Below are 55,252 nucleotides of genomic sequence, written 5' to 3'. Positions count from 1 at the left end.
ACGCTGGCGCTCTTTGCCGCCGGCTCTACCGGGTTAACTGCGGCCATTAATGAGCTGACGAAATCGACGATTGCTGAACAGGCGGCGACGCAGCAAAAAGCGCTGTTCAATCAGGTTATGCCTGCGGACCGTTATAATAACGATCTGCTGCAGAGCTGCTATCTGGTCGCGGCGCCGCCGCTCGGTAAAGGGCAGCATAAGATCTGGATTGCCAAAAATAACGACGCTCCGGTCGGGGTGGTGATGGAAGCGACGGCGCCCGATGGTTACTCCGGCGCGATTCAGTTGCTGGTCGCCGCCGACTTTAAAGGCACCGTACTTGGCACCCGCGTGACGGAGCATCATGAGACGCCCGGCCTTGGCGACAAAATTGAACTCCGTCTGTCGGACTGGATAACCTACTTTGCGGGTAAAATCATTCATGGCCCCGGCGACAGCCATTTTGCCGTGAAGAAAGACGGCGGTGATTTCGATCAGTTCACCGGCGCCACGATTACCCCACGCGCGGTGGTCAACGCCGTTAAGCGTGCCGGTCTGTATGCGCAAACGCTGCCGGCACAGATTCCTGAACTCACCTCCTGCGGAGAGTAAGCCATGAGCGAAGTCAAAGACGTTATTGTTCAGGGGTTGTGGAAAAACAACTCCGCGCTGGTGCAACTGTTGGGTATGTGTCCCCTGCTCGCCGTGACCTCTACCGCTACCAATGCGTTAGGGCTTGGACTGGCGACGACCCTGGTGCTGACGCTGACCAACCTGACCATCTCCAGCCTGCGCCGCTGGACACCGGCTGAAATTCGTATCCCGATTTATGTCATGATCATCGCATCGGTTGTCAGTATCGTGCAGATGCTGATTAACGCCTACGCATTTGGTTTGTATCAGTCTCTGGGGATTTTTATTCCGCTGATTGTGACCAACTGCATCGTGGTCGGTCGAGCCGAAGCCTTCGCCGCCAAAAAGGGGCCGGCGCTGTCGGCGCTGGACGGTTTCTCCATTGGCATGGGGGCGACCTGCGCGATGTTTGTGCTCGGTTCGCTGCGAGAAATCCTCGGTAACGGGACGCTGTTTGATGGCGCCGATAGCCTGCTGGGCAACTGGGCGAAAGTACTGCGGATCGAAGTGTTCCATACCGATACGCCGTTCCTGCTGGCGATGCTGCCGCCGGGCGCCTTTATCGGTTTAGGGATGATGCTGGCGGTGAAATACCTGATTGATGAACGAACCAAACAGCGTAAAGCAAAAGCCGTTGCCGCGAGTCAAGCGGCGCCGGCTGATGCTCACAGGGAAAGTCTGGGATGAATAAGAGCAAACGTCTGGAGATCCTGACCCGCCTGCGGGATAACGACCCGCACCCGACAACGGAACTGAATTTCAGCTCACCGTTCGAATTACTGATAGCCGTATTACTCTCGGCGCAGGCGACGGACGTCAGCGTGAATAAGGCCACGGCAAAGCTGTATCCCGTGGCGAATACGCCAGCAGCCCTGCTGGCGCTGGGTGTTGATGGCGTCAAAGCGTATATCAAGACCATCGGCTTGTTTAACAGCAAAGCTGAAAATGTGATCAAAACCTGCCGGATCCTGCTTGAGCAGCACAATGGCGAGGTTCCGGAGGACAGAGCGGCGCTGGAAGCGCTTCCCGGCGTGGGACGTAAGACCGCCAACGTGGTACTGAACACCGCTTTCGGTTGGCCGACGATTGCCGTGGATACGCATATTTTCCGCGTTTGCAATCGGACACAATTTGCCCCCGGGAAGAACGTTGAACAGGTGGAGGAAAAACTGCTAAAGGTGGTTCCCGCCGAATTTAAAGTCGACTGTCACCACTGGCTTATTCTCCACGGCCGCTATACCTGTATTGCGCGCAAACCTCGCTGCGGTTCGTGCCTGATTGAAGATCTGTGCGAGTTTAAAGAGAAAGTCGACGAATAACCCTTCGCTAAAACCATTACCCTTCTTGTGGTAATGGTTCTGCTCCTTCCGCCTGCCTCCTGTCTTTAACGCCACTATTTCTACACTTCACAGGACAATTAACCATCTATATAACGCTCACCCAGGTTAATCATTTTTTTTGGCGAAAAAATTTCTATACATTTGTGATCCAGATCATCCACGCAACTTAATGTTAAATCCATGTTGTCGCGATGATACGAAAAGTCAGTATTTGCAATATCAGAGCCCCGCCATCCAGGACAATGCCCCATCATATTTTAGGATTACAGGCTATATCACTACATTAACCGCCAATTAGTAGAATATATCGCCATTAACCAATCATTTCCTTTCCCTGAAAGATAAAAATACCATCAATGTGTAAAAGCTGAAATTTAACTCTGCATAACATTTGAATGACTGGCGGATTATAACGCCCAAGATAAATGTAACAGAGTATTGCAAAGCGCTTGCCTCAATGACCAGGATAGTGAACATTACTTGCCGTTTTCCCTCCAGAATAACTATAAAGGCGGCGGTCTTATCAGATTGCGCCCCGAACACCCCCCGTTAATATGGGATGTAAAAAAAGAGGTATATGTGTCAACTGCAAACAATAAACCAGCAGAAAGTGTGAGTCTGAACGCTTTCAAACAACCGAAATCGTTCTATCTGATCTTCTCGATCGAGTTATGGGAGCGTTTTGGTTATTACGGCCTGCAAGGGATCATGGCCGTTTACCTGGTAAAACAGCTGGGTATGTCAGAAGCGGATTCTATTACTCTCTTCTCCTCCTTCAGCGCGCTGGTTTATGGCCTCGTGGCTATCGGCGGCTGGCTGGGCGATAAAGTGCTCGGTACGAAACGCGTGATTATGCTGGGGACTATCGTCCTCGCTATCGGCTACGCCCTGGTGGCTTATTCCGGACATGACGCGGCTATCGTTTATATGGGTATGGCGACCATCGCCGTCGGTAACGGCCTGTTTAAGGCTAACCCGTCCTCCCTGCTCTCGACCTGCTACGAGAAAGATGACCCGCGTCTTGATGGCGCATTTACGATGTACTACATGTCCATCAACATCGGTTCCTTCTTCTCTATGCTGGCCACCCCGTGGCTGGCAGCGAAATTTGGCTGGAGCATCGCCTTCTCTCTGAGCTTCATCGGGATGCTGATTACCCTGGTGAACTTCATGTTCTGCAAAAAATGGGTGAAAAACTACGGTTCGAAGCCTGACTTTGCCCCGGTGCATTTCGGCAAACTGCTGGCGACCATCGTCGGCGTCATCGTCCTGGTGGTGATTGCGACCTGGCTGCTGCACAACCAGGGGATTGCCCGTATGGTGCTGGGCTTAGTGGCCCTGGGAATCGTGATTATTTTTGCCAAAGAAGCGATTGCGATGAAAGGTGCGGCGCGTCGTAAGATGATCGTCGCCTTCATTCTGATGGTTCAGGCGATCGTCTTCTTCGTCCTCTACAGCCAGATGCCGACTTCACTGAACTTCTTTGCTATCCGCAACGTTGAGCACGCTATTCTGGGCATCAGCTTCCAGCCTGAGCAGTTCCAGGCGCTGAACCCGTTCTGGATTATGGTCGGCAGCCCGATTCTGGCCGCTATCTATAACAAGATGGGCGACCGTCTGCCGATGCCCCACAAGTTCGCAATCGGCATGGTGCTCTGCTCACTGGCGTTCCTCGTCCTGCCGCTGGGCGCCAAATTTGCAACCGACGCCGGTATCGTCTCCGTTAACTGGCTGATTCTGAGCTACGCGCTGCAGAGTATCGGTGAGCTGATGATTTCCGGTCTGGGTCTGGCGATGGTGGCACAGCTGGTCCCGCAGCGCCTGATGGGCTTTATCATGGGCAGCTGGTTCCTGACCACCGCAGGCGCCGCAATCATCGCCGGTAAAGTCGCCAACCTGATGGCGGTACCGGAGGACGTTACCGACCCGCTGCAGTCTCTTGCCGTCTATGGCCATGTCTTCCTGCAGATTGGTATTGCTACCGCAGTTATCGCCGTGCTGATGTTCGCTATCGCGCCGAAACTGAACCGCATGACCCAGGATGACGAGGCGGTGAGCAAAGCTCGCGATACGGCAACCGCTTAAGCGCTTCGGGAAAACGAATAAATTTAGGCCGCTAACGCTTTGTTAGCGGCTTTTTTTTTACCCCTGGGCTAACATACAGAAAACTGCAGCCACGAGGAGTTACTGATGAAACTGTTCTACAAACCCGGCGCCTGTTCCCTTGCATCACATATCGCCCTACGCGAAAGCGGACTGGACTTCACCTTACAGGGCGTCGATCTGCAGAAGAAGCGCCTGGAAAACGGTGAGGATTATCTGCAAATCAACCCGAAGGGACAGGTTCCGGCGCTGCTACTTGACGACGAAATCCTGCTCACGGAAGGCGTCGCCATTATGCAATATATTGCCGATCGGGTGCCGGATCGCCAGCTGCTGGCGCCGGTGGGCACCATTGCGCGCTACCAGACTCTCGAGTGGCTGAACTACGTCGCGACAGAGCTGCATAAGGGCTTTACGCCGCTTTTCCGCCCGGATACCCCGGAAGATTACAAGGCTGTCGTGCGCGCGCAGCTGGAGAAGAAGCTGCATTATATTGATGAATCGCTGAAGGAGAAGCAGTGGCTGAACGGGCATCGTTTCACCATCGCGGATGGCTACCTGTTTACCGTACTGCGCTGGGCCTGGGCCGTGAAGCTGGATATGACAGGTTACAGCCATATCGAAGCCTGGATGAAGCACGTGACCGCTCGTCCATCGGTGGCCGCGGCGCTGGCGGCGGAAGGGTTCTAATCGCGCGGCGTCATCTGTGCCCGGCTGCGAGGCCGGGCAGCAGTGCGACAGTTAAAGCTGGGTGGCGCTAAAGTAGTGCTCCGGCTGCGCAATTCGGTCCTGAGCGGCAACGACCTGCAGCTCATACTCCTGCCTGTTTTTCGTGGCCAGCATAATTTCATACACCGCAGCGGTCACATGTTCCAGCGCATCGCGAAGTAAAGCGCCCTGCAACAGTTTAACCAGCAGTAATCCGCTGGTCACATCGCCGACGCCGACCGGCTGACGCAGGCCAAAATCGACCAGCGGGCGGCTGATATGCCAGGCTTCATCAGCCGTCACCAGCAGCATTTCGAACCGCTCCATACTCAATCCGGCACGGGCAAGATGCTTAACCAGTACAACCTGCGGGCCCTGGGCAATCAGCTCACGCGCGGCTGAGACGGCTTGCGCAACCGTAGCCACCGGATGACCGCAGAGGATTTCCAGCTCAATCAGGTTGGGGGCAATAATATCGCTCGCCGGCAGCGCATGACGCACGTGAAACTCCGCCACTCCAGGCGCGACGATGCAGCCCTTCTCAGGGTGTCCCATCACCGGATCGCAGAAATATTTCGCCGCCGGATTAGCCGCTTTGACCTGACGCACGATACCGAGGATATGCTCACCCTGTTCGGCGGAGCCCAGATAGCCGCTCAGTACCGCATCGCAACGCTGAAGCTGATTAATCTCGGCAATCCCCTGAACGATTTCGGTCAGATGCGCAGGCGGCATCACGCAACCGGTCCATTTCCCGTACTGCGTATGGTTGGAGAACTGAACGGTATTAAGGGGCCAGACATTCGCGCCAAGGCGACGCATCGGAAATTCCGCAGCACTATTGCCCGCATGTCCAAAAACAACGTGGGACTGAATAGCGAGGATGTTCTTCATTTTTTGCTTACCATAACCCTGAAAAAAGAAAGGGGCATGGTTTCCCATGCCCCTGCTGATTTTTTATTATTTCCAGCAAATCAGACAGTAGTTCTTTTTACCGCGACGTAACAGCGTGTAACGGCCGAACAAAATGTCACTGTCCTGGAAGAAATATTCCGGATCGGACTGTTTTTCACCGTTGATCGTTACCGCATTGGAAGCGATGGTTTTACGTGCCTGACCGCGAGACGGCTGCAGTTCCGAATCCACCAGCGCCTGCATCAGATCGGCACCCTTTTCCATTTCGACCATCGGCACGCCATCCTGCGCCAGCTGTTCGAAATCGGCTTCGCTCAGCGCACTCAGCGTCCCGCTGAACAGGCTCTCGGTGATGCGTTTTGCGGCTACCAGACCTTCTTCACCGTGAACCAGACGCGTCACCTGTTCGGCCAGCACGTACTGCGCACGCGGAGCCTTACCGCTGTTTTTATCTTCTTCTTCCAGCGCATTGATCTCGGCAATGTCCATGAAGGTGAAGAACTTCAGGAAGCGATAAACGTCAGCATCCGCGGTGTTGATCCAGAACTGGTAGAATTTGTACGGACTGGTTTTCTTCGGATCCAGCCATACCGCGCCGCCTTCGGTCTTACCGAACTTGGTGCCATCGGCTTTGGTGATCAGCGGAACGGTCAGACCAAACACCTGGTTCTGGTGCAGACGACGGGTCAGGTCGATGCCGGAGGTGATGTTGCCCCACTGATCGGAACCGCCAATCTGCAGCGCCACGCCATGCAGTTTGTTCAGACACGCGAAGTCGTAACCCTGCAACAGGTTATAAGAGAACTCGGTAAACGAGATGCCCTGATCGTCGCGGTTCAGACGCTGCTTAACCGCTTCTTTGTTGATCATCTGGTTTACGGAGAAGTGCTTGCCGATATCACGCAGGAAAGTCAGCACGTTCATGCCGCCAAACCAGTCGTAGTTATTCGCGGCAATGGCTGAGTTGTCACCGCAATCAAAGTCGAGGAACGGCGCGACCTGTTTGCGAATTTTATCTACCCACTCCTGCACGGTATCTTCGGTGTTCAGTTTACGCTCGGCGGCTTTAAAGCTCGGGTCACCAATCAGACCGGTCGCTCCCCCCACCAGCGCCACAGGCTTATGGCCTGCCTGCTGAAAGCGTTTCAGGCATAACAATGGAACAAGATGCCCCAAATGCAAGCTGTCAGCGGTTGGATCGAAGCCGCAATAGAGCGCGATCGGGCCTTGCGCCAGTCGCTCTGCTAACGCTTCCTCGTCCGTCACCTGGGCTACCAGCCCCCGCTCTTGCAATTGTTTAATCAAGTTACTGCTTGCCATCAAATTCTCCATGTATAAAACGACTGCACCTTTGCCGGTACACGACTTTTCGCCAGACGCGAAAAAAAACATCTATGCAAAATCATTTAAGTTGCTTCAGGGCAGGCAGTACGGAGATTCATACCAGTCAACGACCGGAATAAACCAGCACAGCCAACACAGACGCAGCTTGAAAAATGAAGCCTATAGAATAAAGCGCCAGCCCATCCAGTACCAGCGCTTAACACAACAAATTTCAGGGATTACGGGGCCAGACGATCGATTTTCCACGCGCTATCGTCGCGCTGGTATAAAAAACGATCGTGCAGACGGTGTTCACCGCCCTGCCAGAATTCCATCTGCTCAATACTGACGCGGAATCCGCCCCAGAAGCTCGGCAGCGGCACTTCGCCTTGCTGGAATTTCTGTTTCAGCTCCAGGAACTTACTTTCCAGGATGCCACGGGCTGAGATGCGGGTTGACTGTTGCGAGACCCAGGCGCCAATCTGGCTGTCGCGCGGACGACTGTGGAAATACTTCACCACTTCCAGCGTTGACAGGCGCTCCGCCTTGCCAGTGACCATCACCTGGCGCTCCAGCATGTGCCACGGGAAAAGCAGGCTCACGCGAGGATTGTTTTCGATCTGGTGGGCTTTACGACTCCCGAGGTTGGTGTAAAACACCAGCCCTTTTTCGTCATAGTGCTTGAGCAGGACAATTCGCTGGTAAGGTTGACCGTTTTCATCAACCGTGGCGACGACCATTGCCGTCGGGTCAGCCAGCCGGGCATCGCAGGCTTGTCTGAGCCAACGCTCAAACAAAGCCAGCGGTTCAGCGGGAAGGTCGCGGCGGCGCAGGCCGCCACGGGTATACTCTCGGCGCAGATGCGCGATTTGCTGCAATTCGTCGTTATCAGACATGGCAATTGAGAACATAGTCAACGGGTGGCGTCATTGTGCGCCCCCGGGGCAGAAATCTCAACGTTTGGCCGTCTGCAGCCGACAGTTTTCCAGCACAACGCGATCGCGCTTGTAAACGGTGGCGCTGTCGCCTTTCGACCAGAAGACATAGACGCCGTCGGTATAGCGCGCACCTGATGCCGAAAGCCCCTGCGCCAGATTCAGCTGCTGGTTGTCATAGATAAAACTGGCCATCTGACGGCTATTGTTGATGTGCACGGTCAGCGGTTTCTGATCGCACTGATACTCCAGGGTATCCGTCTGCATCCGCTCCACAAACTGGTTATAGTAGCTACAGCCTGCGAGCATAAAGGGTACTACAGCGATAAGGATTTTTTTCATTCGTTTGCCTTCGACTTTCCCGGTCCAGGAGGGCAAATTGCCCCCCGTTTACTTGATCCAGTTTACCGGCTAATAAAAAACAGGTGTTTCAGTTAACTCTGATTCTGCGGTCGGTTTGCGGGGAAAATAGCCCCCAGCACGGTGGCCTCAGACGCGCCGGTGACCGAGGGGAGATTGCCGGGAAGCCCGGACATCGTTCGCCACGCCAGCCAGGCGAACGCCAGCGCTTCCATATCATCGCCGCTGATTCCCGCCGCATCGGTCGTGGAAACCTCCGTTCCCGGCAACAGCGCCGCCAGCCGCGCCATCAGCAGCGGATTACGCGCCCCGCCGCCGCACACCAGCAGGCGTTCGCAGCCGCCGCTCAGCAGCACCTGCTCCGCGATGGTCACCGCCGTCAGCTCAGCCAGAGTCGCCTGCACATCCTGCGCCCGCAGCCCAGGGAAGCGGGCCAGATGGCGCTCCAGCCAGCCGTAGTTGAAATATTCGCGTCCGGTACTTTTCGGCGCCGGTAGCGCAAACCACGGGTCGCTGAGCATGTTTTGTAACAACGGCAGCAGCACCTTGCCCTCGCTGGCCCACTGCGCGTCTTTATCGTAGGGTTTTCCACACTGGCGCCAGATCCACGCATCCATCAGCATATTGCCAGGTCCGGTGTCATAGCCGCGGACCGGCACGCCCGGCGCCAATAGCGACAGGTTGGCAATCCCGCCGATATTAAGCACCATTCGCCGTTCGACGGGATGCGCCAACAGCGCCTGGTGGAAAGCGGGCACCAGCGGCGCTCCCTGACCGCCAAGCGCCATATCACGACGCCGGAAATCGCCCACCACCGTCACGCCGGTATGGGCGGCTATCTGGTTGTTATCACCGATTTGCAGCGTATTCGACGCGTCGCCAGTCGGTTCGTGCCATACCGTTTGTCCATGACAACCGATGGCGACAATGTCCGCCGGCTGCACATTTTCCTGACGCATAAGAGCCAGTACGGCATCGGCAAATAAGCGCCCGAGACGCGTATCCAGTTGACCGAGCCGGGATAACGTCAGCGTTTGTCCCTGGCAGATAGCCAGAATATCCTCTTTTATTGCCACCGGAATGGGGTACGACAGACTGGCCTGCTGCGCCACTACGCTTTCGTTGATTGCCGCCAGAACCACATCAATACCATCAAGGCTGGTTCCGGACATTACGCCGATAAAGTGACCTGATTTCATACGCCTTCCTTCATTCCATGACTTTCGTATGCCTCACACTCCATCATAAAGAAGAGCGCAATGCTACGTTGCACTAACGTTTATTAACATTAAAGCGCGAAAGATTGCGCATGACGCAAAGAACGTATGTTTATGTTAAGTTGAAGAGGTGCGGATTATTATTTTTTGTATAGTCCATGCCGGAGGTCTGCCAGCCGACGATGAAATGCCATATAATTGAACGCATGGACGTTCAACAGAACACTATTCGGTGAAGGAGATTCATAAATGATTTTACGTGTTTTGGCTGTCTCGATGATTGGTTTATCGCTTGCAGGTTGCGTGAGCAGCAGCGGCCTCTCCGGAGACGTTTACTCCGCATCGGAAGCCAAACAGGTGCAAAGCGTCACCTACGGGACCATTGTTCATACCCGTGCCGTTCAGATCCAGAGCGGTGATGACAGCAATGCTATCGGTGCTATCGGTGGTGCGGTGCTCGGCGGTTTCCTCGGTAACACCATCGGCGGCGGTACTGGCCGTTCTCTGGCAACCGCAGCAGGCGCAGTCGCCGGCGGCGTCGCTGGCCAGGGCGTACAGGGTGCGATGAACAAAACTCAGGGCGTTGAGCTGGAAATCCGTAAAGACGACGGCAATACCATCATGGTGGTGCAGAAACAGGGTAACACCCCGTTCTCTGTCGGCCAGCGCGTGGCGATTGCCGGCAGCGGCAGTCAGGTTACCGTCTCCCCGCGTTAAGCTTTTTCTTATCAGTACGGCCTTCCCGGGCCGTACTCTTCAACCAATGGCTTGATATGAAGACGTTGGCGGATACTCGCTAAAAAACCGCACTGTCGCATCCATCCCTCCTTCTGGTTCTCTCTTGCGTTTGCGCAATATTTAGCATCCGCGTTATTGTATTATTTTATGAATGACCTTACGTCGGACAGAACCGCTTTATATAAAGTCTTTACAAGGATGAAACTTATGACTGTTAATCGCAGCCGCTTAGCAAAACGGTTTTTTGTGTACTCCGTCATTTGTATTATGGCTATTGGCGTAATACACATGCTCTCCTCATCATTAATTAGTCGTATCCCTACGTTTAATTCCTTTTTTTCCCGCGATGACTATTTTTTATTAATTCTGCACATTACGGTTTCCAGTTTCATGATGATGAAGTCCTGGTGCAATAGAAAGCGTCTGTATCTGATTCCGATTGCCAGTGCGTTCGCCGGTTCATCATAGCTGATGTTCGGAACGTTGAGCTGCTATCCCGGGTGGTTCCTGTGTGATTCGAATCTGTTTGCTAACGCTAACGCTGCGCTGATTTTTTACAGCTTCCGTAATATGATGATGCTGTTTAACGCGACGATTATTTTATATTACTTTCGCCATAGTCCAAAACTCACCCGCACGGTGTTTTTTTTGTGCTGCGTATATTTTTACGCTGGCTTTTTTATTGTTATCTGAAAACGACACCGAGTACGCCTGGTATCATGCACGTTTTTTTGAAGTCATCAGCACGTTGTTTATGTTTTTCATTTTATTGTGCGATGTATTCAGTCTGTATCGGGAATCCAAAAACAAATACCTGAACTCTTCCCAAAATTCGATCCGTGACCCGCTGACCCGGCTATACAACCGCAGCTACTTTTATGACACGCTCGCCGCCCAACTCGAGAAAACCTCGGTTTCCCGGCCCCTGTCGGCGATCGTCGAGTGCGTAAGGCGAGCGGACGCGGCAATGTATGAGGCCAAAAAAGGCGAGCGTAATCGGGTGGTTATCTGGCACGAGTAAATAAAAAAGGGCCTTGAATACTCAGGGCCCTGAATAAATTAATCTTTTTCCTGAAGATCGAGGATATTTTTTTCCAGTTTACGCACTAAACTGAGCAGCGTTGCGACTTCTTCTGCCGATACGCCAGACAGAATTTCATCTCGCGTCTTGCCGATCACCTCTTCCATTTCGTTGATCAGCGGCTCCGCTTTTTCCGTTAACCTGATTCGTTTCGCGCGCCGGTCGTTTGCACAAGTCTGGCGAGAAATGAGGCCTTTCTCTTCCAGCTGATCCAGCGTACGCACCAGTGAGGGTTGCTCGATACCAATAGCTTTCGCCAGTTGAATCTGCGACTGCTCAGGAGGCAGCTGATGAATATTATGCAGCGTGACCCAATGCGTCTGCGTTAACTCCAGAGGTTTCAGGCGATGGTCGATCAGCGCGCGCCAGACGCGCACTAAACGTGCCAGATCAGAACCAAGTGGCGATTCCAATTTCATCTCCTTATAATTAGCTTGCTAAGTTATTATACTGATTTTACAATAGTGTGCAGCATTTGAATAATCAAAACAAATGAATTACCTGATACACCAAATTCAACACAATGATTTACAATGTGTAATAGTAGCATGCTATGAACATTCTCCCTGCAATGGCAAAGGATTTTTGCTTGTGAAACTGAGTCTTAACACTTCCGGACTGGCGCTGCAGGATCTGGTATTCGGTGCGTCAATTTACTTTCCTCCCCTGTTTAAAGCCGTGCTGCTGGGATTTTTTATCTGGCTGGTTATTCATCGCCAGTTGCGCGACTGGATGTATGCCGGCGATATCTGGCATCCCTTGCTGATGGATCTGTCCCTGTTTGCACTCTCCGTATGTCTGGCTCTGGTTTTACTGACTGCCTGGTAATGTTCACGACATGAAAAAACTTAAATATCTCTCGACGCTATTGGTCGCCGCACTTGCGATTATTGCCGCCTGGCTGGTCTGGAATTATTACACGCAATCCCCCTGGACCCGGGATGGCAAAGTACGCGCCGAGCAAGTCAGCATTACGCCGCAGGTCTCAGGCAGCATCCTCCAGCTAAACGTTCGCGATAACCAGCTGGTCAAAGCAGGCGACGTGCTGTTCAGGATCGATGACACTCCCTATCGGATTGCCGCTCTCAACGCCGAAGCGCAGCTGGCGAAAGCGAAAGCAGAAATGGCCAAAGCGCAAGCGGAGCAAACAAAAGCGGCCAGTGACGCCCGTCGTCGTCGTCGTCTTTCGCCAGAGGCCATCTCCGCCGAAGATCTGGAAAGCGTGAATACCGCACTGAATAGCGCCACCACCACTCTTGCGGCCGCCAAAGCGGTGGTCGGCGTGGCACAGGCCAGTCTCGAGCACGCGCAATGGCAGCTTGACCAGACGGCAGTGAAATCGCCGGTAGACGGCTGGGTGACAAACTTAACGACCCGCGTGGGCGACTACGCTTCCGCGGGCCATCCGGTTTTCGCCCTTGTCGATAGCAATTCATTTTATGTCATTGGTTATTTTGAAGAAACTAAGCTGCGGCATATTCGCGCCGGCGATCCTGCGCAGATAGTGTTATACAGCAGCAAACAAACGTTACAGGGTCACGTATCCAGTATCGGCCGAGCGATCGTCGACCAGAGCATTGAAAGCGGTAACAGCCTGGTCGCGAATATCAAGCCGAATATCCCGTGGGTGCGTCTGGCCCAGCGCGTACCGGTGCGTATCGCGTTAAACGACTTACCTGCGGATATAACCCTGGTTTCCGGGACCACCTGCACCGTCTCGATTGGCGCCCCCTGATGAAACGGCTGGTCCCGTCGTGGCAGGCGCTTCCCTGGATTAAAGCCAGCCGTGCGCAGTGGCGCTATGCCCTGCGTAACGGTATTGCGATGTGTCTCGCGCTGAGTATTGCCTACTGGCTGGATCTTGATGAGCCCTACTGGGCGATGACCTCCGCCGCTGTCGTCAGTTTCCCGACAGTAGGCGGCGTTATCAGTAAGAGCTTCGGGCGCATCGCCGGAAGCCTGCTCGGCGCCTGCGCCGCGCTCCTGCTCGCCGGGCATACGCTAAACGATCCCTGGCTGTTTTTATTCAGCATTTCGGCATGGATTTCGCTCTGCACCTGGGCCTGCGCAATGTATACCAACAACGTGGCCTACGCCTTCCAGCTCGCCGGCTATACCTGCGCCATTATCGCCTTTCCGGTTATCAACGTTACCGACGCCAATGAGCTATGGACTATCGCCCAATCGCGGGTTTGCGAGGTTATCGTCGGTATCCTGTGCGGCGGGCTGATGATGATGATCATGCCCAGTACGTCGGATGGCGCCACGCTGCTGACGGCATTGAAAAATATGCATGCTCGCCTGCTTGAGCACGCCAGTCTGCTGTGGGTACCGGAAACCAGCGATGCCATTCGCACCGCCCACGAAAGCGTGATCGGGCAAATCCTGACCATGAACCTGCTGCGTATTCAGGCCTTCTGGAGTCATTACCGTTTTCGTCGTCAGAATCCGCTGCTGAACTATTTACTCCACCGGCAGCTGCGGCTGACCAGCGTAATCTCCAGCCTGCGCCGGATGTTGCTTAACTGGCCAGCCGCGCCGGCACAGACCCGCGCAGTCCTGGAAACGCTGCTTATCGCGCTGGCCAACCCCCGGGCCGATTTTTACGCTGTCGCCCGGATAATCGCCCCGCTGGCACCTCCCGCCGATGCCGACTATCGCCATCTCGCTTTCTGGAAGCGCCTGCGCTACTTTTGCCGCCTGTATCTGGACAGCAGTCGCTGGCTCCGCCGCGTGGAGAACGCCTCGGCAATTGCCGAATTTAATGTTCCTTCCGCCCCGGCATTAGCTCGCTATACCGATCAGGCCGAAGCGTTATGGAACGGTATCAGAACCTTCTGCGCGCTGGTGGCGGTGGGGGCATGGGGTATCAGCACCCAATGGCAGTCCTGCGCCGCCGCGCTCACCCTGGCGGCAATTTGCTGCGTACTTTATTCGGTCTCACCCTCGCCGTTCAAATCACTGAGCCTGCTGATGCGGACGCTGATATTGCTGTCGATATTCAGCTTCGGGGTGAAATTCGGCCTGATGGTGCAGATAACCGACCTGTGGCAGTTCCTGCTGTTCCTTTTCCCGCTACTGACCACCATGCAACTGCTCAAGCTGCAAATGCCAAAGCTGGCGGGTCTGTGGGGACAATTGATTGTCTTCATGGGGTCGTTTATTTCGGTGACCAACCCGCCGGTGTACGACTTTGCCTCTTTTCTCAACGATAATCTGGGAAAAATCATCGGCGTCGGCTTTGCCTGGCTTGCTTTTGCGGTGATCAGCCCCGGCTCCGATGCGCGCAAGAGCCGCCGCCACATAAAAGCGTTACGCCGTCACTTTGTCGATCAGCTGAGCCGCCGTCCGCAGCATAGCGAACACGAGTTCGAATCGCTGGTCTACCATCACATCAGTCAGTTAAGCAACAGCCAGGATGCCCTGGCGCGCCGCTGGCTGCTGCGCTGGGGCGTGGTGCTGCTTAACTGTTCACATGTGGTCTGGCAGCTTCGCGAGTGGGAAACCCGTTCTGACCCGCTCTCGCAGGTCCGGGATTTATGTATCAGCCTGCTTCGGGATGTCATGAGCGAACGCGGCGTCCAGCAACGTCCGCTGGCCGCAACATTGCAGGAGCTACAGCGAATTTGCGACACCCTGAACCATCACCACCAGCCGGCGGCAAAAGAGCTGGCTGCCGTGATCTGGCGGCTGTATTGCGCCCTGTCCCAGCTTGAGCAGGCACCTGCGATCGGGACGATAACCGAAAGAGCTACTTAATCACCCCGCAGGCAAAACGTTCGCCGCCTCCGCCGAGGGGCTGCGGACTGTCGGACATATTGTCTCCACCGACATGAACCATCAGGGCTTTTCCCCGCACCTCAGCCAGCGTTTTAAGCCGCGGCGCCACCACCGGCTGGGTGGCTTTCCCGTCGCTGTTGACGAGCAGTACCGGCAGGTCGCCCAGATGCCCGCGCCCCTCAGGCCCCTCATGTTTCCCGGTCTGCTGCGGGTCGTAATGTCCGCCGGCGGCACCGGCGGCGACGGCCTTACCGTCTTTCATCGCCGGTTGGCAGCTACCGTTAGCATGAATGTGAAAACCATGTCGACCCGGCGGTAGCGCTTTGAGATCAGGGGTAAATTCCAGCCCCTTTGCGGTCTCGCTGATTTTAACGCTGCCAATGGCCTGGCCCACGCTTTGGCTGGTAACCAGATTGAGATCCACGTTTTCGCTGGCCGCCTGCGCGCCCGCTGAGATCGCTAAAGTCAGTATTGCAAGGATACATCGTTGCATAACACCTCCAGAATGGCTCTGTCCCTGATAAGTGTAAACCAGAGACGACCATTGTGGAGGCGGTGGGAGGATTATGGTACGTCGTAACCCAGCGCGGCTTTGCGGATGCGGAACCACTGCTGACGGGACATATTCAGCTTTTCGGCCACTACGGCAGAACGCACGCGCTCGATTTTACCGGAACCGATGATTGGCAACGGCTGCGACGGCAGACGCAGGATCCACGCATAAACCACCTGCTCAATGCTCTCAGCATTCAGCTCCTGAGCTACCTGCGCCAGCTCATCGCGCAGCGGCTGGAAGCTTTCATCATTGAACAAACGCCCGCCGCCGAGGCAGGACCAGGCCATCGGCCGGATACGCAACTGCTGGAGCTGATCCAGGGTGCCATCCAGCAGCAGCGGCTGGTGTACCGGAGAGATTTCAACCTGGTTGGTGGCCAGCGTAAACGGCAGGCGCGATTGCAGCAGCGTAAACTGCGCCGGCGTAAAGTTGGAGACGCCAAAGTGGCGAACTTTACCGCTGTGATGCAGGGCGAGGAAAGCTTCCGCCACCTCATCCGCATCCATTAACGGATCCGGGCGGTGGATCAGCAGCAAATCAAGATGGTCGGTCGCCAGATTGCGCAAGGACTGCTCGGCGCTTAAGACGATATGATCGCGATCGGTGATATAGTGGCCGATGGTGTTTTCGGCGCGGGCTTTAGTGGCAATGCCACATTTGCTGACGATTTCCATGCGGCTACGCAGATGCGGGGCCTGCTTCAGCGCTTCGCCAAAGGCCGCTTCGCACTGATAATTGCCGTAAATATCCGCGTGATCGACGGTAGTCACCCCCAGATCCAGGTGCTGCTCAATAAAACTGACCCGCTCGTTCACGGACATATTCCAGTCCATCAAACGCCAGTAACCCATTACAAAACGCGAAAATTCCGGCCCCTGTGGAGCCATAGCAATACGCTGAACCATAACAACGTCCTCAACAAAAAAGTGTGTTGAGTATACGCAATTTTGCCATTAAAACAGTGAAGGCTGCTGTGGTTCTTCCTCGGCCTGCGGCTTATTCGCGCGTAATTTGCGCAACAGACGCTGACGGCACAGGCGCAGCACATCCTGCTTCTGAGCATCGCTCATTGTTTGCCAGTGAAAACGCTCTTCACGGCTACGAAAGCAACCGCGACAAAATCCACGTTCATCTGACTGACAAATTCCCCGGCACGGACTTTGTACCGGGAAAAACTCCAGCTGCTCTGCCACTCCACGCCTCCGGCGACTTCTCTGTGTCTTTTATTGAAGACGTTTCAACGCCATCTGGCAACTTTTGTTATTCAGTCCCCTGCCGCAGGCGACATTTTTTGTGCTTGCATTAGACCAATCGGTCTATTACAGTGAGCGCATGAACAAACATAGCGAATACGATACCCGCGAACATATTCTGGCAACCGGTGAACAGCTGTGCATGCACCGCGGTTTTACCGGAATGGGCCTGAGCGAGCTGCTGAAAATAGCGGAAGTGCCGAAAGGTTCTTTCTACCACTATTTTCGCTCTAAAGAAGCTTACGGCGTCGCGCTGCTTGAATATCACTATGCTGGCTATATCCGCCGCCTGGTTGACCATTTTGCTCACGGCGAAGGGAATTATCGCGACCGCCTGCTGGCTTACTACCAGCATACCCTGGCGCAGTTTTGCCAGCAGGGCGTAATCAGCGGTTGCCTGACGGTGAAGCTCTCCGCTGAAGTGTGCGATTTGTCTGAATCCATGCGCGAAGAGATGAACAAAGGCGCCAGCCAGATTATTACTTTGCTGGGCGAAGCGCTGGAAAAGGGCCGCCGGGAAGGCAGCCTGACATTTAATGGCGATGCCTTTACCCTCTCCCAGGTGCTTTACTCCCTGTGGCTGGGGGCCAATCTGCAGGCCAAGATTACCCGCAGCGCAATGCCGCTGGAAAGCGCCCTTGCCCATGTCAGACAGATTATTGCAGCGCCTGGCGTTTAACAGGCGTTTTTATTTAACGAATTACGAGACGACCGGTCTACTCAGGAGTCATTATGTCCGAATCAAAACTGTTTTCCCCACTGAAAGTCGGTGCCATAACCGTACCTAACCGCGTATTCATGGCTCCGCTGACGCGCCTGCGCAGTATCGAACCCGGCGATATCCCGACGCCGTTAATGGCAGAGTACTATCGTCAACGTGCCAGCTCCGGACTGATCATCTCCGAAGCCACGCAGATTTCAGCCCAGGCAAAAGGCTATGCCGGCGCCCCAGGTCTGCACAGCCCGGAACAGATCGCGGCATGGCAGAAAATCACCGCCGGCGTTCACGCTGAACATGGCCGTATCGCCGTGCAGCTGTGGCACACCGGTCGTATTTCCCATCACTCCCTGCAGCCCGGCGGCGAAGCGCCGGTCGCGCCTTCTGCTATCAGTGCGGGCACCCGTACCTCCCTGCGCGATGAGCATGGTCACGCTATGCGCGCCGATACCTCGATGCCCCGCGCGCTGGAGCTCGATGAAATTCCGGGGATCGTCGATGATTTCCGCCAGGCGGTAGGCAATGCCCGCGATGCCGGCTTTGACCTTGTGGAGCTGCACTCTGCGCACGGCTACCTGCTGCATCAGTTCCTGTCTCCTTCTTCTAACCAGCGTAGCGATCGCTACGGCGGCAGCGTTGAAAACCGCGCGCGTCTGGTACTGGAAGTGGTGGATGCCGTCAGCAAAGAGTGGAGCGCCGACCGTATCGGGATTCGCGTCTCGCCAATCGGTAGTTTCCAGAATGTCGATAATGGCCCGAACGAAGAAGCCGATGCGCTGTATCTGATTGAAGAACTCGCCAAACGCGGCATTGCCTATCTGCACATGTCCGAGCCGGACTGGGCCGGCGGCCAGCCGTACAGCGACGCGTTCCGTCAGAAAGTGCGCGATCGCTTCCCGGGCACGATTATCGGCGCCGGCGCCTACACAGTAGAAAAAGCCAACGAGCTGATTGGCAAAGGCTTAATCGATGCGGTGGCCTTTGGTCGTGACTATATCGCCAACCCCGATCTGGTCGCACGTCTGCAGCATAAAGCCGCGCTGAACCCGCAGCGCCCTGAAAGTTTTTACGGCGGCGGTGCGGAAGGCTATACCGATTACCCGACGTTGTAATCCCGCCGGATAAGAAAGAGCCGCGTAAGGGCCGCCTGAAATGGCGGCCTTTTTACGATATAGTGCTCAGGGGTATGAAACGCCTTGTCCGTTTTGTTACGCTATTCTGACAATTGCACATACGGTCTCTGCTAAGGGGCTGTAAACAAGGAGTATAAAAACTATGCGCTTACTTCACACCATGCTGCGCGTTGGCGACCTGCAACGTTCTATTGAGTTTTACACCAACGTGCTGGGCATGAAGCTGCTGCGTACCAGCGAAAACCCCGAGTACAAATACTCGCTGGCCTTCGTGGGCTACGGCGAGGAAAGCGAGACGGCAGTTATCGAGCTGACCTATAACTGGGGCGTTGACCAATACGACCTCGGCAGCGCTTACGGTCATATCGCGCTGAGCGTGGATAACGCCGCCGAAGCCTGCGAGCGTATTCGCCAGAACGGCGGCAACGTCACCCGCGAAGCGGGCCCGGTGAAAGGCGGTACCACGGTTATCGCTTTCGTTGAAGATCCGGACGGCTACAAAATTGAACTGATTGAAGAGAAAGACGCTGGCAAAGGTCTTGGCAACTAACCTGCTTCGGGCGCTTATCGGCGCCCGCTGTTTTTCCCCTTCCTGCTGCAAGGCACGGCAAAATTTGCCATAATGCGCGCTACTTTTTTCCAGTTAAGAGAATCTGATGTCCGAGAACGTTCAACTTAATGGTCTGTGCGACCGTTTTCGTGGTTTCTACCCCGTGGTGATTGATGTAGAAACCGCCGGGTTTAATGCTAAAACCGATGCCCTGCTTGAGATAGCCGCCATTACGTTGAAAATGGATGAGCAAGGCTGGTTGATGCCGGACGAGACGTTGCATTTTCATGTTGAACCTTTCGAAGGCGCCAATCTGCAGCCTGAAGCGTTGGCCTTTAACGGCATCAATCCGCATGACCCTGAGCGCGGCGCGGTGAGCGAATACGACGCCCTGCACGCCATTTTTAAAATGGTCCGCAAGGGGATTAAGGACCACGATTGTAATCGTGCCATCATGGTGGCCCACAACGCGACGTTCGATCTCACCTTTACGATGGCCGCCGCCGAACGCGCCGGACTGAAACGTAATCCGTTTCACCCGTTCGTGACGTTTGATACCGCGGCGCTGAGCGGACTGGCGCTCGGTCAGACGGTGCTGTCCAAAGCCTGCCTGGCCGCCGGGATGGCGTTTGATGGTGCCAAGGCGCACTCTGCGCTGTACGATACCGAGCAGACGGCGCAGCTGTTTTGCGAAATCGTCAACCGCTGGAAACGTCTTGGCGGCTGGCCATTACCGCTTGCCGGACAAGAAGAATAAGAGACAAAAAAAGCGACTTCACAGGAAGTCGCTTTTTTACTGGCAGCAGGCTTATTCAGCTTTCGGTTCGTCGGCCTTGTGCTTTGCCGCCGTTTCTTTGATCAGCTGCTGCAGCTCGCCGCGCTGATACATTTCAATCACGATGTCGCAACCGCCAACCAGCTCGCCATCAACCCACAGCTGCGGGAAGGTCGGCCAGTTCGCATATTTCGGCAGTTCCGCGCGGATATCCGGGTTTTGCAGGATGTCAACGTAGGCAAAACGCTCGCCGCATGCAGACAGCGCCTGTACAGCCTGAGCGGAAAAACCACAGCTTGGCAGTTTCGGAGACCCTTTCATGTACAGCAGGATCGGGTTTTCAGCGATTTGACGTTGGATTTTTTCTACAGTCGTGCTCATTGTCATGCTTCCTTAACTTCTATACGGCAGTAATTTGTCATTGTAGCGTCCTGAACGCAGGACGGATAATAACATTTTTTTCACTCATTATATTTTATCTTCTGTGCTCAGAAGTTGCCTTAAAAATATCACTTTGCCCGTGTAAAAGCGGTATCTCTTAGACTGGCCCCATAGATCGCCGGGCACTTCGACCCACCTTAAATTAATGACTATCGGGAGAATGGCATCCGCACAGTGCGTTAGGCTACCGTTCGCCGCGGGAAAATCTGCGACGTCGGCAGGCCTAAATAAGAGAGTCGATCAGTCTGGAGTTATAGGGGAAAATCCACCCATTCACTATTTATCAATCACTTAAGATACCTTTGTGACCTGTTTATAGGCATCCTTATCCCGCAGGGAAATATTTGTAAATCGTCTTCACTCCGACCCCGATCACATCTGCAACCAGCTGCCGGGTAGCTCCGTTCTCCATCATCCTACGGCAGCGTTCCACAACATCAGGAGTCATTACCCGCCGGCGCCCACCTGTGCGCCCCTGCTCTCTCGCCGCCAGCCCTGCACGAGTCCGCTCTACAATCAGTTCGCGCTCCATCTCCGCCAACGCGCTCATAACGTGGAAGAAGAAGCGCCCGGCTGCCGTTGATGTGTCTATCGAGTCGGTCAGGCTTCGGAAATTCCCCCCACGCTGTTGTAGTTCCGATACCAATGTGATCAGGTCGCGCACGCTACGCCCCAGCCGATCAAGTTTCCAGACCACCAGCACATCACCCGGGCGGAGTCGCCGCAGTGCACGCTTTAATCCCGGGCGGCGGGCATTCTTCCCGCTCGCTGTGTCTTCGAATATCTGTTCACATTCTGCGCGGATCAGCGCGTTTTTCTGTAAATCGAGGTTTTGATCCCCGGTGGACACCCGAGCATAGCCAATCAGCACTTTATAACTACTTGAAATTGCTGATTGTAAAAATCTCCGACATTTCGCACAAACCCTCGTTTAGGCGAATGCTTTTTTTGGAGCAAAAACATGGCCTTTAATCCGCCACTGGGGAGCACGTCGCCTGCTGTGCTACTCGATAACGCCAAACGTCTGGATGAGTTGGCCAACGGGCCCGCTGCCATTGTTCCCGATCGTGCAGGTCAACCGCTGGACTCCTGGCGCCAGATCATGGCGAAAATTGATGAGCTCAGGCAGAACCTGATACCCCTGAGTCGTCAGTATATGACGCTGGCTGCTGCCCAGGCGGATATCACGAATATCCCTGTTCATGCTCATGCTTTTACCCGTCCTTCTTTTTTCCATATGGCCAGCGTTCTGAGCACACCTTCTGCATGCATCAGGCGCAGTTCGTCATCGACTACTGGACTTTTCGCTGAACTTCACATTGTGCTCGGTGCCGAACCAGTAGATCGCTTCGATAGCCTCGACCATGTAGCGCTTGCTGAATTGAGAGGAACGAACGACGAAGTAGACGCGGCCGCCGTTGATACCCCGGGCGTATTTCTGCTCGCACTCCGGATTTTGCATCTGGCTTACCGGTACGGTGATGAGGTCTTTCCACTCCACTGGCTCCAGTTTTTCGCCGTACCAGATAACCTGATCGCTCAGGTCTTTCAAAAGTGGCCACATGAGGCGATTCTGCTTATCGGTGCGGCTTTCTTCGCGCGCCTCGATAATCAGCGGCGATCGGTGATCGACAGGTAGAGACTGGATGAAGTTGACGACGTTACGCTTAACTTTGTCGTTGATGAGGCAGAATTGTTGTTTCACGCTTCACCTCCAAAGAGGTAAAGCACTGAATGTAATAAAACGCAGATGCATTTCTGCATCTGTAACTGGTTGAAAGGTATCCTGATTGTCATTTTCACTTTGAGTCCCCTCAAAGCGCAGAAGTCACCGGAGTTGTTCAGGCTCCGACGACATGATTATGGGAAATCAATTGCAAAAAACCAGCATAAATTCTTGTAGTTATAATGAGTTAAGTCTATTCAATACCGTATTTTTTCTCAGTTACGAATTTCGGCTCTTTCCAGTTTGGACCTTTTTCTGGAAGTGGCCTCCCTGTTTTTTTTAATTTTCCTTCGTCAAATAATCGTTGATGAGTTCGCAGTAATTCGCCATGCTCAATGACTTCAAATTTGTAATTCACGTACATCCTGTCTATGCTCGGATATGGTGTTCGTAGAGCGAAATGCAGAAGAACATCTTCCACACTTTCATTTTTATAAATACTTTCAAGATCTAGCATTACTTTCCCTCATCTGCACTTCCCCACTCGAAATTAAAATTAAGGTAGCCATGTGTTAAGTCTATTCAATACCGTATTTTTTCTCAGCCACGAATTTTGGCTCTTTCCAGTTAGGGCCTTTTTTAACCAGCATTTTCTCACCCCATTCAACTTCTCCTTTTAATCGCATCTGTTCAAAAGTCCTCATGAACGCCCCATTTTCTATGACTGAAAACTTGTGACGACTGAAAAAAAGATCCATTTGAGGATAACCATAGCCGTTCTCCTTTCTTACCAGGAAGAGAATAATATCCACAAGATTTTGTTCTGCTGCCATACGTTCAAAATCAATCATTTTACCTCCCTTAGAATTGCAAAACGAGAAAAGGTTATTTTTTGGCGTTCTGCCTGGCCATTTCGATGTAGCGCGGATCGGATGATCCGGCTGTAACCCATCTTAATCAACTACCGAGAATTTACATGCAGTTTAAAAATCAATGTGTAGCTCTTTGTCAAAACTAACTATCAACATTAAAATGTTCGCTTTTACGAATGCAATTTTCGGGTGATGAATGCCAAAAATCATGTCCTGCCGGATACTGATATATACGAAGATGGAACTTTTCAACAATAGCCGTGATGTACTCAAAAATTTCTGATTGAGTATTCTCGTAATCCACCCACAGTGTTGAAGTGGTAAAGCAATAAATTTCCAGTGGAATCCCCGAAGCTGAAGGTTTTAATGTTCTCACTACAACATACATATCCTTGATAATATCAGATCGTTCAGCCAAATAGGCCATCATGTAATGGCGAAATAACGTTAGATTTGTCAGTCCATTATCTATAAACCAACTGTCCGCAATCCCCATTGCATCACGCCCATCGATTAACTTAGAGAGAGATTCACTCACACCTCGTATCGCAAGTATTGGTGCAAGTATTTCCTGAGTTAAAAAAGTAACCGAGTGCTGATCTATTGTAGTACTACGCATTATCCTTCGAGCACCAGAAGAAAACATAGCCTGCCAGTTAGTATATGTTTCTGTTAAGAAATTTTTCGTAGGTATACGTGAAATCGTATTATCCCAATTGCGTATAGTAATTGTGTGTAACGCAATATCGGTAACCTCCCCGCTCAAATTCTTATCTGGCATTTCAATCCAATCACCGAGTTGAAGTACGTCATTTGATGACAACTGGACGTTGGCTACAAGAGAAAGCAGCGTATGCTGAAATACTAGCATTAGCACAGCAGCAACAGCACCCAGACTCGAGATAATAATTGCAGGCGATTTGTTTGACATAACGGCAAGTATCATTATTGCCGCAATGATATGAACTAAAATCTTACCTATTTGTATATAACCTTTTATCGAATGATTTTTACGTTTTGTTTTTCTTAAATAAGAACCATTAACGATATCTAGCATTTCATTAAAGAAGACAGACATAAAAACGAAAAATAAGATTCCGCATACTGTATTTATGCCAGTGACCAATGATGCTGGCATATTTGGCATGAATTGTAGAACATAATATACAATAATAACAGGAACGAAGTTTGATAACTTTTCAGCAATACGTCGATCTTTTTCAAGAGGAACATCTTGTTTATGACTGGAAAAAAACACTTTCCTGACAACTTTAATTAACAGGAACTTGCACATAATATGCGCAAAAAATCCAGACACAATCAGAAGCACAATGTTAAAACCTATGGCCAATGCTGGGTTGCTCTTAATAAAATTCAAAAAATAATCCAAATACGCCATCATTCATCACCTACTTCACATGCTAAACTGTATAAGTTACAACCTGTAATAAGTTGAAATAACCTTCTAACTATTTCTTATCATGGCATAATCAAGTCATGCAAGTCCACGATCTAGTTCTGAAGAAAATAAAACACTTGCAAACTGAATGGGATTAACACTCTTATGCCATCGCTGATGGTTTACAAATCAAAAGTGCCAAACTATACTCTACGTCAGATAATGTTTTTACTCCCTTCCCAAAACTTCTAAATGCGCATGCACGCCCCCCCCTTGAAATCCTCAAAATCCACTACAAAGGCTTGATTGAACATCACATCCCTCATTACATTCAGTATAGAACTCAGACGCATAAATGTTCTAAACTATTTGAAGACTAAGTCATAGGATTCAAAGGAAGGAAATCTTCATGCTTTTACCCGAGAAATTAGCCTATACTCATTCAGCCATTAGTTTGTCGTTTGCATTGCTACTTATAAGACATTACCGAAGAGGGGACAAAGACCCATCAGTTAAGTCAAGGCTACTGATATCCTGCTTGTTGATAATGTCTGCTATAGCAGTATTAATCGGCGTTTATTGGCCGGACTATCACGCTTGAAGTAAGTTTAAGTATTTCTCTTCATCTAACGTCAGGCTTATCTCTGATATGCAACCGCGGCTCCCCATCTTTCGGCTCCGGCCATTCGCGCTGTTTGTTCACCACCAGTTTTTCGATCATCGCCCTGGTAATCTGCTCGTCAGTGATACCGGCACGGCGCTGAGCATTCCACAGCAGAAACTGCATGTCGGCCCGCTCGCTTAGGTCGCCGGGTTCGGCAGCCGCTTCTAAAGCCTCTTTCGAGAGATGCTTCAGTGGGCCAACAGGTCCTACATTCCCGAAGGTTACCTGTGACCACTCGGAATGCTCACGGCGCACCTGCTCGCGTTCCGGCGCTGGCTGCGTGTTGCGATAGAGCATTCTGCGGTCGCCGCGACGCTTCGAATCCCATTGCTCGTAAAAATCCTGGTGCACATCCTCCCAATGAAATTCGAGTTCACCCGATGCATCGGTGTGATAGAACTGACACTGATAAACCGGCTCGCTGTCCATTACGGTCTTGCGCGCAGCAACTGATGAGTATTCCGATCTTCTGCTAACTCTCTGCATTTGCATGAAGATGGCAGAAGACGAAACGGATTTATACAGTCGTCGTTCAGGGTTCAAAAATCACTGTCGAAGTCGTAAACCGGAAATGCAGCTACGTAGCCACGGCCATGCACTGCGCCCGGCGGCTCCGCCCTTTACCCGGTCAGGTTTCCTGATATCGAATTATCAATTTATTAAGCCGGCCTGATTTACATTACAGGCCGGTAATGAGGTGAACATGGCCCTTATTACCTTAAAAGAATGGAACGCCAGGCAGCCACGGCCACGCAGCCTTGAAACTGTTCGTCGATGGGTGAGAGAAAGCAAGATTTATCCTGCGCCGAAGAAAGACGGTGTGGAATATTTATTTCAGGAAACGGCTATTAAGGTTGAGCCATCAAAACCAACCGGCGACCTGTTACGGAGAATAGTTGGTGGGAAGAAGAAGAAATCATGATAGACGGGATCTACCTCCTAATCTGTATGTCAGAAATGACGGATATTACAGCTATCGTGACCCACGCAACGACAAAGAAGACAGCGGGTCAGTGATTTATGTGCTATGAGCTGGGAGGATGTCCGGGAGGGGTATCTTTACGTAGAGCAGAAAAAGACCGGGGCAAAACTGGCGATACCGGCAGGGCTGAAAATTGATGAGTTAGGTATCTCGCTGGAAATGGTATTGCAGGAGTGCCGTAAACTGTCGGCTGCGAAAACCATTATCTCATCACCTGCGGGAAAGGTGCTGACACCAGCGACAGTATCAGGTAATTTCAGGAAAACCCGTGAGTTGTCCGGACTCGATTTTTCTGGTGAACCACCAGGCTTTCATGAGTTGCGTAGCCTGTCGACAAGGTTGTACGGAAAACAGGCTGGAGACAGTTTTGCGCAGCATTTACTAGGGCATAAGTCTGGTATTATGACGGCAAAATATCGTGATGACAGGGGTCGGGAGTGGAACAGGATCGAGGTCGGGTAATGAATTTGTTTTGAATGATTTTGAATTGACCATTATAATGCATTGATTAAAAACGGAAAATTTTCATATACACTTTAGATACAAAAGAGTATTAACTTTTCGGGTTTTTATGCTTTAGAATCGTTGGGTTTTGTCATTCACCGTCAGGTATGGGTACATATCTGTCATTTAATCAGGGGATTGCTCAGTGGCGCGGCTAAACAAAATCGCGATTTCGCTCTGTGCATTACTGTTTACATCTATCTCATTTACACCACTGGCGCATGCTTCAGGGCATACGCACACCTCCGCTAAGCCAAAAGCGCATGCGGCGAAAGGCACCACAGAACGCAAGAAAAAAGCCACCAGTCAGAAAACAAAGTCCACAACCAAAACCTCCAGCAAGAAAGCCTCAACGGCCACCCGCACCAGACACCCTACCCGCACGACAGAATCCAGCCAGACAGCGCTGAACCGTCACGCCGTCGGCACGAAAAAATGCGTCTTGCGTAAAGGGTATAAAAAACAGTGTGCCAAATCGATCGCGCCTGGTGCCGAGCCGGCTCCGGTTATGGCCAGCGTGCAGAGCAAATGCGTCGTGCGTAAAGGCTACAAAAAACGCTGTAAAACAGTCGCGGAAGAACCGCCTCTGACGCTGGCGGATGCACATAAAGTCCGCGTACAGAAAGCGCAAACCACCGCCATGTCGAAGTTAATGGACCAGATTGGCAAACCGTATCGCTGGGGCGGAACCTCGCCACGTACCGGTTTCGACTGCAGTGGGCTGGTGTACTACGCCTATAAGGATCTGGTAAAAATCCGCATTCCGCGCACCGCTAATGAGATGTATCACCTGCGCGATGCCCGTCCGGTCGACCGCGGCGAGTTGCAAAGCGGCGATCTGGTCTTCTTCCGCACCCGTGGGCGCGGCACTGCCGATCACGTCGGCGTTTACGTCGGCAACGGCAAGTTTATTCAGTCGCCGCGTACCGGCCGCGATATCCAGATAACCTCATTAAGCGAGGATTACTGGATTCGCCACTATGTCGGCGCGCGCCGCGTAATGACCCCCAAAACCATTCGCTGAACCTCACCTGCCGCGCCTGCGGCAGGTCAACTGTTCTCGCTATAACGCCAGGCTCATCTCATGCCAGGACATGCCGCCATGATCCGAGGCCGAAGGCCGCTCGTAGCGGATTAGACACCACAGACCTCTGCAAAATGGATTTTTCAGTCATCACTTTATCTTTTAGCAGCAACAGCATTCAACCGGCTCTGCGGCAAGGGGATCTCCTGCCGTCCGGCTAAGGCTTAACCGGCTGCGGTTGTTAAATATACCCTTTATCATTGCAAGGCTTTTAACTCCCTTCTGCAAGTGTTAGCATTCTGATCACAATAAAAACCTGTCGCACTCGCCGCGGCGAGGGACAGTACATGCTGTTCTGGATGGTAAAACATCCTTTGAATGTGAGCTAAAAAACAAGAAGTTATAAGGAGAGTAACAATGTCGTTTGAATTACCTGCATTACCGTATGCAAAAGACGCCCTGGCGCCGCACATTTCCGCAGAAACCCTGGAATACCACTACGGTAAACATCACCAGGCCTATGTCACCAACCTCAACAACCTGATCAAAGGCACCGCGTTTGAAGGTCAATCTTTAGAAGCGATCGTCCGCTCTTCTGAAGGCGGCATCTTTAACAATGCGGCCCAGGTCTGGAACCATACTTTCTACTGGAACTGCCTCGCACCGAATGCGGGCGGCGAACCGGAAGGTGAGCTGGCAGCCGCTATCAATCAATCCTTCGGCAACTTTGCAGAGTTCAAAGCGAAGTTTACCGACGCGGCGGCGAAGAACTTTGGTGCCGGCTGGACATGGCTGGTTAAAAACAGCGATGGCAGCCTGAGCATTGTCTCCACCAGCAACGCTGGCACGCCGCTGACCGGCGATGCCAAACCGCTGCTGACCGTGGATGTCTGGGAACATGCCTATTACATCGACTACCGTAACGCCCGTCCTGACTACCTGGCGCACTTCTGGGCGCTGGTAAACTGGAAGTTTGTCGCGGCCAATCTGGCGGCCTAAAACGCGAACGCAGAAGGGGCAACCCTTCTGCGAATACATCGGCTATCCGACCAACGCCTCTTCCGGCTGCGAACGCCCGCCGAACAGCACCAGCAGCAGCGCCCCCCCGGCAATTATCGCCCCCATCACCGGCACAAAAGCATAGCCCAGTCCGCCGGAAATCACCGCGCCGCCGGCTGCCGCGCCCAGCGCATTGCCGAGATTAAACGCCCCGATATTGACTGACGAAGAGAGCCCCGGCGCTTCATGGGCCACGCGCATCACCCGCATTTGCAGCGGCGGAACCACGGCGAAGGTCGCCGCCCCCCAGACCACCATACTGATAGCGGCCCCCAGCTGCGTCTGCGCCAGCAGCGGAATTGCCAGCATGATAACCATCAGCAGCAGCAGAAAACCCTTCAGCGTCCCGGAGACGGAGCGGTCGGCGAACTTACCGCCCAGGTAGTTACCCAGCGAAAAGCCGACGCCAATCAACACCAGCATGACGGTGACGAACAGCGGCGAGGCGTGCGTAACGGTGTGCAGCACCGGCGCAATATAGGTATAGAGGGTGAACATGGCGCCTGCCCCCAGCACGGTGGTCAGCAGCGCGGAGAGCACCTGCGGACGGACCAACACGGAGAGCTCCTGTTTAACGTTCGGGCGCTCGCCAGCGCTGCCTTTGGGCAACGAAAACCACAGGCTAACCATCGCCACCAGCCCCAGACCTGCCGTCGCGAGGAACGACATCCGCCAGCCGATCGTTTCGCCCAGCCATGTCGCCGCCGGAACGCCGCCAATATTCGCGATGGTCAACCCCATGAACATGGTCGCCACCGCGCTGGCCTGTTTGTGTTTGGGCACCACGCTCGCCGCCACCACCGAACCGAGGCCGAAGAAAGCCCCGTGGTTAAGGCTGGTGATAATGCGCGAAATCAGCAGCGTGGTGTAATCCGGCGCCATTGAGGAGAGGACGTTACCCAGCGTGAAGATCGCCATCAGAAAAATCAGCGCATTTCTGCGCGCGCGATGAGAGAGCAGCAAAGTCATCAGCGGCGCCCCGACCATCACGCCGATCGCATAAGCGCTGATCAGCATTCCCGCCGCCGGAATTGACACGTCGACGCCTTTGGCAATCACCGGCAGCAGCCCCATCGGGGAAAACTCCGTGGTACCAATACCAAACGCGCCTATCGCCAGCGCTAATAAGGGGAAGTTGATTTTCATGCAATGACTCCAGCAGACCGTCATCGGCGACGGTATCTCATTAGAAGTCAAAAGCATGACATCAATCACAAAAAAACAAAAGTAAACGAAATGGCAAAAGATTTTTGCGAAATTGGTAATAATGGCGGGATGTCGGGGGAAAGAGACCTCTCCCCCGGATAAATCAGTGCAGTACCGCTGTCAGGCCAGCGGCCACGATAAGACCCAGGACAATAATCGTTGTCGTCAGCGAAAACTTTAAATCTGTATCCATCAATTTTTCCCCCTGTTATCCCCACATGAAAAGTGAGCTTGCTCATTTTTGCACACTATCGCGCAAAAATCTTCCATGTTTTAGGGCGATGCACATTTTTGCTCTTCCCCTTTGCCGCAAGATCGGACAAAATCCCACGCTAATTTGAAAGCGTATCGGCCATTGACCCCTTCCTGTCGTTCTGTGTCGTTTTCCCGACGTGATGCAATGATGAAAATTGTCTTCAGGGTGTGTACAGGCAAACGTTTACGTATCGATAATCAGACGATCAGGTCAAGGTCTGGAGTGAGAAGTAATGGCAACAATTAAAGATGTAGCGAAGCGCGCAAACGTTTCCACTACAACAGTATCACATGTAATTAACAAAACCCGTTTCGTGGCGGAAGAGACCCGCAACGCCGTGTGGGCGGCGATCAAAGAACTGCACTATTCTCCAAGTGCCGTTGCTCGCAGCCTGAAGGTTAATCACACCAAATCGATCGGCCTGCTGGCCACCAGCAGCGAAGCGGCCTATTTCGCTGAGATTATTGAAGCCGTAGAAAAGAGCTGTTTCCAGAAAGGCTATACCCTGATTCTCGGCAATGCGTGGAACGATCCGGAAAAACAGCAGGCCTATCTGTCGATGATGGCGCAAAAGCGCGTCGACGGCATGCTGGTTATGTGTTCTGAATATCCGGAATCGGTGCTCAGTATGCTGGAAGAGTACCGCCATATTCCGATGGTGGTAATGGACTGGGGTGAATCCAAAGCCGACTTCACCGATTCGGTGATCGATAACGCCTTCGAAGGCGGCTACATGGCTGGTCGCTACCTGATCGAACGCGGCCACCGTGAAATCGGCGTGATCCCGGGTCCACTGGAGCGTAACACCGGCGCCGGGCGCCTGGCGGGCTTTATGAAAGCCATGGAAGAAGCGCAGATCGCCGTTCCGGAAAACTGGATTGTTCAGGGCGACTTCGAGCCTGAATCCGGCTACCGCGCGATGCAGCAGATCCTCAGCCAGCAGCATCGCCCGACGGCAGTCTTCTGCGGCGGCGACATCATGGCGATGGGCGCCATCTGTGCTGCGGATGAGATGGGTCTGCGCGTGCCGCAGGACATTTCGCTGATCGGTTATGATAACGTGCGTAACGCCCGCTATTTCAGCCCGGCGCTGACCACCATCCATCAGCCGAAAGACTCGCTGGGGGAAGCGGCCTTCAATATGCTGATGGATCGGATCGTCAATAAGCGTGAAGAATCTCAGTCGATTGAGGTTCACCCGCGACTGGTAGAGCGCCGCTCTGTCGTCGACGGCCCGTTCGTCGACTACCGTCGCTAATCGCCCGTGCGGCGCCGGCTACTCCGGCGCCCGCAGCCACTCCCGGTTTAACGTTTCACTGTCCCCCAGATAATCCAGCAGCCATGAGAGGGCCGGCGAGGCGTCGCTCTGCTGCCATGTCAGGCAGCATGCGGCATCCGGAAACGGGTTTTCCAGCGCCAGCGCGGTCCATTCGCCGCGGTCAATCCAGGGGCGGGCGAAATGGCTCGGCACCATGCCAACGCACAATCCCGCCGACAGGCAGGTCGCCGATGACTCCCAGTCCGGCACCACCACCCTTTTCTGGTTATCCAGTAGCCAGGTCGTGCGTTTCGGTAACGAGCGGGAGGTATCCTCCCGGACCAGCGACGGCCAGTTGCGCAACACATCATCGCTGAGTGGGCCGGTCATCTGCGCCAGCGGATGATGGCTCGCCACCACGCAATCCCAGCTCAGCATCCCCATATCGCGAAAAGCGTAGCGCCCCCCCACCGGAATAGAACGGGTGGCCCCGATAGCTAGCTCCACGCGCCCGTCGGCCAGCGCGTCCCAGACGCCGTTGAAGACCTCCTGAAAAACAATCAGCTCGACATCCGGAAAGTGACGATAAAAATCGACAATCATCTGCCGCATACGGGCCGGTTTAACGATGTCATCCACGGCTATCGACAGCTGACCGCGCCAGCCGTTGGCTATCTGCTGGCACTGCTGGCGGGTGATCTGCATTTTTTTGATAACAGAACGTCCCTCCTGTAAAAACCAAAGCCCGGCGGGGGTCAATTCGACATCGCGATGGCGGCGTTCAAAAAGCGGTACCGCCAGCCACTCTTCCAGCTGACGGACGGTATAACTGACCGCCGAAGGTACGCGGTGCAACTCCTGCGCCGCTGCGCTGAAGCTGCCGTTGCGGGCGACAGCATCAACAACTTCGAGTGAGTATTCGGACCACATATTCTGCCTGCAAAAATTTTGAATGCATGTAGAAAATATTAGCGTTTCACAAGCCAGAATGCACTCCCTACACTCTGCGGCATCCTATCTGTATCTATAAGAGAATGTTATGCAACAACCGGGGAAAGGATTTTTAGTGTGGCTGGCGGGACTCAGCGTGCTGGGTTTCCTGGCCACCGACATGTATCTGCCGGCCTTTTCGGCTATCCAGCAGGATCTCAATACCTCTGCGGCGTCAGTCAGCGCCAGCCTGAGTCTGTTCCTCGCCGGCTTCGCCATTGGGCAGCTGTTCTGGGGCCCGCTCTCGGACCGCTACGGACGTAAACCGATTCTGCTGACCGGGCTGGCTATCTTCGCTATCGGCTGTCTGGGAATGCTGTGGGTACGCGATGCCACCCTGATGCTGGCGCTGCGCTTTATCCAGGCTCTCGGCGTCTGCGCGGCGGCGGTGACCTGGCAGGCGATGGTCACGGACTATTATCCCGCCCAGCGCACTAACCGTATTTTCGCCACCATCATGCCGCTGGTGGGGTTATCGCCGGCTCTGGCGCCGTTGCTCGGCAGCTGGCTGCTCGCCCATCTCGAATGGCAGACCATTTTTGCCACTCTTTTTGCCATCGCCCTGCTGCTGATGGTCCCCGCCCTGCGCCTGAAGCCGGTCGCCAGGCCGCAGGGTGACGCCCGCGAAAAACTGACCTTTATGACGCTGCTGCGCTCACGCGAATACAGCGGCAACGTGCTGATTTACGCCGCCTGCTCCGCCAGCTTTTTTGCCTGGTTGACCGGGTCGCCGTTTATTCTCCATGAGATGGGCTACGGTCCGACCGCTATCGGTCTTAGCTATGTCCCGCAGACTATCGCCTTTTTAGTCGGTGGCTATGGATGCCGCGCGGCGCTGCAGAAATGGCAGGGCCAACAGCTGCTGCCCTGGCTACTGGTGATTTTCGCCGTCAGCGTGGCCGCAACCTGGATGGTGGGCCTGGCTGCGGACGCCTCAATTATTGTGGTGATGATTCCCTTCTGCGTGATGGCGATTGTCAATGGCGGGATTTACCCGATAGTTGTCGCCCAGGCGCTGAAGCCGTTCCCCCAGGCGACAGGTCGTGCCGCCGCGTTGCAGAACACGCTGCAGCTCGGCCTGTGCTTCATGACCAGCCTGCTGGTCTCGGCGCTGATTGCCACGCCGCTGCTGACCACCACCAGCGTGATGCTGGTTTCTATCGTGCTGGCCGGGCTGGGCTATTTTATGCAGCGTCAGAGCGTGTGCCTGACCACGGAGTCATCGCATGCATAAATGCGTTTCAGTGATGTTACAGGTCAGTAATTAGCCTGCTAATATATTTTTATTGAAAGCCTGATCTCAGCGGCCTATACTGGTGCGGCTTCACATAAATAAAAAAATTTTTAAGATTAACGGGAGCAGGATGCATCCCGTTTCACCATGGAAGGCCTTTCGGCAAGGGTTTTCGCCCTTCCTCTGTTCTACGTCGGATAGCAGCTTCACGGATATTCCGTGAGATTTCTCACAAAGCCAAAAAAGCGTCTACGCTGTTTTAAGGTTCTGATCACTTGGGCGTGATGGAGAAGCTATGAGTTCATCGTGTATAGAAGAAGTAAGCGTACCAAACGACGACTGGTACCGAATTGCAACCGAATTACTCGGTCGCGCGGGCATTGAAGTCAATGGCCCCTCCCCCTCCGATCTGCAGATTAACAATCCGCTCTTTTTTAAACGTGTTTTGCAGGAAGGGTCACTGGGGTTAGGTGAAAGTTATATGGACGGCTGGTGGGATTGCGAACGGCTGGATCTATTCTTCCATAAAGTACTGCGCGCCGGGCTGGAAAATCAGCTCCCGCATCATCTCAAAGATACGTTGCGCGTCGCGGGCGCTCGCCTGTTTAATCTACAAAGTAAAAAGCGCGCCTGGATTGTCGGGAAAGAACATTACGACCTCGGCAACGATCTTTTCAGCCGTATGCTCGACCCCTATATGCAATATTCCTGCGCGTACTGGAAAGAGGCGCAATCGCTGGAAGAGGCGCAGGTAGCTAAATTAGATCTTATTTGCCGCAAGCTGCAGCTGGAACCGGGGATGCGGGTGCTGGATATTGGCTGCGGCTGGGGTGGGCTGGCTTACTACATGGCCAAAAATTATCACGTCAGCGTGGTCGGGGTGACCATTTCCGCCGAGCAGCAAAAAATGGCCCAGCAGCGATGCGAAGGGTTGGATGTCACCATTTTGCTGCAGGACTATCGCGATCTGCATGACCACTTTGATCGCATTGTTTCCGTCGGGATGTTTGAACACGTGGGACCTAAAAATTACGCCACCTATTTTGACGTGGTAGATCGTAATTTGAAACCTGACGGTCGTTTCTTACTGCACACCATTGGCTCCAAAAAAACGGACCACAGCGTCGATCCGTGGATCAATAAATATATTTTCCCCAACGGTTGCCTGCCTTCGGTTCGTCATATCGCGCAAGCCAGCGAATCCCATTTTGTGATGGAAGACTGGCACAATATCGGTGCCGATTACGATACCACGTTAATGGCCTGGTACGAGCGCTTCCTGGCCAGCTGGCCCGAGATCGCCGATAACTATTCGGAACGTTTTAAACGGATGTTTAGCTATTATCTCAACGCCTGCGCGGGAGCATTTCGCGCACGCGATATTCAGCTCTGGCAGGTCGTCTTTTCTCGCGGTGTTGAAAACGGCCTTCGCGTTGCCCGCTAAAACTATCCCCCGTTAACACGGGGGATGCCTTTTCTTTCATTCTTCATCCGGCAGCGGCGCCCAATCATTCATCGCTCAGGCGCTGGGCTGCTTCTTTCGCCGCCAGCACGCGTTCCACGGTATCGACGACCGCCTGGGTTTGCGGGTCGATCTCGATATTCACCCGGTCGCCGAGTTTTTTGACGCCAAGCGTGGTGCGCTGCAGGGTTTCCGGGATCAAATGCACGCAAAAACGCGTCGGCGTCACTTCACCGACCGTCAGGCTGATCCCGTCGACGCCGATAAATCCTTTATAGAGGATATATTTCATTAGCGTCGGGTCCTGAACTTTAAACCAGATCTGGCGGTTATTTTCCGAGGTCAGGATCTTGACGATTTCCGCCGTGGTCATAATGTGACCGGACATCAGATGGCCACCGATCTCATCGCTGAATTTCGCCGCTCGTTCCACGTTGACCACGTCCCCCACCTCTACAGCGCCGAGGTTGGTAATACGTAGCGTCTCTTTCATCAGGTCGAAACTGATGCGCGGACCGTCAATTTCGGTGACCGTCAGGCAGCAACCGTTGTGCGCCACCGATGCCCCGGTCTCGATGCCGGCGAGCATATGCTCAGGCAATTCCACCACATGGGTGCGAAAATTGGGTTTTTCATCGATGGACACCACTTTAGCGGTCCCCTGCACAATGCCAGTAAACATGCTTTACTCCTGTAGACTTTCGTGACGGTATCATTACCGTTATACCTGTCGGGAACAATACCAGTTGGCAAAACAGGTTGCCAGCGCGCATCGTGCCCTACCATTTTTTCACTGGCTTAATGGCGCATCCTCGCTACAATAGACTGGAAATCCCTTCAGCTCTTTCTTCTTGCTGCCATTTACGGCGGCTTTTTTAGTCTCAAAATAACAACAATATAAAGGTGTTCACGTGCAGAAGTATTTTATTGAAGCGCGTCAGTTATTAGCACTGGCTATCCCGGTGATCCTCGCACAGGTCGCCCAGACCTCCATGGGCTTTGTCGATACCGTCATGGCGGGCGGCTATAGCGCCACCGACATGGCGGCCGTCGCGATTGGCACCTCGATCTGGCTCCCCGCCATTCTCTTTGGCCATGGTCTGCTGCTGGCGCTGACGCCGGTTATCGCGCAGCTAAACGGCTCCGGTCGCCGCGACCGCATTGCCCACCAGGTTCGTCAGGGGTTCTGGCTGGCGGGATTGGTGTCGCTGCTGGTCATGGTGGTCCTGTGGAACGCCGGGTACATCATCAGCTCGATGCACAATATTGACCCGGCCCTTGCCGAAAAAGCGGTGGGCTACCTGCGTGCGCTGCTGTGGGGCACTCCCGGCTATCTCTTCTTCCAGGTCGCACGTAACCAGTGTGAAGGCCTTGCGAAAACTAAACCGGGGATGGTGATAGGATTTATCGGCCTGCTGGTCAATATTCCCGTGAACTATATCTTTATCTACGGCCATTTTGGCATGCCCGAACTGGGCGGCATCGGCTGCGGCGTGGCGACAGCATCCGTTTACTGGGTGATGTTCTTTTGCATGATCTCCTGGGTACGCCGCGCCCGTTCTATGCGCGATATCCGTAGCGATGAAAGCTTCAGCGGCCCGGACTTCGGCGTGCTTAAACGCCTGGCGCAGCTCGGGCTGCCGATTGCGCTGGCGCTGTTTTTCGAAGTCACCCTGTTTGCGGTCGTTGCGCTGCTGGTTTCCCCGTTAGGGATTGTGGACGTCGCGGGCCATCAGATAGCCCTGAACTTCAGCTCGCTGATGTTCGTTTTACCTCTCTCGCTAGCGGCAGCGGTGACCATCCGCGTCGGCTTCCGTCTTGGACAGGGTTCGACCCTCGATGCGCAGGTGTCTGCCAGAACCGGGGTCGGCGTTGGCGTCTGCATGGCCGTCGTCACGGCGATTTTCACTATTCTGATGCGTAAGCAGATTGCGCTACTGTATAACGACAGTCCGGAAGTGGTCCTGCTGGCTTCCCAGCTGATGCTGCTGGCCGCGATTTATCAGATTTCTGACTCCGTACAGGTCATTGGTAGCGGGATTTTGCGCGGATATAAAGACACGCGGTCGATCTTCTTTATCACGTTTACCGCGTACTGGGTGCTGGGGCTGCCGAGCGGCTACCTGTTGGCCTTAACGGATACGCTGGTTCCGCGTATGGGGCCTGCGGGTTTCTGGTGCGGATTTATTATCGGGCTCACCTCGGCGGCAGTGATGATGATGCTGCGGATGCGTTTCCTGCAGCGTCAACCGTCCAGCGTAATTTTGCAACGCGCGGCGCGCTAATGCCCAGCGGCACCCTGCACACGGGGTGCCCGAACGGATTCAGCGCGGGCCCAGTGCGGCTCTTAATGCGTCGACAAAACATTTAATTTTCGTCGTTCGCCGCCGTCCGGTCGGCACCAGAACATGCATGGGCCGCGCAGGTCCTGAGTATCCGGCTAAAACCTGCACCAGACTCCCCCGCGCCACTTCGGTTTTCAACACCTCTTCCGGCCCCAGGGTAATACCGTGCCCCGCAATGGCGGCATTCATCAGCGCCTTCCAGTCATTTGCGCGCAAGCGCCCGGAGGGTTTAACCTCGAACATGGTCCCCTCTTTCTCAAATTGCCACCGGCAGGCGCTCCCTGCCGACCAGTGACCATAGACCAGACACGCATGCTGTTGAAGATCGGTCGGCGTCTGCGGCTCGCCGTGACGCAAAATATAGTCAGGTGACGCACAGGCAATCAGCCGGTATGGCAGCAGCGGCCAAGCGACCATCGAACTGTCGGCCAGCTCGCCGATACGCACGATCACCTCAAACTCCTCTTCAATCGGGTCGACAATGCGGTCGCTCAGCGTCAGCTCGACCTGGACGTCAGGGTAGCGGGCAAGATAGTCGGTAATAAAGGCCGCGAGCGCATGCGAACCAAACGTGACCGGCGCATTCACCCGGATAATGCCTGATGGGGTCGCTTTCATTTCCTGCGCCACCGCGTCCGCTTCCGCTATTTCAGCCAGTACCACGCGGCAACGTTCATAGTAGCCACGCCCGATATCGGTGAGCGTCTGTCGGCGCGTGGTGCGGGCGATTAATGAAGTGCCCAGATGCGCCTCAAGCGCGGCCACGTGTCGGGCGACCATCTGCGGCGAGAGCCGCAGTTGTGCGGCCGTGGCGGCAAACGACCCCGTCTCAGCCGCCTTTACGAAAACCCTGATACTGGTGAGCTGGTCCATGATTCACTCATTTGAGTTGTTTATCATTCCACTATCTTACGATTTATCTTCTGTACAGATGGAATTAAATTTATCGCCACACCCTGATCATTCGTAAGGAGTTGAAAATGAAGATTGGTATTATCGGTGCCGGATTCGTTGGCCGGTCTGTGGCGAAGCTGGCGCTTGCCGCCGGTCACGATGTCATGTTGAGTAACTCGCGGGGACCACAGACTCTGTTCAGCCTGGGTCCGATGATTGGTAGCCAGGTCGGCAGCGCAAATGACGCTGCCGAATTTGGCGAGGTGGTGGTCATTGCCGTGCCGCTCAGTGCCATCCACTCACTGCCGGTCGCCGCAATTAAAGATAAACATGTCATTGATGCAGTGAATTATTATCCCGAACGTGACGGCCCGGTTGAGGCGCTGGAGTCAGGAGATATCACTACCAGCGAATTACTCGCTCAAATCCTGCCTGCCGCCACCGTCACCAAAGCGTTTAACGCGATTCCTATGACCCAACTGGAAAGCGATGGACTGCCCGCAGGCGCGGAAAATCGTCGGGCGCTGCCGCTGGCAGGCGATAGTGAAGAAGGGAAAGCGATAGCCGCCGCGCTGTACGAGGCGTTTGGTTTTGACACCGTTGATGCCGGACCGCTGTCCGAAGGATGGCGTTTTGAACGCGGCCAGCCCGCCTATTGCGTACCAATGACCCGCCCGGCGCTGCTCACGGCGTTGTCCCGGACTCCGCGTCGCTAACCGTCCCTTCCCTCCGCCGACGCGTATTCCGTCGTCAGCGGAGCCTCCTGTTTTTCGCCCGCCACAGCCGTTGTACATTCCGTTACTTGCCGATACCAAACACTCACTGAAGCCTGGGAAAGAAATACTTATAGTGACTTCAACAGCCCCGCAGTGGGGTTAACTGAAGAAACAATTTCGAGGATATCAGAATGAAAAAAGTATTAGCTCTGGTCGTTGCCGCTGCTATGGGTCTGTCTTCTGCTGCTTTCGCTGCTGACGCAGTAAGCACCACTCAGGCTCCGGCTGCTGCAACTCACAGCACCACTGCCAAAACCGTGCATCATAAGAAACAGCACAAAACCGCTGCTAAACCAGCCGCTGAACAGAAAGCTCAGGCTGCGAAAAAACACCACAAAGCCGCTGCTAAACCAGCCGCTGAACAGAAAGCCCAGGCTGCGAAAAAACACCACAAAGCCGCTGCTAAACCAGCCGCAGAGCAGAAAGCCCAGGCTGCGAAAAAACACCACAAAGCTGCAACTAAACCAGTAGCTCAGAAAGCCCAGGCTGCGAAAAAACATCACAAAGCTGCTGCTAAACCAGTAGCGCAGAAAGCTCAGGCTGCGAAAAAACACCACAAAGCTGCTAAACACCACGCCGCTAAACCTGCTGCACAACCGGCTGCTTAATATTTCCGGTAAGTCAGGTTAATCATAAACCGGCGCTGCTACAGCGCCGGTTTTATTTCAGGAGGCCACTATGCTGCAGCGCTATCGTTTTGAGCTTATTCTGATCCTGTTAGTCCTCTGCGCGCTTTTTACCCTTCGCCTTATTTTCAAATAATCCCTCTGTTGCGGCACAAGCGTCTGCGACGCCTCTTGCGCCGTTCGCCTGACGAATCACCTGTTCTCTCTCCCGGCAGCTTCTCCAGGCCCCTCTTCGCCCTGCGTCAGGAACGACGCCGCAGCGCGACAAAGGTAGTTGGATAAGAAATATCCTTTATCATCAGTAAAATATAAGCAATATGCGTAAAACTTCCGCAATCGCGTGAGATCTGAAAGAAAAGTGACGTTTGCCTCTTGCCACAACCCCATCCGATCGCTAATATGCGTCCCCGTTGTCACCACAACATTGCGTTCATAGCTCAGTTGGTTAGAGCACCACCTTGACATGGTGGGGGTCGTTGGTTCGAGTCCAATTGAACGCACCATAATGCGTTTATAGCTCAGTTGGTTAGAGCACCACCTTGACATGGTGGGGGTCGTTGGTTCGAGTCCAATTAAACGCACCATAATGCGTCCGTAGCTCAGTTGGTTAGAGCACCACCTTGACATGGTGGGGGTCGGTGGTTCGAGTCCACTCGGACGCACCATTCTTTATTCAGCAGACATCAGCAACAGTCTGTCGGTTATCGAACGGTGTGAAGTTTTCATACGTTCTCTTTCTGGTAAACCCCATAGAATTCCAGCCTGTTCCACGGCATTTAAGTTCATTCAGAACCGACGATGAGCGAATCGTTATTCGATACTCTTTCAGATGCTGAACTGTTCAAATCACTTTATCTCAGTAAGTCCCGACACGATTTAAAAACAGCAGTGAGATTGTGTCCTGATAAGGGTTGCCGGGTTTTTGACGCCCGTGGTTTTTGCCCCCTACATCAGATCTTTGAAATTATTCAGGACATGTCATTTCTAAGCTGCCTGTACGGCAGTGCACTTTTCGCGGGCGCGTTCGTGAAGCTGCTCTCTTTTCTAAGCTGCCTGTACGGCAGTGCACGTGGAAAACCATGGCGGAACGCTGCGGATCTGTTTCTAAGCTGCCTGTACGGCAGTGCACTTCATCCCGACATTTACAGACGATTCGGTGTCTTTCTAAGCTGCCTGTACGGCAGTGCACGTCGGCGACGAGCCAGGAACATTCCGGCTTGATTTCTAAGCTGCCTGTACGGCAGTGCACATCGCCATCATCGAGGCATCGGACGAATTACTTTTCTAAGCTGCCTGTACGGCAGTGCACCGCGGCTTCAACCTTGTTGCGAGCATCAACCATTTCTAAGCTGCCTGTACGGCAGTGCACCTGGTGGGCTTTATACCGTGGTCAAAGTTACTTTTCTAAGCTGCCTGTACGGCAGTGCACAATTCGCTACGCCAATCGCGCCTGCTCTATGTTTTCTAAGCTGCCTGTACGGCAGTGCACTATCTGTGCCTTGCCAGGCAAAGCGATGTGCTTTTCTAAGCTGCCTGTACGGCAGTGCACATGACGTTTGTTTCACTGTCCCGGTTTAAACTTTTCTAAGCTGCCTGTACGGCAGTGCACAGGAACGCCTGACCGCTGGCCGCGTCACGGGTTTTCTAAGCTGCCTGTACGGCAGTGCACCCGTCCTCGTCAAACAATGCCGCCTCTCTGATTTTCTAAGCTGCCTGTACGGCAGTGCACAACGATATCTGCAGCGCTGACCATGCCCGCCATTTCTAAGCTGCCTGTACGGCAGTGCACATCAATGATGCATTAATTAAGCGGCGCTACCCTTTCTAAGCTGCCTGTACGGCAGTGCACTCTTGACCTGTTCAGAGATCGTGTTATTTGCGTTTCTAAGCTGCCTGTACGGCAGTGCACTGACATAGTATCTCCATAATTTACTGATTTCACGAGATAACCTCATATAATGACGCTTCCCCCCCTTTTTTCAGCCTGTAAAAAATAATATTTAAAATCAAATAATTAGAAATCAACATTAAAAAAGGGTCTCCGGCATCTGCCAGGGATGTACGACTCGTCAAAAAATCGCCCTGCCAAATACCAGACAAATGACTATACTTAACCATGACAAATGACAGAAAGCAGGAGATGAAAAATGAGAACATGGGTTCCCGAGCAGAAGCCTGCTGACAACGCGCTCTGGCGCTATGCCGGTTTGCCTGCAAATCGGGGAATGCGGCTGATCGAATTTCTCAATCAGGGGCTACCAGTCAGCGTACTCGATAATATTCATGAATGGACCGAGATGTCTAAAGCGGACATTCTTCGCGTAACGGGCATTAATGAGCGCAACGTTGCTCGTCGCAAAAGCGCGGGGCGAACCCTCACTCCCGATGAAAGTGAGCGGGTAGCACGCTTCGTTCGGGTGCTCGACGCCGCCGTTGATTATTTCGGCAGCAAAGATGAAGCCTGGAACTGGCTACAATCCCCGGTACGTGGGCTGGGCAATGTTGCTCCGGTCGATCTCATTGCAACTGAGACTGGCGCACTTGAGGTAACCGATTTAATTGGCCGCCTGGAGCACGGAGTGTTTGCATGATTTTTTATCGCCTGGTGATGGGGCGGTACGCCAGCGAGGCCTGGAGTGGAAGCGGTGCAAACCAGTATGGCGGCCGCTGGAATCATAAGGGCCATCCTGCCGTATATGTGTCCGCATCCATCTCGCTGGCCTCACTCGAAATACTGGTGCACGTAAAAAAAGACGCGGTGCTTAATCAGTACCAGCTTTTCAGTATCGACATTCCAGATGACCAGATTGAATATCTGGATCAACACTGGTTACCCGAAGACTGGCAGGAAAACCCGGCTCCGGTATCCACCATGGATTTAGGGACTGGCTGGTTACAGGCCACCAGCGCGCTGGCGTTAGTACTGCCTTCGTGCATCATCCCTTATGAAAACAACGCAATTATTAACCCGTTGCATCCTGCGTTTCATCAGGCGCTCGCCTCCGTTCAGCAGTACCCTTTTGTTTTTGATACCCGTCTGGCAGAAAAAACCGCATCCTGAGAGCAGATGCGGTTTTGCGTCTCAAAACCAGGGAACGGTGGCGGTCGCGCTTAGCCCATAGGTTGAAAACAGTCCCGCAACGGGTGCCGGGAGTAAATCGCCATGACGAATAAACAGCCGGAACGATTGGCCCGAAGAGAGGCTGCGCAAATTCAGCCACGGCAAATCAGTCCGTTCTTCTTCCATCGTCGCCATGAGTTTCTGCGCCTCTTCTTCGGTTAACCACCCCTTTCTGACCGAGCGTCGTAAAAGCCGCTCCGGGCTGCTTTTTACCTGAACGCGGCTGACGCAGCGCCAGCTTGCCGCCTCCGGCACGGGCTGTACCTGCGAACACAGGCAGTAATCATTCAACCCTTTTCGCCATCCCGTTGACTCAAGTTCATTTAAGGCCCGGTGTTGGCCGTGCAGACGCAAGACAGCGCCGGGCTTGATATGATGTGACGGAAAGCTCACGCCAATATCGCCCTTTCCTCGCCTCCCCAGAGCGCGATGCAGCCTGGCAACCAGTGCCGCCATCAGCATCTCCTCGCTGAACTCCGGGTCAGGTAGCACGCGGATCTCCAGATAGTGATCCATAACAACTCCTTACTCGCTCTTCTCGCCGAACACGCCGCCGCGGATCAATACAGCCATAACGTAGTGCTGCTGCTTTTTGTCCGGCGTCTGCCCTTTGGTGACCCAGTTATCAAGGAGAGTGTAAAAATCCATTTTCTCTCTCGGCTGACGACAGGCCACGCCGCGACTGGTGACAGAACCATATGGCTCAACGGCTATCGCGCCAAGTTCGTCAGCCTCAGGATGCCAGGTATCGATCGTGCGAAGCGCATTGCCAATCTTCTGCGAGTGCATGCCCGCGATATCATCTACCTGATATAACAGGCGGCTTTTGCTGCTGTTACTGTCCAGCACCAGCTCCTGCGATGGGAAAACCTCTTGCCCCGCGCCCAGGAACACCTGTGCTTCTACATTGAGGAGGACAAATCCTTCTCCGCTGAGGCCTTTTTCAATTTCCCGGGCCAGTTCGTCGAGCGACTTATCGCTGGCAGAAAAATCACGTAAACCATATTCGTGCGCGTCAAACGTCCATTCCTTGCTGCCAGTGACCTTAACAACAATTTTTTCAGCGCCTACGCGGTTACGCCATAAAAAGCGCCCGTTAGCCAGATTGGTGGCATAGCGGCGTGCCAGTTCGGCAAAACCATTTTCGCGGATATAACCATCGATCACCTGCCGAAGCGCATCCTGATAATCACGGTCGTTACACACAGAGGGGGTGGACAAATTCCCCAGCACGCGCAGGGAAAACTTAACCAGCAGGGTATCTGCTTCCGCGGAGAGCGCCGCCACATCCACCCGCTGCAGGTTCGCTTTCTGGATCTCAGCATCCAGCTTCGCCGGATCGCTGGTGAGCGCATTTTTCAGGCGGTTAGAGATTGTGCCACGCACCGCTTTTTCCTGAACACGAACGGGCTGCCACTCATTTCCCTGCCAACGCCCAGAGTACATCACCGCATCCGAGGTGGCCAGTTTACGTTCAAATGCCAGTACAGAAGCCGTTTTAACGGCAGTTGGAGCCTTTGCCATATGTCAGTCCTTATTTGAGATGTTCTGGTGCCAATGGCGCGCCCGCGCCCTGGCAGTAGTAGCCTGTTTCTGTCGTGTGATAACGCCAGAAAATATCATCCAGTGATTGGATCCGGTGCAGCCCGCACCATTCGCCAATCGCGTAAACCGCTTCCGTGAACGCAAACGGCGTCTGCGCATCGCGAGCATTAACCACTACCCCTGGGGCATAGAGTTCGGAGATCCGCTGGTACCCGGTCATGAGGGGAACCAGAAAGCCGGGCTTAGGTTTGGGAACATGCCGCCACTCCGCAGGATCGCCTTCCTGAATGCCTTTATCTTCCGGGGTTTCGGCCTGTATTTTCAGCGCGGCAAAGTCGAGCCATGCATCAAGCAACGTCGCGGCAGGATCGTTTTCCAGAAGCATCTGGTGATGTTCGCAAAGCCAGCTGCTGCGATCGCGCAACGCAAAACCCGGCATCAGCTGCCACTGCAGACGATACATTTCGCGCCCGGTTGCCGGCATCGGCATGACGGAAATGCCTTCAATGGAGACGATTATCCCGCCTGCCAGCCTGAACGTTGGACACACCTGCGCCAGATAATCTGCAAGCTCACGCTGGCCGTATTCACCATTTGGGATTTCACCGTGGCATTCGAGAAGAAGCGATACCGTCAGATGCATACGCCCCTCTTCGTTAAAAGAGGCGGTTTTGGCTTCACGCGTAAGAGGGTTGCGGGTAAGGGCAAATTGGTAATCGCGGCCCGATATATGGGCGTGGATCTGATGCTCGTGGCTGACCACTGCGCACCCGTCGATTCGCAGCCCATGGGTTTGCGTCAGCCTGCGCGACAACGCATGCGCAAAACCCAGGAAATGGGTGATAGCGGGAAAACCGTACGTCAGGCCAGCCACCGCATTGGCATTTTCCACTTTTATACGGCGAAGAAGGATTAGCGAACTCATTTCAGCGCCTCCTGAATGATTTTTTCCATCTCACGCAGGTTGGTGCGTAAACGTTCGCGGGTTTCCCACTCATGTTTTTCCACCGCGCCAACGTCAGGCAGCGCCTTACGCAGACGCGCGTTCAGCCAGAGGGCGAAATCTTCCGCCACCTTTGCCTGCCAGTCATCTTTATCTCGCTCCAGACGAAACGCTTCGTCGGTTTTTGTCCGCCACGGATCGAGCCAGAGCTGCTGGTGCGCCTTCAGTTCAGGACAGTCGAGCGTCCAGTTTTGCCACGTCTCACGCTGGAGGTCAGACACCACATCAAACAGCAGATCGATCAGCGCGTCGATATATTCATCGCGTGCTTCACGAATACGAAAACTGGTGTAATCACCGGTTCTTGTCAGCAATGACACCAGTAACTGCAGTTTGCCGTTGGCGCGTCGGTCAAACTGGCCGCCAAAAGTGAACACCGAGCGTAAATTCGTTGGTTTTTTTTCCGCCCTTTTCCACTGCGGCGGCTGGCAGGAAAGCAGCCAGGTACGCCCGCCACGGACGCTATTGAGATACGAAATATTCTGCGGCTTAGTGCCGCCAAAATGCATTTCCGCTGCATCCGGGAATAACGTGAGCGGTGTGGGGTGCCAGGTTTTCTCACGACGTGCTTTCCAGATAGCCTTAACGTCATCGCCAAATCTTAAGGCGATCATTCTCTGGTGCACAGCATGGGCAAGTGAGGTGGCAAAGAGCGGGCTTAAAAGACGATAATCGTCCCCCACAGGGAAATAGCCCTGCTTCGCCAGTTTGTGGGAAGCCGGTTCTCCCGGCGTAAATGCGCGGGAAAACCCTGAAACCCACTCAGCCAGTTCAGCGGCATCGTCGGTAAAAGCAGCCAGAGGGCTGCGATCGTCGCGCTTCAGAGAGGCAAGAAGAGAATCACCGTTTTCAATACGCATTTGCAGCAGTTTCGCCACATCCAGCGCCGCGGCGTTGCCAACCGCATCCGGTTCCAGACCTGACATCGTCGCGCTGCTCAGATAACCTTCCTGCGCCACGGCCTCGCTGAAGATACTGCTACTTTTTGAATCCCCGTGGGTAAATTTCGCCGCATGGGTCACGAGGTTAATCTGCCCGGCTCGCTTTGCTGCATCTGTCAGCCATGCTTTCGGTTCATAGCGAAGCTCCAGTTCCCGGCGTTCTGCCGCAAGCGTCGCGCTATCTGCATCACTGCGCTTTGCGGCTGCTTTATCGAATGCTTCCAGCTTTGCTTGCCGTCGTCCGGCAATATAATTTCGAAGCGCCGCTATCAAAGCCCCTTCATCCATCACCCTCTCCTTTAGCTGATTACTTTATGGTTTTACGATTGTTATAAATGAATTGGGTAGCTTAGAAATATGACACTTAGGATTGGACTCAATCCTGTAAACTGCTGCACAAGCAGTTCGCGCCCTCTTTCAGAGGGCGCGAAACACCCCCAGCACCGGGTGATATAACCACTCTTCTGTCTCCTCTTCTTTAGCCACCCTTAGTGTTATCTCCCCAAAGCGTCGCGACACAGCAGCAAGCTCCATCTGCTTCGACTCGGCCAACGCAAGCAGCACCTGCGCATAATCCACGCCGAACCACGGCTGTACACCATCGGCGAGGGTCAAAGCCTGCCAGCGAAACCGTCCGGCTGGTTTTAACCCGCCGTTTTCCTGCATCAGGCAAAACTCGGGCTCGTCATCGTCCTCTTCCATACTCAGAAAGAAAGAGGCCTGCGGTGAAGACCGGCGAAACGGCGTGCGGCGCTGAAGTTCACCACTCCACGTCAGCGGTAGCCGCCACCAGGATGCGGCAATCGCCTCCTGTTTATCGCCCCCATCGAGCAACGCGGCGCGCAACCGGGTATGCTCCAGCGCCGCAAGTCTGTTTCCAGGTATGCTCTCAGCAATGCGTGGTACAGCATCGATCGTCCGGCAGGACTCTTCACTGAGCAGATCATGCATATCGTGGTAAGGAAGCAGATGCTTTTCGGTTTCAAACCCCGGCCGGCAATAGGCCACCGTTTTACCCTGAAGGGCTCGCACGTTGCGTTCCAGAATCACCAGATTCTCGCGCACAGGAACGTGCTGACGGTGGCGCTGAATACGCCCGGCAAACTGAATAAGCGAACGCATGGAACTTGGTTCAGCGATCCCCCAGTCGGCATCAAAATCCCGGCCGACTTCTAAAACAGAGGTGCCGAGCACCACAAAAAGGTGGTTTTGCTCCGGCATAGCGAGCGCCTGTTGCACTTCGGGTAATTGCCAAATCGCCTGCGGATCATGGCGGGTAAACGCACCATCCAGCCGTTTTTCAATCAACGCGCGGACCGCAAGCGGGTGCTGGCTGTGATAAACGCAATAATGAATGCGGTAATTTTCGGGCGAGGGTATTTCCATTAGCGTTTGGGCTATCGCGACCAGCGGATTGATATTGGCAAGCCGGACGAGGCCAAACGAAACGGTTTTACCATTTTTATGCGTGTTGTGGTGCTGATGAAGTATCCGCATTTGCTGGTGCAGCGTGTTCGCAACCGCCGAAACAATGCCTGAATTGCCAGCTGAATGCAGCGCCACGATCGCCAGTTTCCCCAGACGAAGGCAGGGTTTTTCCGGCAAACGTTTAACGCGCTGAGTTACAAATTTGCCGTGCGCCTGACGAAACAGGGCTTCGTCTGCCACATCGTGAGACTGAGCGCCATACTCATCAAACCAGGCGCAGCAGATGTTTACCGGCCTGCCAGATACGCCACACGCTGCCTGCCAGGCTTTGCGCCCTTCCCGGTAGGCTTCAAACAGGGCTTCCGTCAATGCGGGGGGCAATGTCGCGGATGAGAGAAGCACACGTGAGCCCAGCATTCCCGCCCAGTTCACCAGACGACACAGCGCGTGCAAATCATCAATATCGAAGTCATCTGGCTCATCAAGCACCAGATCGCTGGTCAGCAGACGTAGCATAGCGGGGATCTGCCTGCCGCCGCGCACGCCTTCTGTTGCAGGCATCAGATGGTCGATGGTGGTCACCAGCACCGGCGCGCTAACCAGCCGATTGAGCGCCGGTTCTTGCGCAAGCCACTGCCGGGCGATGCCGCTACCCGTGGCGCCTTCATAATGAACATAATGGTGGCAGGCGAAAAACGCCTCGTCGCTTGCGCTGTTGGTATCTTCCCCGTCGTTCCCCTGGTAAAGTTCTCGCACCGCGGCAGAACCGGTCACCACGGCCAGCGTGTCGTCATCCAGCCCCAGGCGCGACTGCAAAGCCTGCCCGGTCTGCAACGTCAGCGTACGTAGTCCCAGCGCCACGCTGAAGCGACACCCTTCCTGCTCATCGGACAGCGCATACATAATGCGCGCATTGGCAAAGGTTTTACCGCACCCGGTAGACGCCATATTGATACCGAAAAAGCCCTGCTCGACACTTTTGTCGCGCAGAGACAAGGCCACGTCCCAGGCCTTGTTTTGCCAGAGAAAGCGTGCATCTTTCGCCCTTTCCCGGAACGTTTTATGCCGGGCAATGGCTGGCAATGTGCGCCGTAAAGTGGGAAGAGAACGCCCCAGCAGTAACGCATGATGCGCGACGCCAATATTGTGCTCGTCGAGTTTTTGTTTGAGCTGTCGGGTCTGACGGTCGCTGTTTGCCCAGGTCTGAATGGCTTCATCCTGCCATCCCGCATACGCGGGCTGAGATGAGTAAACGTGATCGGCCAGCATCAGTGACAGACGCGCAAGGTGCAGAGTGAAGAGGTTATCCAGGGAGCCATAGTGCAATAATCCCGGCAGATTCCTGATGCGCTTGCCAATCTGCCGGGCTTTCTCGCGCCATGTTTTACTTTTCAGCGGCGTACCGTGGGGGAATTTCCAGACGTTTTTAAAGTCGCGATCTTTCCATTGATGCTTGCCAGAAGATGTGTGATTAAGCGAGTTCCAGTCGGCGTTCAGTTGCCGCTCGATCCAGCCCTCGCAATACATTAACTGGGGTTGCGCTGAGAGTGACTGCGGCAGCCGATGGTGCGACAACATTAGCCATCCGACCACTTTCGCCAGAGGAGGTAAGGTGCTGAGCGGGCTACACGTCCATGTCGGCGAATCCATCTTCACTGCTTTTAGCATCTCCTTTTCGTCAGAGGCGTTGAGCTGCCCAAGCCGCCCCAGCCACTGTTCATCGGTCCGTTCGCCGACGAACGCCTGAAACAGGCGAACAGAGATCCACTCGTGGCGGTACGGTTGACAGACATGCTGACTTTCTCCGCGCAGCGTCTGCTGGAAGCACATCCCGGCCTTACCAAAATCGTGAAACAGCCCGGCGATAGCGGCCAGCAACGCAATACTCTCGGCACTGTTCCAGCGATGCTCCGCGCCGTTCTTTAGCACATCGAGCGTGGTACGGTTGGTGGGTGCGCGGCCCTGCGCGTTAAAACGACGAATATTACCGACAATCCACAGTAACTCTGTTTGCCCGTTTTTTTTAAGCCAGTGACAGGCAACAGCCGTATTGCGTCGGGCAGTTTTACGCAGAAGTTTTCTGAGCGTGTTGACGCCATCAAGGGTGATCGCCGTCTGCCAGGCGGCATCTCCCGTTCGCTCAGCAAACTGGTCGATAATCCGACAGCTTTCTTCACGCGCCTTTTTCGTACAGCGGGAGATGATCAGGATATTCATGGGGCCACCTTAGCGAGTGACAGGGAGGTCTCCTGTAGCGTGGCGATCATCACGTCCAGCGCATCGGCCTGCTGGAAAACGTTGATACAGCGCTGACGAAACATTTGATTGTCTTCCCCTTCCATCGCGGCGATAAATGCCTGCGGCAACACCAGGGCGTCTTTTATTAAATCAGCAATATCAAAGACCAGACCGCCACGGCGGGTTTTGCCATGCATCACAGCCAGACCGTGGGGAATGCCGGTAACCCAGGCCGCGACAGCGGCCAGCCCGTAGGCCAGATAGTTGCCCTGATCGAGAAACCGGTTTGCCGTATCAACACCGCCGCCCCGTTTGGCACGGGTAAAGTTACCGTAACCGACCGTCTGGCTTGCCAGTTTGTAGAGCGATTTTGTCAGTTGCGCTTCCTGAAGCATCAATGAGGTATGGTCGTTGGCGCTTTCCATCCCCTGCCGCGCGCGCTCAAGAATGGCCTGCAATACGTCCATATCTGACTGAAACGAGGTTTCGCGCTGCATCCGCAGCCCTGACCACTGTTTTTCAATTTGCTGTAACCGAATAAACTGAAATGTTTTTGCCGCCTGCAGTCGCTTTGCTTCGTCAAACCAGAATGACACCCAGTTTTGCAAATACCCTGTTGGACGATATTCGCTTTGCGGGCAGAGCCATGAGACATCAATATCCACTTCGTTAGCCGAATAAAGCGGCGTGCCATCCGTTCCGCAAAACCCAACCATCACCCCGGCGCGAGCAAACTCCCGCATCGCCATTTGCGTAACAGAGGTCCCCATACCCAACATCACCGCAGTCGTATTAGCAATGGGGATGTTCCAGTAGAAAGATTCTTTGCCCTCCTGGGTGACATACTCCACCCGACCGCCGTTCACCTGTACACGACATTTTTCGAGGTAATAAATATTAGCGCGTTTAGAATGAAGAATAGTTTTTAGATCAGAGGGGGTGATCGTGTTTTCAGGCATGGCAAACCCTTTGCGCAAAATAGTAATGTCATCTGTCTATTGATGAAAACCTCTGTATGCAAATGTGACTTTCATCAAACAATCAACTCTTTGAAGAGTAATATTCCCTGCATTAATATTAATCACGTTCTTTGAGGGTTTTCTATATTTACTTTAAAAATTCTCTGAAGTAGATATAAAACCGTTTATATCATTATCAGGCAGTCAATTTGCCAGAGAACAGCTACAGTAGCGGTATAATATTGCAATTTCTGACGTAGCCATTAAATCTTACTGCCTGTATTCCAGGAGCAGAAGAAGGAGCCATTTGCTAAAGCTACATCATTCTGCTCTCCTGCTGCAGGTGGGTCGGATATAATTTCGCGCCAGCGATGATCGCTGAACCGGCAGGATTTCCCGATACCTCTTTACGCACTTCCTGACCGCAGGTAGCGAAACCACTTTATGTTCTACAAAAGTCGTTTCTGGTCACAGATGACAACATCGCAGAATCAGCGCTCACAACGCCACTTGCTGTTCGCATTCCCTTCGCCGCTGGACTATACCTTAGTCATCTTTATTCCCTGAGGAACACTCATGATGAGCAAAAAAATTCTGATGCTGGTCGGCGATTACGCTGAAGATTACGAAACCATGGTGCCGTTCCAGGCATTGCAGATGATTGGCCACCAGGTTGACGCGGTTTGCCCGGACAAGAGCAAAGGCGACTATATCATGACGGCGATCCATGATTTTGACGGGGCCCAGACCTATAGCGAGAAGCCCGGACACCGCTTTGTCCTCAACGCTGATTTTGCGGCAGTAAAAGAACAGGACTATGACGCCCTGCTGATCCCCGGTGGACGAGCGCCGGAATATCTGCGCCTGAACGATGAGGTGCTCAAACTGGTACAGGCCTTCGACGCCGCGCACAAACCCATTGCCGCCGTCTGCCATGGCCCGCAGCTGCTGGCCGCCGCAGGAATACTGAAAGGCCGGACCTGTAGCGCTTACCCGGCCTGCGCGCCGGAAGTGCGGCTCAGCGGCGGGCATTATGCTGAAATAGGTATCGATCAGGCGCATGTCGACGGCAACCTGGTCACCGCTCCTGCGTGGCCCGCGCATCCGCAATGGCTGGCGAAATTTGCTGAGGTGTTGCAGCAGTAAAAGCTGAATGGCGGGCTGATAAAGCGAAAATGGCGGACCGTCCAGCGGTCGGTCCTCTCGAATCATCATTTTCGGCCATGCCTGATTTTCCAGTTTGTCGTCCAGAAATGAATGGCGCAATTTATTCTGATAATCAGCGAGTTAATACGTCCCAGGCTGCCTGTACGGCAGTGCACGTACGCAGGAATATCAGTAACAGCTACGCAATTTTCTAAGCTGCCTGTACGGCAGTGCGCAACTATTGAGAAATTGCGCGCTGAACGTGATCTTTCTAAGCTGCCTGTACGGCAGTGCACGTATTTGGTTATCAAATGCCTCCTGGCATTCATTTCTGTAAGCGCCTCGTGAAGGACGTGGGGTAAAAATTAGTTTACAGAGAGGGTGACGTTCCAGGGCAACAGATCTTTCACGCGGTTGGCAGGCCAGGTATTGATGACACTGATCACGTGGTGCAGCCAGGCCTCCGGCTCGATGCCGTTGAGTTTGCAGCTTCCGAGCAGGCTGTACATCACTGCCGCACTGTCACCACCACTATCAGAGCCGAAGAACATGTAGTTACGCCGTCCCAGCGCCACCACTCGAAGTGCGTTTTCGCACAGATTATTGTCGATCTCCACCCAGCCATTGCGGCAGTATTCGTTCAGTGCATCCCATTGTTTCAGCAGGTATGCGAACGCTTTCGCCGTATCTGAGTGACGCGACAGCGTGCCCATCTGCTGTTGTATCCAGTCGTACAGCGACTGCATCAGCGGAACACTTCTGGCTTTCCTGGCTGTCAGTCGCTCTTCTGCCGGACTACCGCGGATCTCCGATTCGATGGCGTACAGCGCCCCGATACGGTTCAGCGCCTCTGCTGTTACCGCCGTTGGATGGCGAACGTGAACATCGTGGAGCTTGCGTCGGGCATGTGCCATACAGGCCGCTTCGGTTACCCGCCCGCTTTCATAAAGAGCGTTGTAACCCGCGTAGGCATCGGCCTGCAGGATACCACTGTAGTCCGCCAGATGTTGCTGTGGATGGATACCTTTGCGGTCGGGAGAGTAGGAGAACCACACGGCAGCCGGCATGGTTGAGCCGGCGTTACGATCGTCACGAACATAGACCCACAGCCGCCCGGTACGGGTTTTACCCTGACCAGGCTCCAGTACACTCACCGGCGTGTCGTCTGCATGCACTTTACCCGGCATCAGCACATAGTGGTTCAGTTCATCATACAGCGGACGAAGTTGTTCTCCCATAATGTCAACCCAGCGCCCCATCGTATTGCGGCTCAGCTCCACGCCCTGCCGGGCGTAGATTTCCGACTGACGATACAGCGGCAGGTGTTCAGCGAACTTCGCCATGATAATGCGTGCCAGCAGAGCCGGACTGGCGTAACTGCGCTCGATGGGTTTTGGTGGCAGTGGTGCCTGCACGATGCAGTCGCACCGACTGCAGGCCAGTTTTGGGCGGACCGTTTCGATTACCCTGAACGCAGTGTTGATGATATCCAGCTGTTCAGAGATGCTTTCCCCCAGCGGTTTTAGTTTGCCGCTGCAGACCGGGCATTCGGTTTCTGCCGGGGAGATAACCCGCCTGTCACGGGGGAGTGTTACCGGAAGCGCTTTGCGGGCGGGAGTGTCTGATGTTTTTGATCCCGTATCTCCGGCCATTGAGGTGAGTTGCGACTGCGCCTCGCCAAGCCTGTTCTGGAGCTCGGTTATGCGCTTTTCTGCCTGCGCGATCTTCTTTTCTATCTTCTCGCGGTTTTTCTCGCTGCTGCGGCCGAACAACATTCTCTGCAGTTTAGCGACCAGCGCCCTGAGTGAGTCGATCTCGCGGGCATAGCCGGTTATTTCACCGGACAGACGGACGATAACCGCCTGCTGTGCGATCAGCAGGGCCTTCAGTTGCTCGATGTCGTCGGGGAGTGTGTTGTTCATTCCCCTGTTTTATCACGGGTTATATCCGTATACCAGGCCGTTCCGTCCGTTTTGGATGTTGCCACGCGATCCCCTCCAGAAGCATGGACAACTGGGCGGGTGTCAGATGCACTTTCCCGTCGCGGGTCACCGGCCACACGAAGCGGCCCTGCTCGAGGCGTTTGGCGAACAGGCACAACCCGTCACGATCGGCCCACAGTATTTTCACCATTTTGCCACTGCGGCCCCGGAAGACGAAGATATGCCCGGAGAACGGGTCATCTTTCAGCGTATTCTGCACCTTCGAAGCCAGCCCGTTGAAGCCACAACGCATATCTGTGACGCCAGCGATGATCCAGATTCTGGTACCGGTTGGCAGAGTTATCATCGGGCACCGCCTTTCATTTCGCGGATTAGCGCCCGTAACAGTTCCGGAGTGAGAGGGTCAAACAGTTTTACCACACCTGATTTAAGATGCAGCTCGCACCGTGGGACGTTTTCGGGATCGCACTCAGGGCACTCATCAGGCTTGTTACGCCAGAAGGGATTTGTAACTGGTCTGATCGGCTCTGGCGTATCAGTCAGTGCCACCGGGACAGGCATGCATTCCTGTATATCATCATCGCTCAGTAAGCCGTCCTCGTACTGGCTTTTCCATTTAAACAGCAGGTTATCATTGATATCGTGCTCTCTGGCGATCCGGGCAACAACAGCACCGGGTTGTAATGCCTGCTTAGCCAGACTGACCTTAAATTCACGGCTGTAGCTGGCTCGCCGTTCTTTTCGCCATTTTTCCTCGCTGATTTCAGGGCGAGTGGATTCATTTTTTCTGTTGGCATAAAGGATGGCGTCAAGCTGAGCGAATGAGACTGAATCGGGCAATGGCCATGCGATACCGGATGCAATAAAGCGCTGAAAAAGCGTATGTATTGTGGAATGACTGAGACCGAGGCGCTGAGCGATGGCCCGGATGGTCAGTTTATCTTCAAATCTTAAACGCAGGGCATCAGGCAAATAAGAACGGAAGCAGGGAATATCTTTTGTTGTCTGGGAATTCATCGTTCGTGTCCATCAAAATAGATGGGCGCGATTGTTGCCAGACAGGACAATTTTCACAAGACGTCGCAGATGGGGCGCTTACTCATTTCTAAGCTGCCTGTACGGCAGTGCACCAGGTCTTTGAGATTTTCGCGACGAATGTCATTTTCTAAGCTG

General features: G+C 53.7%; 58 protein-coding genes, 3 tRNA genes, 6 pseudogenes and 2 CRISPR repeat arrays (2 of these 69 running past the window's edge). Of the genes and pseudogenes, 36 read left to right on the top strand and 31 right to left on the bottom strand.

What is annotated here, in order from left to right; genetic code table 11:
* The 5 genes from rsxG to gstA form a co-directional block, all read left to right on the top strand.
* Positions 1–591 carry the 3' portion of an electron transport complex subunit RsxG gene (rsxG, locus tag Electrica_RS11245; RefSeq protein WP_142255875.1) on the top strand. It extends 30 nt beyond the left edge of the window, so 591 of the gene's 621 nt are visible here — the last part of the coding sequence; the start codon falls outside the window, past its left edge; the stop codon is at positions 589–591.
* Between the two features lie 3 nt (positions 592–594).
* Positions 595–1,299: an electron transport complex subunit E gene (locus Electrica_RS11240; protein ID WP_100683678.1), complete on the top strand. Its 705-nt coding sequence runs from the start codon at positions 595–597 to the stop codon at positions 1,297–1,299.
* Positions 1,296–1,931 carry an endonuclease III gene (gene nth, locus Electrica_RS11235; protein ID WP_131048007.1) on the top strand — a complete coding sequence of 212 codons (636 nt, stop codon included), beginning with the start codon at positions 1,296–1,298 and terminating at the stop codon, positions 1,929–1,931. The genes Electrica_RS11240 and nth overlap by 4 nt, the downstream gene beginning before the upstream one ends.
* 600 nt (positions 1,932–2,531) lie before the next feature.
* Complete coding sequence (gene dtpA / locus Electrica_RS11225; RefSeq protein WP_131048005.1) at positions 2,532–4,037, top strand: dipeptide/tripeptide permease DtpA; 1,506 nt, start codon at positions 2,532–2,534, stop codon at positions 4,035–4,037.
* 105 nt (positions 4,038–4,142) lie between these two features.
* Positions 4,143–4,745 carry a glutathione transferase GstA gene (gene gstA, locus Electrica_RS11220; protein WP_100683674.1) on the top strand — a complete coding sequence of 201 codons (603 nt, stop codon included), beginning with the start codon at positions 4,143–4,145 and terminating at the stop codon, positions 4,743–4,745.
* 51 nt (positions 4,746–4,796) lie between these two features.
* Here gstA and pdxY read toward each other — a convergent pair whose 3' ends face one another.
* The 5 genes from pdxY to anmK form a co-directional block, all read right to left on the bottom strand.
* Positions 4,797–5,657 (bottom strand): pyridoxal kinase PdxY, encoded by an 861-nt coding sequence (gene pdxY / locus Electrica_RS11215; RefSeq protein ID WP_131048004.1) that lies wholly within the window; start codon positions 5,655–5,657, stop codon positions 4,797–4,799.
* Positions 5,658–5,723: 66 nt separating this feature from the next.
* Positions 5,724–6,998: a tyrosine--tRNA ligase gene (gene tyrS / locus Electrica_RS11210; protein WP_100683673.1), complete on the bottom strand. Its 1,275-nt coding sequence runs from the start codon at positions 6,996–6,998 to the stop codon at positions 5,724–5,726.
* A 242-nt stretch (positions 6,999–7,240) separates the two neighbouring features.
* Positions 7,241–7,897 carry a pyridoxamine 5'-phosphate oxidase gene (gene pdxH / locus Electrica_RS11205; RefSeq protein ID WP_131048038.1) on the bottom strand — a complete coding sequence of 219 codons (657 nt, stop codon included), beginning with the start codon at positions 7,895–7,897 and terminating at the stop codon, positions 7,241–7,243.
* A gap of 57 nt (positions 7,898–7,954) precedes the next feature.
* Positions 7,955–8,278 (bottom strand): C-type lysozyme inhibitor, encoded by a 324-nt coding sequence (gene mliC, locus Electrica_RS11200; RefSeq protein WP_100683672.1) that lies wholly within the window; start codon positions 8,276–8,278, stop codon positions 7,955–7,957.
* A gap of 92 nt (positions 8,279–8,370) precedes the next feature.
* Positions 8,371–9,495, bottom strand: coding sequence for an anhydro-N-acetylmuramic acid kinase (gene anmK, locus Electrica_RS11195; protein WP_141964489.1), 1,125 nt, complete (start codon positions 9,493–9,495; stop codon positions 8,371–8,373).
* 267 nt (positions 9,496–9,762) lie between these two features.
* On the opposite strand from anmK, the gene slyB reads away from it, so the two are divergent.
* The 4 genes and pseudogenes from slyB (at position 9,763) to Electrica_RS29275 (ending at position 11,272) form a co-directional block, all read left to right on the top strand.
* Positions 9,763–10,230: an outer membrane lipoprotein SlyB gene (gene slyB, locus Electrica_RS11190; protein ID WP_100683670.1), complete on the top strand. Its 468-nt coding sequence runs from the start codon at positions 9,763–9,765 to the stop codon at positions 10,228–10,230.
* Between the two features lie 168 nt (positions 10,231–10,398).
* Positions 10,399–10,944 (top strand): annotated as a pseudogene (locus tag Electrica_RS29285) (MASE4 domain-containing protein).
* Positions 10,934–10,993: pseudogene (locus Electrica_RS29280) on the top strand (hypothetical protein); the annotation flags it as partial. The pseudogenes Electrica_RS29285 and Electrica_RS29280, both read left to right, overlap by 11 nt.
* A gap of 12 nt (positions 10,994–11,005) precedes the next feature.
* Positions 11,006–11,272, top strand: coding sequence for a hypothetical protein (locus tag Electrica_RS29275; RefSeq protein ID WP_407081268.1), 267 nt, complete (start codon positions 11,006–11,008; stop codon positions 11,270–11,272).
* A gap of 38 nt (positions 11,273–11,310) precedes the next feature.
* Here the strand turns inward: Electrica_RS29275 and slyA are convergent, their stop codons facing one another.
* Positions 11,311–11,751 (bottom strand): transcriptional regulator SlyA, encoded by a 441-nt coding sequence (gene slyA, locus Electrica_RS11180; RefSeq protein ID WP_131048003.1) that lies wholly within the window; start codon positions 11,749–11,751, stop codon positions 11,311–11,313.
* 172 nt (positions 11,752–11,923) lie between these two features.
* On the opposite strand from slyA, the gene Electrica_RS11175 reads away from it, so the two are divergent.
* From Electrica_RS11175 to Electrica_RS11165, 3 genes are read left to right on the top strand one after another with little or no spacing between them, the layout of a single operon-like run.
* Complete coding sequence (locus Electrica_RS11175) at positions 11,924–12,160, top strand: DUF1656 domain-containing protein (RefSeq protein ID WP_004862692.1); 237 nt, start codon at positions 11,924–11,926, stop codon at positions 12,158–12,160.
* Between the two features lie 10 nt (positions 12,161–12,170).
* Positions 12,171–13,067 carry an efflux RND transporter periplasmic adaptor subunit gene (locus tag Electrica_RS11170; protein WP_141964488.1) on the top strand — a complete coding sequence of 299 codons (897 nt, stop codon included), beginning with the start codon at positions 12,171–12,173 and terminating at the stop codon, positions 13,065–13,067.
* Positions 13,067–15,091, top strand: a complete 2,025-nt coding sequence (locus tag Electrica_RS11165) for an FUSC family protein (RefSeq protein WP_141964487.1) — start codon at positions 13,067–13,069, stop codon at positions 15,089–15,091. The genes Electrica_RS11170 and Electrica_RS11165 overlap by 1 nt, the downstream gene beginning before the upstream one ends.
* Here the strand turns inward: Electrica_RS11165 and sodC are convergent.
* From sodC to Electrica_RS11150, 3 genes are all read right to left on the bottom strand, one after another.
* A complete protein-coding gene (sodC, locus tag Electrica_RS11160; RefSeq protein ID WP_141964486.1) occupies positions 15,084–15,605 on the bottom strand; it encodes a superoxide dismutase [Cu-Zn] SodC in 522 nt (173 codons plus the stop codon). The genes Electrica_RS11165 and sodC overlap by 8 nt on opposite strands.
* Positions 15,606–15,676: 71 nt before the next feature.
* Positions 15,677–16,573, bottom strand: coding sequence for an aldo/keto reductase (locus Electrica_RS11155; RefSeq protein ID WP_141964485.1), 897 nt, complete (start codon positions 16,571–16,573; stop codon positions 15,677–15,679).
* A gap of 48 nt (positions 16,574–16,621) precedes the next feature.
* A complete protein-coding gene (locus Electrica_RS11150) occupies positions 16,622–16,861 on the bottom strand; it encodes a DUF1289 domain-containing protein (protein ID WP_032687394.1) in 240 nt (79 codons plus the stop codon).
* 139 nt (positions 16,862–17,000) lie between these two features.
* Here Electrica_RS11150 and Electrica_RS11145 point away from each other — a divergent pair, with 139 nt between their 5' ends.
* The 4 genes from Electrica_RS11145 (at position 17,001) to rnt (ending at position 20,079) form a co-directional block, all read left to right on the top strand.
* Entirely contained in the window at positions 17,001–17,600 is a 600-nt protein-coding gene (locus Electrica_RS11145) for a TetR/AcrR family transcriptional regulator (RefSeq protein ID WP_142255874.1), read from the top strand.
* A gap of 53 nt (positions 17,601–17,653) precedes the next feature.
* Positions 17,654–18,751, top strand: coding sequence for an alkene reductase (gene nemA / locus Electrica_RS11140; protein ID WP_141964484.1), 1,098 nt, complete (start codon positions 17,654–17,656; stop codon positions 18,749–18,751).
* Between the two features lie 163 nt (positions 18,752–18,914).
* A complete protein-coding gene (gene gloA / locus Electrica_RS11135) occupies positions 18,915–19,322 on the top strand; it encodes a lactoylglutathione lyase (RefSeq protein ID WP_100683663.1) in 408 nt (135 codons plus the stop codon).
* 106 nt (positions 19,323–19,428) lie between these two features.
* Positions 19,429–20,079: a ribonuclease T gene (gene rnt, locus Electrica_RS11130; protein WP_100683662.1), complete on the top strand. Its 651-nt coding sequence runs from the start codon at positions 19,429–19,431 to the stop codon at positions 20,077–20,079.
* Between the two features lie 51 nt (positions 20,080–20,130).
* Here rnt and grxD read toward each other — a convergent pair whose 3' ends face one another.
* Both grxD and Electrica_RS11120 read right to left on the bottom strand, forming a co-directional pair.
* Positions 20,131–20,478 carry a monothiol glutaredoxin 4 gene (gene grxD, locus Electrica_RS11125; protein ID WP_131047997.1) on the bottom strand — a complete coding sequence of 116 codons (348 nt, stop codon included), beginning with the start codon at positions 20,476–20,478 and terminating at the stop codon, positions 20,131–20,133.
* A gap of 385 nt (positions 20,479–20,863) precedes the next feature.
* Positions 20,864–21,409 carry a recombinase family protein gene (locus Electrica_RS11120; protein ID WP_141964483.1) on the bottom strand — a complete coding sequence of 182 codons (546 nt, stop codon included), beginning with the start codon at positions 21,407–21,409 and terminating at the stop codon, positions 20,864–20,866.
* A gap of 90 nt (positions 21,410–21,499) precedes the next feature.
* Here Electrica_RS11120 and Electrica_RS28850 point away from each other — a divergent pair.
* Positions 21,500–21,760 (top strand): annotated as a pseudogene (locus Electrica_RS28850) (hypothetical protein); the annotation flags it as partial.
* Here Electrica_RS28850 and Electrica_RS28845 read toward each other — a convergent pair.
* From Electrica_RS28845 to Electrica_RS11085, 6 genes and pseudogenes are all read right to left on the bottom strand, one after another.
* A pseudogene (locus Electrica_RS28845) lies at positions 21,745–21,825 on the bottom strand (DUF1364 domain-containing protein); the annotation flags it as partial. The pseudogenes Electrica_RS28850 and Electrica_RS28845 overlap by 16 nt on opposite strands.
* A complete protein-coding gene (locus tag Electrica_RS11105) occupies positions 21,824–22,243 on the bottom strand; it encodes a recombination protein NinB (protein WP_141964482.1) in 420 nt (139 codons plus the stop codon). The pseudogene Electrica_RS28845 and the gene Electrica_RS11105, both read right to left, overlap by 2 nt.
* A 214-nt stretch (positions 22,244–22,457) precedes the next feature.
* A complete protein-coding gene (locus Electrica_RS11100; RefSeq protein WP_100683659.1) occupies positions 22,458–22,721 on the bottom strand; it encodes an immunity protein in 264 nt (87 codons plus the stop codon).
* A gap of 61 nt (positions 22,722–22,782) precedes the next feature.
* Positions 22,783–23,055, bottom strand: coding sequence for a hypothetical protein (locus Electrica_RS11095; protein WP_141964481.1), 273 nt, complete (start codon positions 23,053–23,055; stop codon positions 22,783–22,785).
* A 163-nt stretch (positions 23,056–23,218) separates the two neighbouring features.
* Positions 23,219–24,475 carry a mechanosensitive ion channel family protein gene (locus tag Electrica_RS29445; protein WP_100683657.1) on the bottom strand — a complete coding sequence of 419 codons (1,257 nt, stop codon included), beginning with the start codon at positions 24,473–24,475 and terminating at the stop codon, positions 23,219–23,221.
* 634 nt (positions 24,476–25,109) lie between these two features.
* A pseudogene (locus Electrica_RS11085) lies at positions 25,110–25,433 on the bottom strand (DUF550 domain-containing protein); the annotation flags it as partial.
* 206 nt (positions 25,434–25,639) lie between these two features.
* Here Electrica_RS11085 and Electrica_RS11080 point away from each other — a divergent pair.
* From Electrica_RS11080 to sodB, 6 genes and pseudogenes are all read left to right on the top strand, one after another.
* Positions 25,640–25,780, top strand: a pseudogene (locus Electrica_RS11080) (DUF4060 family protein); the annotation flags it as partial.
* 62 nt (positions 25,781–25,842) lie between these two features.
* Complete coding sequence (locus Electrica_RS11075) at positions 25,843–26,061, top strand: excisionase (protein ID WP_141964480.1); 219 nt, start codon at positions 25,843–25,845, stop codon at positions 26,059–26,061.
* On the top strand, positions 26,039–26,170 hold the full coding sequence (locus tag Electrica_RS29270) for a phage integrase Arm DNA-binding domain-containing protein (RefSeq protein WP_160704758.1): 132 nt from the start codon (positions 26,039–26,041) through the stop codon (positions 26,168–26,170). Before Electrica_RS11075 ends, Electrica_RS29270 begins: the two co-directional genes overlap by 23 nt.
* On the top strand, positions 26,167–26,583 hold the full coding sequence (locus Electrica_RS11065) for a tyrosine-type recombinase/integrase (RefSeq protein ID WP_131047991.1): 417 nt from the start codon (positions 26,167–26,169) through the stop codon (positions 26,581–26,583). The genes Electrica_RS29270 and Electrica_RS11065 overlap by 4 nt, the downstream gene beginning before the upstream one ends.
* Positions 26,584–26,770: 187 nt before the next feature.
* Positions 26,771–27,649, top strand: a complete 879-nt coding sequence (locus Electrica_RS11060; protein ID WP_141964479.1) for a C40 family peptidase — start codon at positions 26,771–26,773, stop codon at positions 27,647–27,649.
* A gap of 417 nt (positions 27,650–28,066) precedes the next feature.
* On the top strand, positions 28,067–28,648 hold the full coding sequence (sodB, locus tag Electrica_RS11050) for a superoxide dismutase [Fe] (protein WP_141964478.1): 582 nt from the start codon (positions 28,067–28,069) through the stop codon (positions 28,646–28,648).
* A 42-nt stretch (positions 28,649–28,690) separates the two neighbouring features.
* Here the strand turns inward: sodB and Electrica_RS11045 are convergent, their stop codons facing one another.
* Positions 28,691–29,854 (bottom strand): MFS transporter, encoded by a 1,164-nt coding sequence (locus tag Electrica_RS11045; RefSeq protein WP_141964477.1) that lies wholly within the window; start codon positions 29,852–29,854, stop codon positions 28,691–28,693.
* Between the two features lie 163 nt (positions 29,855–30,017).
* Positions 30,018–30,107, bottom strand: a complete 90-nt coding sequence (gene cydH / locus Electrica_RS11040; RefSeq protein WP_004862736.1) for a cytochrome bd-I oxidase subunit CydH — start codon at positions 30,105–30,107, stop codon at positions 30,018–30,020.
* A 295-nt stretch (positions 30,108–30,402) separates the two neighbouring features.
* Between cydH and purR the strand changes: the two genes are divergently transcribed.
* Complete coding sequence (gene purR / locus Electrica_RS11035; protein WP_100683653.1) at positions 30,403–31,428, top strand: HTH-type transcriptional repressor PurR; 1,026 nt, start codon at positions 30,403–30,405, stop codon at positions 31,426–31,428.
* An 18-nt stretch (positions 31,429–31,446) separates the two neighbouring features.
* Here purR and punR read toward each other — a convergent pair whose 3' ends face one another.
* On the bottom strand, positions 31,447–32,358 hold the full coding sequence (gene punR, locus Electrica_RS11030; protein WP_131047988.1) for a DNA-binding transcriptional activator PunR: 912 nt from the start codon (positions 32,356–32,358) through the stop codon (positions 31,447–31,449).
* A gap of 109 nt (positions 32,359–32,467) precedes the next feature.
* Between punR and punC the strand changes: the two genes are divergently transcribed.
* Together punC and cfa are read left to right on the top strand one after the other, a co-directional pair.
* A complete protein-coding gene (gene punC / locus Electrica_RS11025; RefSeq protein WP_141964476.1) occupies positions 32,468–33,652 on the top strand; it encodes a purine nucleoside transporter PunC in 1,185 nt (394 codons plus the stop codon).
* A gap of 295 nt (positions 33,653–33,947) precedes the next feature.
* Positions 33,948–35,096 carry a cyclopropane fatty acyl phospholipid synthase gene (gene cfa / locus Electrica_RS11020; RefSeq protein ID WP_141964475.1) on the top strand — a complete coding sequence of 383 codons (1,149 nt, stop codon included), beginning with the start codon at positions 33,948–33,950 and terminating at the stop codon, positions 35,094–35,096.
* Positions 35,097–35,160: 64 nt separating this feature from the next.
* Here cfa and Electrica_RS11015 read toward each other — a convergent pair whose 3' ends face one another.
* A complete protein-coding gene (locus Electrica_RS11015; protein WP_100683649.1) occupies positions 35,161–35,796 on the bottom strand; it encodes a riboflavin synthase subunit alpha in 636 nt (211 codons plus the stop codon).
* A 229-nt stretch (positions 35,797–36,025) separates the two neighbouring features.
* Here Electrica_RS11015 and mdtK point away from each other — a divergent pair, with 229 nt between their 5' ends.
* A complete protein-coding gene (mdtK, locus tag Electrica_RS11010; RefSeq protein ID WP_131047985.1) occupies positions 36,026–37,399 on the top strand; it encodes an MdtK family multidrug efflux MATE transporter in 1,374 nt (457 codons plus the stop codon).
* Between the two features lie 39 nt (positions 37,400–37,438).
* Here the strand turns inward: mdtK and Electrica_RS11005 are convergent, their stop codons facing one another.
* Positions 37,439–38,332, bottom strand: a complete 894-nt coding sequence (locus Electrica_RS11005) for a LysR family transcriptional regulator (protein ID WP_100683647.1) — start codon at positions 38,330–38,332, stop codon at positions 37,439–37,441.
* A 107-nt stretch (positions 38,333–38,439) separates the two neighbouring features.
* On the opposite strand from Electrica_RS11005, the gene Electrica_RS11000 reads away from it, so the two are divergent.
* The 8 genes from Electrica_RS11000 to Electrica_RS10970 all read left to right on the top strand — a co-directional run bounded on the left by Electrica_RS11000 (position 38,440) and on the right by Electrica_RS10970 (position 42,816).
* On the top strand, positions 38,440–39,069 hold the full coding sequence (locus Electrica_RS11000) for an NADPH-dependent F420 reductase (RefSeq protein WP_131047984.1): 630 nt from the start codon (positions 38,440–38,442) through the stop codon (positions 39,067–39,069).
* A gap of 191 nt (positions 39,070–39,260) precedes the next feature.
* Positions 39,261–39,737: an acid resistance repetitive basic protein Asr gene (gene asr, locus Electrica_RS10995; RefSeq protein ID WP_141964474.1), complete on the top strand. Its 477-nt coding sequence runs from the start codon at positions 39,261–39,263 to the stop codon at positions 39,735–39,737.
* A gap of 70 nt (positions 39,738–39,807) precedes the next feature.
* Entirely contained in the window at positions 39,808–39,891 is an 84-nt protein-coding gene (gene ydgU, locus Electrica_RS29440; protein ID WP_455428489.1) for a small membrane protein YdgU, read from the top strand.
* Positions 39,892–40,181: 290 nt separating this feature from the next.
* Positions 40,182–40,258 (top strand) — tRNA-Val (locus tag Electrica_RS10990).
* 4 nt (positions 40,259–40,262) lie between these two features.
* Positions 40,263–40,339, top strand: a tRNA-Val gene (locus Electrica_RS10985).
* A gap of 4 nt (positions 40,340–40,343) precedes the next feature.
* Positions 40,344–40,420: transfer RNA gene (locus Electrica_RS10980), tRNA-Val, on the top strand.
* A gap of 316 nt (positions 40,421–40,736) precedes the next feature.
* Positions 40,737–41,664: a CRISPR direct-repeat array (repeat unit 28 nt; unit sequence TTTCTAAGCTGCCTGTACGGCAGTGCAC).
* Between the two features lie 238 nt (positions 41,665–41,902).
* Positions 41,903–42,346 (top strand): type II RES/Xre toxin-antitoxin system antitoxin, encoded by a 444-nt coding sequence (gene parS / locus Electrica_RS10975; RefSeq protein ID WP_141964473.1) that lies wholly within the window; start codon positions 41,903–41,905, stop codon positions 42,344–42,346.
* Complete coding sequence (locus tag Electrica_RS10970; protein ID WP_141964472.1) at positions 42,343–42,816, top strand: RES family NAD+ phosphorylase; 474 nt, start codon at positions 42,343–42,345, stop codon at positions 42,814–42,816. The genes parS and Electrica_RS10970 overlap by 4 nt, the downstream gene beginning before the upstream one ends.
* A 21-nt stretch (positions 42,817–42,837) precedes the next feature.
* Here Electrica_RS10970 and cas6f read toward each other — a convergent pair whose 3' ends face one another.
* From cas6f to cas1f, 6 genes are all read right to left on the bottom strand, one after another.
* Positions 42,838–43,392, bottom strand: a complete 555-nt coding sequence (gene cas6f / locus Electrica_RS10965; protein ID WP_141964471.1) for a type I-F CRISPR-associated endoribonuclease Cas6/Csy4 — start codon at positions 43,390–43,392, stop codon at positions 42,838–42,840.
* Between the two features lie 9 nt (positions 43,393–43,401).
* Complete coding sequence (gene csy3, locus Electrica_RS10960) at positions 43,402–44,400, bottom strand: type I-F CRISPR-associated protein Csy3 (protein WP_131047979.1); 999 nt, start codon at positions 44,398–44,400, stop codon at positions 43,402–43,404.
* 10 nt (positions 44,401–44,410) lie between these two features.
* Positions 44,411–45,346 carry a type I-F CRISPR-associated protein Csy2 gene (gene csy2 / locus Electrica_RS10955; RefSeq protein ID WP_141964470.1) on the bottom strand — a complete coding sequence of 312 codons (936 nt, stop codon included), beginning with the start codon at positions 45,344–45,346 and terminating at the stop codon, positions 44,411–44,413.
* Positions 45,343–46,653, bottom strand: coding sequence for a type I-F CRISPR-associated protein Csy1 (gene csy1, locus Electrica_RS10950; protein WP_141964469.1), 1,311 nt, complete (start codon positions 46,651–46,653; stop codon positions 45,343–45,345). Before csy1 ends, csy2 begins: the two co-directional genes overlap by 4 nt.
* Before the next feature lie 129 nt (positions 46,654–46,782).
* Positions 46,783–50,010 carry a type I-F CRISPR-associated helicase Cas3f gene (gene cas3f, locus Electrica_RS10945; RefSeq protein ID WP_141964468.1) on the bottom strand — a complete coding sequence of 1,076 codons (3,228 nt, stop codon included), beginning with the start codon at positions 50,008–50,010 and terminating at the stop codon, positions 46,783–46,785.
* Entirely contained in the window at positions 50,007–50,990 is a 984-nt protein-coding gene (gene cas1f, locus Electrica_RS10940) for a type I-F CRISPR-associated endonuclease Cas1f (RefSeq protein WP_141964467.1), read from the bottom strand. Before cas1f ends, cas3f begins: the two co-directional genes overlap by 4 nt.
* A 579-nt stretch (positions 50,991–51,569) precedes the next feature.
* On the opposite strand from cas1f, the gene Electrica_RS10935 reads away from it, so the two are divergent.
* Positions 51,570–52,136 (top strand): DJ-1/PfpI family protein, encoded by a 567-nt coding sequence (locus Electrica_RS10935; RefSeq protein WP_015584190.1) that lies wholly within the window; start codon positions 51,570–51,572, stop codon positions 52,134–52,136.
* Between the two features lie 365 nt (positions 52,137–52,501).
* Here Electrica_RS10935 and tnpC read toward each other — a convergent pair whose 3' ends face one another.
* The 3 genes from tnpC to tnpA are packed head-to-tail and all read right to left on the bottom strand — an operon-like array spanning position 52,502 to position 55,096.
* Positions 52,502–54,058, bottom strand: a complete 1,557-nt coding sequence (tnpC, locus tag Electrica_RS10930) for an IS66 family transposase (protein ID WP_141964155.1) — start codon at positions 54,056–54,058, stop codon at positions 52,502–52,504.
* Positions 54,059–54,077: 19 nt separating this feature from the next.
* On the bottom strand, positions 54,078–54,425 hold the full coding sequence (gene tnpB / locus Electrica_RS10925) for an IS66 family insertion sequence element accessory protein TnpB (protein WP_141964154.1): 348 nt from the start codon (positions 54,423–54,425) through the stop codon (positions 54,078–54,080).
* The gene (gene tnpA, locus Electrica_RS10920) at positions 54,422–55,096 is read right to left on the bottom strand and encodes an IS66-like element accessory protein TnpA (RefSeq protein ID WP_141964153.1); all 675 of its coding nucleotides are present in this window, start codon (positions 55,094–55,096) and stop codon (positions 54,422–54,424) included. Before tnpA ends, tnpB begins: the two co-directional genes overlap by 4 nt.
* An 85-nt stretch (positions 55,097–55,181) precedes the next feature.
* A CRISPR array of direct repeats spans positions 55,182–55,252; the repeat unit is 28 nt; it runs 1,459 nt beyond the window's last position.

Origin of the sequence: Klebsiella electrica, from assembly GCF_006711645.1 — a bacterium.
Lineage (GTDB): Bacteria > Pseudomonadota > Gammaproteobacteria > Enterobacterales > Enterobacteriaceae > Klebsiella > Klebsiella electrica.
Note: the sequence above shows the minus strand (reverse complement) of the source record. Positions and strands in the feature narration are given on the sequence as shown.

Coding starts and splice junctions, on each gene's coding strand:
- Electrica_RS11240 (WP_100683678.1), top strand. CDS start 595: ATGAGCGAAGTCAAAGACGTTATTGTTCAGGGGTTGTGGAAAAACAAC.
- nth (WP_131048007.1), top strand. CDS start 1,296: ATGAATAAGAGCAAACGTCTGGAGATCCTGACCCGCCTGCGGGATAAC.
- gstA (WP_100683674.1), top strand. CDS start 4,143: ATGAAACTGTTCTACAAACCCGGCGCCTGTTCCCTTGCATCACATATC.
- pdxY (WP_131048004.1), bottom strand. CDS start 5,657: ATGAAGAACATCCTCGCTATTCAGTCCCACGTTGTTTTTGGACATGCG.
- tyrS (WP_100683673.1), bottom strand. CDS start 6,998: ATGGCAAGCAGTAACTTGATTAAACAATTGCAAGAGCGGGGGCTGGTA.
- pdxH (WP_131048038.1), bottom strand. CDS start 7,897: ATGTCTGATAACGACGAATTGCAGCAAATCGCGCATCTGCGCCGAGAG.
- mliC (WP_100683672.1), bottom strand. CDS start 8,278: ATGAAAAAAATCCTTATCGCTGTAGTACCCTTTATGCTCGCAGGCTGT.
- anmK (WP_141964489.1), bottom strand. CDS start 9,495: ATGAAATCAGGTCACTTTATCGGCGTAATGTCCGGAACCAGCCTTGAT.
- slyB (WP_100683670.1), top strand. CDS start 9,763: ATGATTTTACGTGTTTTGGCTGTCTCGATGATTGGTTTATCGCTTGCA.
- Electrica_RS29275 (WP_407081268.1), top strand. CDS start 11,006: ATGTTTTTCATTTTATTGTGCGATGTATTCAGTCTGTATCGGGAATCC.
- slyA (WP_131048003.1), bottom strand. CDS start 11,751: ATGAAATTGGAATCGCCACTTGGTTCTGATCTGGCACGTTTAGTGCGC.
- Electrica_RS11170 (WP_141964488.1), top strand. CDS start 12,171: ATGAAAAAACTTAAATATCTCTCGACGCTATTGGTCGCCGCACTTGCG.
- Electrica_RS11165 (WP_141964487.1), top strand. CDS start 13,067: ATGAAACGGCTGGTCCCGTCGTGGCAGGCGCTTCCCTGGATTAAAGCC.
- sodC (WP_141964486.1), bottom strand. CDS start 15,605: ATGCAACGATGTATCCTTGCAATACTGACTTTAGCGATCTCAGCGGGC.
- Electrica_RS11155 (WP_141964485.1), bottom strand. CDS start 16,573: ATGGTTCAGCGTATTGCTATGGCTCCACAGGGGCCGGAATTTTCGCGT.
- Electrica_RS11145 (WP_142255874.1), top strand. CDS start 17,001: ATGAACAAACATAGCGAATACGATACCCGCGAACATATTCTGGCAACC.
- nemA (WP_141964484.1), top strand. CDS start 17,654: ATGTCCGAATCAAAACTGTTTTCCCCACTGAAAGTCGGTGCCATAACC.
- gloA (WP_100683663.1), top strand. CDS start 18,915: ATGCGCTTACTTCACACCATGCTGCGCGTTGGCGACCTGCAACGTTCT.
- rnt (WP_100683662.1), top strand. CDS start 19,429: ATGTCCGAGAACGTTCAACTTAATGGTCTGTGCGACCGTTTTCGTGGT.
- grxD (WP_131047997.1), bottom strand. CDS start 20,478: ATGAGCACGACTGTAGAAAAAATCCAACGTCAAATCGCTGAAAACCCG.
- Electrica_RS11100 (WP_100683659.1), bottom strand. CDS start 22,721: ATGCTAGATCTTGAAAGTATTTATAAAAATGAAAGTGTGGAAGATGTT.
- Electrica_RS11095 (WP_141964481.1), bottom strand. CDS start 23,055: ATGATTGATTTTGAACGTATGGCAGCAGAACAAAATCTTGTGGATATT.
- Electrica_RS29445 (WP_100683657.1), bottom strand. CDS start 24,475: ATGGCGTATTTGGATTATTTTTTGAATTTTATTAAGAGCAACCCAGCA.
- Electrica_RS11075 (WP_141964480.1), top strand. CDS start 25,843: ATGGCCCTTATTACCTTAAAAGAATGGAACGCCAGGCAGCCACGGCCA.
- Electrica_RS11065 (WP_131047991.1), top strand. CDS start 26,167: ATGAGCTGGGAGGATGTCCGGGAGGGGTATCTTTACGTAGAGCAGAAA.
- sodB (WP_141964478.1), top strand. CDS start 28,067: ATGTCGTTTGAATTACCTGCATTACCGTATGCAAAAGACGCCCTGGCG.
- Electrica_RS11045 (WP_141964477.1), bottom strand. CDS start 29,854: ATGAAAATCAACTTCCCCTTATTAGCGCTGGCGATAGGCGCGTTTGGT.
- cydH (WP_004862736.1), bottom strand. CDS start 30,107: ATGGATACAGATTTAAAGTTTTCGCTGACGACAACGATTATTGTCCTG.
- purR (WP_100683653.1), top strand. CDS start 30,403: ATGGCAACAATTAAAGATGTAGCGAAGCGCGCAAACGTTTCCACTACA.
- punR (WP_131047988.1), bottom strand. CDS start 32,358: ATGTGGTCCGAATACTCACTCGAAGTTGTTGATGCTGTCGCCCGCAAC.
- punC (WP_141964476.1), top strand. CDS start 32,468: ATGCAACAACCGGGGAAAGGATTTTTAGTGTGGCTGGCGGGACTCAGC.
- cfa (WP_141964475.1), top strand. CDS start 33,948: ATGAGTTCATCGTGTATAGAAGAAGTAAGCGTACCAAACGACGACTGG.
- Electrica_RS11015 (WP_100683649.1), bottom strand. CDS start 35,796: ATGTTTACTGGCATTGTGCAGGGGACCGCTAAAGTGGTGTCCATCGAT.
- Electrica_RS11005 (WP_100683647.1), bottom strand. CDS start 38,332: ATGGACCAGCTCACCAGTATCAGGGTTTTCGTAAAGGCGGCTGAGACG.
- Electrica_RS11000 (WP_131047984.1), top strand. CDS start 38,440: ATGAAGATTGGTATTATCGGTGCCGGATTCGTTGGCCGGTCTGTGGCG.
- asr (WP_141964474.1), top strand. CDS start 39,261: ATGAAAAAAGTATTAGCTCTGGTCGTTGCCGCTGCTATGGGTCTGTCT.
- ydgU (WP_455428489.1), top strand. CDS start 39,808: ATGCTGCAGCGCTATCGTTTTGAGCTTATTCTGATCCTGTTAGTCCTC.
- parS (WP_141964473.1), top strand. CDS start 41,903: ATGAGAACATGGGTTCCCGAGCAGAAGCCTGCTGACAACGCGCTCTGG.
- Electrica_RS10970 (WP_141964472.1), top strand. CDS start 42,343: ATGATTTTTTATCGCCTGGTGATGGGGCGGTACGCCAGCGAGGCCTGG.
- cas6f (WP_141964471.1), bottom strand. CDS start 43,392: ATGGATCACTATCTGGAGATCCGCGTGCTACCTGACCCGGAGTTCAGC.
- csy3 (WP_131047979.1), bottom strand. CDS start 44,400: ATGGCAAAGGCTCCAACTGCCGTTAAAACGGCTTCTGTACTGGCATTT.
- csy2 (WP_141964470.1), bottom strand. CDS start 45,346: ATGAGTTCGCTAATCCTTCTTCGCCGTATAAAAGTGGAAAATGCCAAT.
- csy1 (WP_141964469.1), bottom strand. CDS start 46,653: ATGGATGAAGGGGCTTTGATAGCGGCGCTTCGAAATTATATTGCCGGA.
- cas3f (WP_141964468.1), bottom strand. CDS start 50,010: ATGAATATCCTGATCATCTCCCGCTGTACGAAAAAGGCGCGTGAAGAA.
- cas1f (WP_141964467.1), bottom strand. CDS start 50,990: ATGCCTGAAAACACGATCACCCCCTCTGATCTAAAAACTATTCTTCAT.
- Electrica_RS10935 (WP_015584190.1), top strand. CDS start 51,570: ATGAGCAAAAAAATTCTGATGCTGGTCGGCGATTACGCTGAAGATTAC.
- tnpC (WP_141964155.1), bottom strand. CDS start 54,058: ATGAACAACACACTCCCCGACGACATCGAGCAACTGAAGGCCCTGCTG.
- tnpB (WP_141964154.1), bottom strand. CDS start 54,425: ATGATAACTCTGCCAACCGGTACCAGAATCTGGATCATCGCTGGCGTC.
- tnpA (WP_141964153.1), bottom strand. CDS start 55,096: ATGAATTCCCAGACAACAAAAGATATTCCCTGCTTCCGTTCTTATTTG.